The organism is Fibrobacter sp., assembly GCA_012523595.1.
In the GTDB taxonomy this organism is placed as follows: Bacteria; Fibrobacterota; Chitinivibrionia; order Chitinivibrionales; family Chitinispirillaceae; genus JAAYIG01.
Genome location: JAAYIG010000103.1, coordinates 1 through 45,880 on the forward strand (window position 1 = coordinate 1; position 45,880 = coordinate 45,880).

24 protein-coding genes are annotated in these 45,880 nt (G+C 44.5%); 18 read left to right on the forward strand and 6 right to left on the reverse strand.

What is annotated here, in order from left to right; translation table 11 throughout:
- The first annotated feature begins 89 nt into the window (after window positions 1-89).
- The 16 genes from GX089_06480 to ccsA all read left to right on the forward strand — a co-directional run bounded on the left by GX089_06480 (window position 90) and on the right by ccsA (window position 32,365).
- Window positions 90-2,534, forward strand: a complete 2,445-nt coding sequence (locus GX089_06480; GenBank protein NLP02121.1) for a glycoside hydrolase family 31 protein — start codon at window positions 90-92, stop codon at window positions 2,532-2,534.
- Between the two features lie 330 nt (window positions 2,535-2,864).
- Window positions 2,865-4,694, forward strand: coding sequence for a hypothetical protein (locus GX089_06485; GenBank protein ID NLP02122.1), 1,830 nt, complete (start codon window positions 2,865-2,867; stop codon window positions 4,692-4,694).
- Between the two features lie 73 nt (window positions 4,695-4,767).
- Window positions 4,768-7,323 (forward strand): family 43 glycosylhydrolase, encoded by a 2,556-nt coding sequence (locus GX089_06490; protein NLP02123.1) that lies wholly within the window; start codon window positions 4,768-4,770, stop codon window positions 7,321-7,323.
- Window positions 7,324-7,406: 83 nt separating this feature from the next.
- On the forward strand, window positions 7,407-9,125 hold the full coding sequence (locus GX089_06495; protein NLP02124.1) for a hypothetical protein: 1,719 nt from the start codon (window positions 7,407-7,409) through the stop codon (window positions 9,123-9,125).
- 270 nt (window positions 9,126-9,395) lie between these two features.
- A complete protein-coding gene (locus GX089_06500; GenBank protein NLP02125.1) occupies window positions 9,396-11,630 on the forward strand; it encodes a hypothetical protein in 2,235 nt (744 codons plus the stop codon).
- 74 nt (window positions 11,631-11,704) lie between these two features.
- A complete protein-coding gene (locus tag GX089_06505; protein ID NLP02126.1) occupies window positions 11,705-14,014 on the forward strand; it encodes a family 43 glycosylhydrolase in 2,310 nt (769 codons plus the stop codon).
- Window positions 14,015-14,116: 102 nt separating this feature from the next.
- The gene (locus GX089_06510) at window positions 14,117-16,306 is read left to right on the forward strand and encodes a hypothetical protein (GenBank protein NLP02127.1); all 2,190 of its coding nucleotides are present in this window, start codon (window positions 14,117-14,119) and stop codon (window positions 16,304-16,306) included.
- A 37-nt stretch (window positions 16,307-16,343) separates the two neighbouring features.
- Window positions 16,344-18,164 carry a carbohydrate-binding protein gene (locus GX089_06515; protein NLP02128.1) on the forward strand — a complete coding sequence of 607 codons (1,821 nt, stop codon included), beginning with the start codon at window positions 16,344-16,346 and terminating at the stop codon, window positions 18,162-18,164.
- A 255-nt stretch (window positions 18,165-18,419) separates the two neighbouring features.
- Window positions 18,420-21,332, forward strand: a complete 2,913-nt coding sequence (locus tag GX089_06520; protein ID NLP02129.1) for a carbohydrate-binding protein — start codon at window positions 18,420-18,422, stop codon at window positions 21,330-21,332.
- Between the two features lie 66 nt (window positions 21,333-21,398).
- The gene (locus GX089_06525) at window positions 21,399-24,131 is read left to right on the forward strand and encodes a hypothetical protein (protein ID NLP02130.1); all 2,733 of its coding nucleotides are present in this window, start codon (window positions 21,399-21,401) and stop codon (window positions 24,129-24,131) included.
- Between the two features lie 31 nt (window positions 24,132-24,162).
- A complete protein-coding gene (locus GX089_06530; GenBank protein NLP02131.1) occupies window positions 24,163-24,999 on the forward strand; it encodes a hypothetical protein in 837 nt (278 codons plus the stop codon).
- Window positions 24,996-26,867 (forward strand): hypothetical protein, encoded by a 1,872-nt coding sequence (locus GX089_06535; GenBank protein NLP02132.1) that lies wholly within the window; start codon window positions 24,996-24,998, stop codon window positions 26,865-26,867. Before GX089_06530 ends, GX089_06535 begins: the two co-directional genes overlap by 4 nt.
- A gap of 122 nt (window positions 26,868-26,989) precedes the next feature.
- Complete coding sequence (locus GX089_06540; protein NLP02133.1) at window positions 26,990-28,210, forward strand: hypothetical protein; 1,221 nt, start codon at window positions 26,990-26,992, stop codon at window positions 28,208-28,210.
- A 17-nt stretch (window positions 28,211-28,227) separates the two neighbouring features.
- Complete coding sequence (locus GX089_06545; GenBank protein NLP02134.1) at window positions 28,228-29,403, forward strand: hypothetical protein; 1,176 nt, start codon at window positions 28,228-28,230, stop codon at window positions 29,401-29,403.
- Between the two features lie 24 nt (window positions 29,404-29,427).
- Entirely contained in the window at window positions 29,428-30,501 is a 1,074-nt protein-coding gene (locus GX089_06550) for a hypothetical protein (GenBank protein ID NLP02135.1), read from the forward strand.
- Entirely contained in the window at window positions 30,491-32,365 is a 1,875-nt protein-coding gene (gene ccsA, locus GX089_06555; protein NLP02136.1) for a cytochrome c biogenesis protein CcsA, read from the forward strand. Before GX089_06550 ends, ccsA begins: the two co-directional genes overlap by 11 nt.
- A gap of 154 nt (window positions 32,366-32,519) precedes the next feature.
- Here ccsA and GX089_06560 read toward each other — a convergent pair whose 3' ends face one another.
- The 3 genes from GX089_06560 to GX089_06570 all read right to left on the reverse strand — a co-directional run bounded on the left by GX089_06560 (window position 32,520) and on the right by GX089_06570 (window position 37,513).
- On the reverse strand, window positions 32,520-34,619 hold the full coding sequence (locus GX089_06560; protein ID NLP02137.1) for a T9SS type A sorting domain-containing protein: 2,100 nt from the start codon (window positions 34,617-34,619) through the stop codon (window positions 32,520-32,522).
- Between the two features lie 359 nt (window positions 34,620-34,978).
- Window positions 34,979-36,733, reverse strand: coding sequence for a glycoside hydrolase family 43 protein (locus tag GX089_06565; protein NLP02138.1), 1,755 nt, complete (start codon window positions 36,731-36,733; stop codon window positions 34,979-34,981).
- A gap of 309 nt (window positions 36,734-37,042) precedes the next feature.
- Window positions 37,043-37,513 (reverse strand): hypothetical protein, encoded by a 471-nt coding sequence (locus GX089_06570; protein ID NLP02139.1) that lies wholly within the window; start codon window positions 37,511-37,513, stop codon window positions 37,043-37,045.
- Between the two features lie 240 nt (window positions 37,514-37,753).
- Between GX089_06570 and GX089_06575 the strand changes: the two genes are divergently transcribed.
- Both GX089_06575 and GX089_06580 read left to right on the forward strand, forming a co-directional pair.
- Complete coding sequence (locus tag GX089_06575) at window positions 37,754-39,343, forward strand: sodium-dependent transporter (GenBank protein ID NLP02140.1); 1,590 nt, start codon at window positions 37,754-37,756, stop codon at window positions 39,341-39,343.
- Window positions 39,336-39,506 carry a hypothetical protein gene (locus tag GX089_06580; GenBank protein NLP02141.1) on the forward strand — a complete coding sequence of 57 codons (171 nt, stop codon included), beginning with the start codon at window positions 39,336-39,338 and terminating at the stop codon, window positions 39,504-39,506. Before GX089_06575 ends, GX089_06580 begins: the two co-directional genes overlap by 8 nt.
- 187 nt (window positions 39,507-39,693) lie before the next feature.
- On the opposite strand, the gene GX089_06585 is transcribed toward GX089_06580, so the two are convergent.
- The 3 genes from GX089_06585 to GX089_06595 form a co-directional block, all read right to left on the reverse strand.
- Entirely contained in the window at window positions 39,694-41,640 is a 1,947-nt protein-coding gene (locus GX089_06585; protein ID NLP02142.1) for a glycosyl hydrolase, read from the reverse strand.
- Window positions 41,641-41,999: 359 nt separating this feature from the next.
- Window positions 42,000-44,708 carry a hypothetical protein gene (locus GX089_06590; protein ID NLP02143.1) on the reverse strand — a complete coding sequence of 903 codons (2,709 nt, stop codon included), beginning with the start codon at window positions 44,706-44,708 and terminating at the stop codon, window positions 42,000-42,002.
- Between the two features lie 696 nt (window positions 44,709-45,404).
- On the reverse strand, window positions 45,405-45,842 hold the full coding sequence (locus GX089_06595) for a hypothetical protein (GenBank protein NLP02144.1): 438 nt from the start codon (window positions 45,840-45,842) through the stop codon (window positions 45,405-45,407).
- Window positions 45,843-45,880: the final 38 nt, after the last annotated feature.

Sequence of the window (45,880 nt, forward strand, 5' to 3'; positions counted from 1 at the left end):
CGTCGTATTTCAGCAGGGTCTGGGGTTTAAGCATTACATCCTGCACTCAGCAAAGCGATGGAATCATGTGTACATGCAATACGGGGGTCATGAAAGTAAAGATCTGTCGTGAGGATATTGTGCATGTCGCTTATTCGACATCCTCGGCAATTCCGCCCAGACCGCTGAAAGTGGTGACTGCTGAATGGGGGACTCCGCAGTTCAGTAAAACCGAAGCGGGAGATACGATTATTCTGCAGACAAGTAAGATCAGAGTAAAAGTCAGTAAATCTACGGCGAATATTACGTATACGGACCTGGGTGGTAAGGTAATTCTTTCCGAGTATGGAAAGTCAATGACTCCTGCAACGGTTGAGGGTGTGCAGACCCATACTGTCCGTGGTGAATTCTATTCCCCTGCTGATGAAGGTCTGTATGGGCTGGGGCAGTTTCAGAGGGGGCAGGTGAGCTACAAGGGAAGAACTGAAGTATTGGATCAGGCTTATGGTCCTCATACAACCGCTGTTCCGGTGCTTGTTTCAACCAGGGGGTATGGAGTTTTCTGGGACAGTTATGCAAAAATCAATTTTAGCGGCAATATTGCGGGAAATACCAGGTATGCGTTTTCGTCTGAATGCGGTGATGCTCTGAATTATTACTTTTTCTATGGTCCTGAAATCGATCAGGTTATTTCCGGATATCGTGCGACAACCGGCAAAGTACCTCTTTTCCCGAAATGGGCCTATGGTCTTATTCAGTCCAAAGATCGTTACTATTCCCAGAGTGAGATATTTTCTGTCAAAGACGGCTACCGCAATAATAAAATTCCGCTCGACTGCATTGTTCAGGATTGGCACTACTGGGATGGAGCTGGCAAGCAGGGCTGCTACTGTTTCAATTCCTCTTACGGGGATGTAAAGAAGACAATTACAGAACTGCATAACGCAAACATTCACACACTGATTTCTATCTGGAGTCAACTGGAAGAGGGTTCGCCGCCGTTTAATAATTTCAATTCCAAAGGATGGCTATGGCCTTCTGATGGAGCAACCCATTTTATTGATGCATACAATGCAGATGCGCGGGAGGAGTTCTGGAGACTTATCCGCAATGCGTTTTTTGATCCTGCGGTACAGGGATGGGATGGCTGGTGGCTTGACAACGATGAACCATTTCCATATCCCAACGGCTTCAACAGACGAACTCTCACGACTGCAATGGGAAAGGGTGTGCTGTTCTATAATACATACACTTTTCCGCTGACTGAAATGGCATATAAAAACTGGCGCATGGACATTCCCGGCAAACGTGCTGTCATTCTTCACCGGGCAAATTTTCCCGGTCAGCAATCACACTCCTGCATGCAGTGGAACAATGATATAGACTGCAGTTGGCCTGCATTGAAAAATTCAGTCCCTTGCGGTCTTAATTCCACCCTTACCGGTATCCCTTACTGGTGTACGGATATCGGAGGCTACTGGGGGGTAAATGTCGATTACTCTACGCCGTCAATGCAGGAACTTTTTACCCGATGGTTTCAGTATGGTGCATTCCAGCCGGTATTCCGGATTCATGGAAATATGAAGCCTGGTCAGGGTAAAGAGCTTTATAATAAAATGTGGTCGGAAACTACCAGGCAAAACCTTATTCTGATTGATAAATTGCGTTACAGGCTTATGCCCTACATCTATTCTCTTGCCTGGATGACGACAAACGAAGATTATACTCCCATGCGTCATCTTGTTTTTGACTTCAGAAATGATCCACAGGTAAAAACCATTGGTGACCAGTTCATGTTTGGCCCTGCATTCATGGTGAGTCCGGTTACCACAGAGGGTGCTACATCGCGTTCGGTATATTTCCCATCCGGTATGTGGTATGATTTCTGGACAGGTTCAATAGTCAACGGTGGAATCACAAATAACATATCTGCGCCGCTGTCAAAGATTCCACTTCACATAAGAGCAGGTTCCATAGTGCCTATGGGTCCGGAAATTCAGTATGCTACAGAAAGGGCGGATACAATCGAGTTGCGTATCTATCCCGGAAAAGACGGATCATTTACAATTTATGAGGATGAAGGTGATAATTACAATTACGAAACCGGCAGTTATGCCACAATCCCTATTACTTATATCGATGCCACCCGTAACGTCATTATCGGCAGTCGTGAAGGCAGTTTTAAGGGCATGGAAGAGAAAAAGGTATTCAATATTGTATTTGTCACGTTTGATCACGGGGTAGGTGGCACGATAACCGCAGAACCTGACCACAGGCTTGAATATACCGGCGAGCAGGTTTCGATTTTTCCTGTCAGGGCTCTGCCGTCGCAGTCAAAAGCCGCTGCAAAATTACCCTCGATAACTATGAGAACTACCGGTGGCCGTATCGCTTTTCCCGGAAAATTCTCGGGGAGATTGAAAAGTATAACTGTTTATGACTGCTCTGGAAAGCTGTTATTGAAAACAGATGTTACGAAGAATGTCCTTGATGTAAAAAGGGACCTGGGACTTCCCACCGGTGTTTATGTGGTAAAGGCGAATGTAATCCGGTAAAAACCCATTAAAATGTGTATAAATACCGGCGCATATTGATTGTGCGCCGGTTGCAACTATGAGCCTGCAGCATCTTCAAGAGCTTAATTTGCTTAATCGTTTAAGTGTGGGGCTATGGGTATTTGGGAGTAAGGACTGGATTCCTGAAGGAATATCGTGATGTTGAGAGTGCTTTTGTATATGCCACATGTTCCGCTTTCTGGAACACTTTTTTGTGCTGTCCGTTGCAAATCCCCGCCACTAAAATCAAGTGTAGCTATATTAGAGAATATATGATCTGCTGATCTGCTACTGGGGGGAATGTCATCAAGGTTATTCGGGGGGCATTTTATGGGTAAGTTATCAAGGTTATTTGTTTTTTCGCTGCTTCTTCCTGGAAGTATTCTTTCCCAGCAGGTCAATCAGACGTGGACCTTCAATGTAGGTGGCCTCACCCGGAAATCTATCGTGTATGTCCCGTCTGGAATAAATAACCCGCCTTTACTGATTTCCATGCACGGAATGGGTATTCCTGCCAGTATGAACCAGGGAATGATGAAGTTTGAGCCGATCGCAGACAGGGAAAAGTTCATTGTGACATATCCTGAATCAGCTCCTGGCAGCGATCTGAGGTGGGATCTTGGAGGAGACAAAGATATCAAATTTATAGAGGCAATAATCGATTCGATGGATAAACGGTTCAGCATCGATCGCAACCGGGTTTACGCATCCGGGTTTTCCATGGGCGGCATGATGAGTTACTATCTGGCCTGCAAGATCCCGGAGAAGATCGCGGCGATAGCTCCTGGATGCGGATACCCTCTTGGAGGCCAATCAGGATGCACAAAAACCCGTCCGGTGCCCATTTTTCACATCCATGGTACTGCTGATGATTTTGTTGCTTACAGCAATCTTCACAATTTTCTGAACAATAAAATCAGAGAGTACGGCTGTCCGCAGACAGCACAGAGAACAGAACCTTACCCTGTTTCAAACCCCAACTCAAAGTCTTTCAAGGAGTACTGGGGACCCTGTACCGATAATAACGGCATGACAAGTGAGATCACACTTATCTCTGTCACGGGTATGATCCATGACTGGGCTACTCCCGGAAAGGCAAATGCCAATGATGATCCGGCTTTTAAGGGAAAACCCTTTGATGTGAACGGGAGTGAAGAAGCCTGGGCGTATTTAAAAACCCAGTCTCTGACAGGGGCAGGTTACCGTCTTGCAGTAAGTACAAGAGGACGGGGAGAGGTGACCAGGAGTCCTGATGAGAGCTATTATAAAAAGGACACACAGGTGACACTCAAGGCCGAGCCCTCCGAGGGATGGGTTTTTGAAGGCTGGAGCGGTGATGCCAACGGGAATCAGAATCCATTGACTGTTACTATGAATTCGTCTAAATCGATTACAGCCAGTTTTGTCACTGAGGACGGAAAGAGGGATCTTGTCCTGAACGGCAATTTTTCATCCGGAACCGATCACTGGACATTCAATAACTGGAGCGGAAAAGGTACAGGGAGTGTTGTTGATGGAGAGTACAGGCTAACAATCAGTGAAACCGGAAACAATTATTATGATATTCAGGTGGTTCAGCCGGGAATACTTCTTGAACAGGGTAAAGCCTACCGTCTGGTGTATGATGCTTATGCATCAGCAAACCGGGTTCTGAATATTAATGTAGGGATGCCGGTTGAGCCTTGGACAACATTTCTTACCAATGTTACCGATGGAGAGATAGCGGTCAACCTGACTGCATCAAAACAGACTTTCACACTTGATTTTATTATGGAAGAACCCACTTATGAGGATTCCAGAGTTGAGTTCAGTGCGGCAACTGCAACTCCATCTGTATACATAGACAATGTTTCACTCTATGAAATACAACCGGTGGAAGTCTCTTTGAAGAGATCCAAAGGTGGAGTAAACAGCTTAAAAATCCGGAAAAACGGTTCTGTAATCAATTTTACATTCAATACTTCCGGAGCCGGCAGTGCAACTCTTGGCATTTATGATCTGAAAGGTAAAGTGGTGCATACTGAACATTTCAAGGCACATTCAGGATCGGTTCAGAGATTAAACCTTGAAACATCAGTAATACCTGAGGGTTACTACATTGCAAAAATCAGCCGCGGGAATACTGCTTTTGCAAAAGGGTTTGTGGTAACAGGCAGGTAATGCATCTGTGAAATAACCTGACTATATGAATAAACGAAATAAAGAACCTGAACAGAGAAATCAAAGGGTGACCATGATGACTCCAAAAGTTTTCAAGAGATTTGTATCTGCAGTGCTGTTAAGTGTCTTTACACTGTCCGCGGAAACAGTTCAAAACCCTGTGATCTGGGCTGATATCCCCGACCCATCTATTGTCAAGGTAGGCAGTGAGTACTATATGAGCTTCACGACCATGCATTTCGCTCCGGGTGTCCCGATCTTGAAATCCACAGATCTGGTCAACTGGCGCACTGTCGGATATGCCTACAATACTCTTGTCAACAATGATCAGATGAATCTCAACAATGGTAAAGACGCCTACAGCAAGGGTTCCTGGGCAAGCAGTATCAGGTATAAGGACGGAACTTTTTATGTGCTGACTTTTTCTTACACTTCAAACAAAACCCATCTGTACTCGACAAAAGATGTGGAAAACGGTCCATGGAAAGAGGTTCAGATTTCTTCTGTATACCATGACCCATCCCTTTTCATGGACAGTGACGGGCGAAACTACATTGTTTACGGGGGCGGTGATATCCGCATAGTCGAGCTTAATTCAGATATGACAGGACTTAAACAGGGCGGCCTCAACAAGATTCTTATCCCGAATGCTCATGGTCTGGTCGGAAATATAATTGTCAATGCTGAAGGTGCGCACATAGAGAAGATAAATGACTGGTATTATGTTTTTCTGATTTGCTGGCCAAGTTCCGGCTACGATGGGCGAACGGTTCTGGTATACCGCAGCCGGACAATTGATGGTAAATATGAAGGAAAAGTTGCACACAGCAGCAAGGGTGTGGCACAGGGGAGCGTTATTCAGACAGAAGATGGTTCATGGTGGGGATATCTTTTCCAGGATAATGGTTCAGTTGGCCGGTGTCCATGGTTGATGCCTGTAACGTGGCAGAATGACTGGCCGGTTTTTAACGGTGGCGTTTCACCAACCTCATTTAATATACCTACTAATACTACGCCCGGAACAACAGGGGTTGTGACAAGTGATGATTTCAGTTCTTCGAAAATGAAGCTTGAATGGCAATGGAACCACAATCCCGACAATGCAAACTGGTCATTGACGGAACGTCCGGGCTTTTACCGCATAAAAACCAGCCGGGTCGATGCAGGGGTGCTGAGAGCTAAAAACACCCTTACTCAGCGCAGCTTCGGACCTAAATGCTCAGGCCGCATTGCAATGGATGTATCCGGGATGAAGGATGGGGATGTCGCGGGTTTGTTAGCGCTTCAATACGAGTACGGATATGTGGGTGTCAAGAAATCAGGAACAAATCTTTCTGTTGTAATGGTCAACGCCAAATCAAGTAATCCCTCGGAGATTGCAAGTACGCCGATCAGTCAGAACCGTATCTACCTGCGGATAGATATGGACTTTACCAACCGCAATGATAAAGCGACATTTTTCTACAGTCTTGACAGCCTGAACTGGAAGCAGATTGGAAATACTTTGCAGATGACTTATGATCTCAAGCACTTTGTCGGATACAGGTTTGGCCTGTTCAATTATGCCACAAAGAGCGTCGGCGGGTATGTGGACTTTGACTGGTTTCAAATCGGAAAAAATTACAACGATATAATGACCATTGATGAGTCATCAGGCTTGAAACTTTCCATAGGAAATGTTGGCCGGGGGACAGTGAACTGTTCACCTGACAGTTCAAGCTATGAAAAGGGTACGCAGGTGACATTGACAGCAACTCCTGAAGCAGGGTGGGTTTTTGACAAGTGGACCGGTGATGCATCAGGTAACCAGAATCCTCTGACTGTGACAATGAACTCGTCGAAATCGATCACAGCCAATTTCGTTACAGAGGATGGCAAACCGGATCTTATTGTAAACGGCAGCTTTTCATCAGGATCCAGTAACTGGACATTCAACAACTGGAGCGGAAGCGGCACGGGAAGTGTTGTAAACGGAGAGTACAGGCTCGATGTCAGTGAAGTGGCAAACAATTACTATGATCTGCAGGTAGTGCAGCCTGGAATACTTCTTGAACAGGGCAAGACCTACCGTCTGATCTATGATGCCTATGCGTCAGCAAACAGAACTCTTTTTGTAAATGTCGGCATGCCGGTCAGTCCCTATACTTCATTTTTGGGAGCAGATGGTGAGTCTATTGTAAATGGATCGCGTGAGGTTAATCTCACAACATCAAAACAGACCTTTACACTTGAATTTACCATGGGAGAGCCAACTTACGAGGATTCCAGGGTAGAATTCAGCGTAGGAACCGCTACTCCTTCGGTATTTATCGACAATGTGTCACTCTTTGAAATCATACCGGTAAAGATATCAGGACCTTATCTGAGCAGGGAAGCGAATCAGATGAGTGTACGTAAAAACGGATCTTTGATAAGTGTTTCTATTGCTGCCGAAGGACATGGTATTGTAACTGCAGATCTTTATGATCTCAGGGGCAATGTTGTGCGGAGTGCCGGTTTCAGAAAAGTTCCCGGTTCAGTCCAGAGGTTCAGTCTCAGTACTGCAGGGGTTCCCGGTGGTTACTATATATTGAAGGTCAATAACGGCAAAACAGTTTATAAATCAGGGATTGTACTGACCGGCAGATGATTCTGAAAGGGAAAGAGACTGATAATATGAAAACAGGGAAATTTATTGGTTGTAAAAGGGTTTTATTTGCAGGACTAATCTGTTTGTTAGTCCCTGCGGGTGATGCACAGACTCTTATCGACTATTTTCTTCCGATGCCGATTGTAAAGCCTCTCAGATCAGACAAATGGGGTTGTGCAATGACAGGGAAGAGGGACATTGGTAATGGCCTTGAAGATACAACCAACAGGTCATTCAGTTACTGGGATGGACCGATAATAAAGGGGCCGGATGGGAAGTATCACATGTTTGCGAGTCGCTGGAACCAGAATGGTGGTCACTGGGCATGGCTGTCTTCTGTAGGGATCCATGCAGTAAGTGAATCCATAATGGGTCCATACGTTGATAAGGGGTTGACATGGCCTCACAATGACGGTGGAAAGGGCCACAATATGACCATCTTACAGCTTAAAGACGGAACCTATGCATCAGTTGTCAGTGATACCCGCCCCGGAGATTTCTTTACGGCTCCGTCGCTTGATGGGCCGTGGAGTTTTGCCGGTTCAATCAGTATAGACGCCAATGGGTTCAGCCGTCCAAGGGAAATCGCAAACCTCAGCATCATAATCCGCCCAGATGACGGTAAGTTTATGATTATAGAGCGCCACGGACAGATCATGACCAGTGATAAGCTTACCGGGCCCTACAAGGTCCAGTGTAATTCCATTTACAGCGGGCTTGCGCCAAATCTGGAAGATCCGGTTTTGTGGTACAGTGGCGGGTATTATCATGTGGTTGTTAATTCATGGAGTGATAAAAAAGCTTATCACCTCAGGTCAAAGGACGGTATAAGAAACTGGACAAATGAAGGCCTGGCATTTGATCCGAGATCAAATTTTCTGCGTTACACCGATGGAACTGTCAACAGGTGGACAAAGATAGAACGTCCCGGAGTTTACATCGAAAACGGGCATATCACACACTGGACGTTTTCTGTGATTGATTCTGAAAAAGAGCAGGATCAGGGTAATGATGATCATAACAGCAAGGTTATCGTTGTGCCTTTTGATGGTGTGTCTTTTGACGGAGTCACTATCCCTGAGCACAGGGATACGGTATATAATGGTAAATTTGATGCCGGGAAAATTGGATGGACTCTCAATGTCTGGGGAGGAAGTGCCACAGGTGATGTGATAAATGGTGAATACAGGACTATAATTTCAAGTCTTGGAAACAACAATTACGATATTCAGCTTGTGCAGTCAGGACTTATTCTCCAGCAGGGCAAAAACTACCAGGTGTCATTTGATGCTTATGCAGCATCAGAGAGAATCCTGGAGGTAAATGTGGAGATGGAGAAAGATCCCTGGACAAGTTATCTTGAAGAACTGGAAACGTTCAATCTGACTACTGTCAAAAAAACCTGTTCCTTTACTTTCAAGATGGAGCATCCTACCGATTCAAGCGGACGGCTCGGGTTTAATTTTGGCGCGTCGACAGGGACGGTGTACCTTGACAATATCTCAATCCAGCAAGCTACCGGAAATATGATTGCTTCAGGGAACCGCAGGATCAGATTAAAACCGAGAGTCGCTTATGCAAACGGCTCACTTGGAATCAAGTATGGCCCGGTTCCCGGTGTCCGCTTGTCTGTTGATTTATTTGATTTGAAGGGAAATGTTGTTAAAAGCGGAAATCTGCAATCCGTTTCAGAAAATACCTGGACTTATGACCTCTCCTCGGTACCTTCTGGAATCTATGTTGCCGGAATAAGAGCAGAGGGGAAAATACTCAGCAGTACCAGATTCCTGCATCGGAATTGATTGGGTTTACGGTATACCCTTATTGTATGCATTTTTCCGGGATCTTCGGATCCCGGAATAGTTCCCGACAGCCCAAATTTAAAAGTCACTTCTGAAATTCTCTCCTTTTCACATACCCGGGCCTTTAATCCTGGTTACCAAATATCACCCCTTCAGGGCTCACTGTTCCAGTTTATAGAACACTTTTTATCCTCCATCCTCGGTTATTCACCGCATCTGGGCTGTTTATCCTTAAATTATTAAAATATAACACTATAAACAGGGATTCTTATGGGAACAAAGTCGATGTTTAAACGCTTGATTTTCGTTGGGTTGACGGTTTTTTCCACTGGATTGGCATCTCAATTATCTGCAGGTGATTGTACCGTGCAGTTCGAGGATGTCCAGCAGAAGATGACCGGTTTCGGGGGATCGACGGCATGGGCCGGGGGATTGGCCGATAATCTGATAAACGATCTTTTCTCACCCACAGATGGGTGCGGGTTGACACTGATGCGGATGAGGATAGCTCCCAACGGGACAACCGGGCAGGGTGAGATAAATATTGCCAAAAAAGCCCAGGCACTGGGTGCCTCTATCTGGGCTGCTCCCTGGTCTCCACCGGCTGAGTGGAAGGATAATAACAACGTAAATAATGGCGGAAGTCTTCTGCCGTCACGTTATCAGGACTGGGCAGACCGGCTTGTAAACTATGTAAAAAATCTTCAATCTCAGGGAGTTGATCTGAAATGGATTTCAGCGCAGAATGAGCCTAACTGGACGGCTGATTATGAATCCTGCAGGTATACCCCTGAACAGCTTGCAACCTTTGTAGGGGATTACCTTGGGCCATCACTTGAAAGAGCAGGATTAAAAACCAGGATAATAGCGCCTGAAGTCATTAACTGGGGATCGCTCAAGCCCTACGGTGATGCCTTGTTAAACAGTCCAAATGCAATGAAATACTGTGATGTAATTGCAACACACTCTTACGGTGATGAACCAACTGCTTCAAGGGGTTTCCCCTATAATCTGGTAAGAGAAAAAGGTAAAGAACTCTGGCAGACAGAGTATGGCTTCGATCAGTTTGCCGGTGATGAATCGATGACTCCCGGTATTGCAATTGCAAAACAGATGCATGGTCAGATTGTAAATGGTCCTGTCAGCGCTTACCACACATGGTGGATTATTCCGGCGGATGGGGTAAACGGAACTGCATCAAACGGGCTGGTGATGAGGGGGCATGTGATACAGCGCGGTTATGTGATGGGCAACTACAGCCGGTTTGTGAGACCGGGCTCCTACCGGGTTACAGCAAATCACAACCCATCAAATGGAGTATATGTCACTGCATATCGCAATGATTCTCTCGGACAATTGACAATTGTGGCAATAAATGAGAATACTTCTGCAACAGAACAGAGATTTGTACTTAACGGCGTATCTGTTCCTTCTGTGACTCCGTGGGAGACATCGGATGCTGTCAAACTGACAGCCCGCAGCCAGGTTACAGCGGGAACGAGCTTTTCCTGGAGACTTCCGGCAAAGAGTGTGGTAACGTTTGTCGGGTACTATGCTTCGGGTATACGCCTCAGCATTCAGACTGTCGGCAATGGAACTGTAAGCCGAAATCCTGATAAGTTTGCTTTTGAAGAGGGAGAAACCGTTACCCTTACGGCTCAGCCGCAGACCGGATATGTTTTTGCCGGCTGGAGCGGTTCCGGATTGAGCGGGAATGAAAATCCGATAACTATAACGATGAATGAGGATAAAGCGATTACTGCGTTATTTGTACGCGGTACTGCAGACGGCAATCTGGTGCTTAATGGTGATTTCAGTTCCGGTTCAGAAGAATGGACTCTCAATACCTGGGGCGGAAGTGCATCCGGGAGTGTAGTGGATGGGGAATATCGGATAAACATTGAGAGTACAGGAACAAATTCTCATGATATTCAGCTTGTTCAGCCGGGTCTTTACCTTGAAAAGGGCAAGACCTATGTGGTAAAATTTGATGCGTATGCCGCATCAGAGAGGTCGCTGGAAGTGAATGTAGAGATGAAGGATGAGCCGTGGACAAGCTATCTGCCGCAATTGCAGCATTTTGATCTGACGACGACAAAGCAGACTTTTACCTTTAAATTCACAATGGAGCATCCGACGGATATCGCCGGCCGTATTGGATTTAATGTCAGTACCTCCACTGCGACTGTTTTTATCGATAATGTGTCAGTTAAGGAATTTGATCCCACATCGCTCTATTATGTCAGCCGCATCAGGAACTCTTCTATTAATGTAAACTGTAGAAATTCTCTGTTGAGAATAGATATGGGAGATTTCAGAAACGAAAAAGCCTCGTTGGATATCTTTGACCTGAAGGGGAAAGTTGTAAAGTCCACAGTGCTACGGACAAGAACAGGTGAATCAGGCAGTTTAGATCTGTCTGCTCTGCCATGCGGATTTTACGTTGTCAAAGTCGGAGTTGAAGGAAGCATAGTACATGCTTCGAAAATATTACTGACGAGATAGGTTCGTACAGGTTGTATTTAAGCGTAAATTGATCACAGGAATAATACATCAGTAACCGTAAAAGGGAGTATCAAATGATCTCAAAGCGTTCAATCAATCCGGGATTGCTTTTACTAGTAATAGTGGCAATACAGACAGCAACGGCAGACAATTCGATTATCACTCATAAGTACACAGCCGACCCCAATGCCATGGTATGGAATGACAGGGTTTATGTGTTCTGTTCCCGTGATGACAATAACGGGGAGGGTTACGATATCATTGATTACACCCTTATTTCATCGGATGACATGGTGAACTGGACTGATCATGGAGAAGTTTTCAGAGTACCAAGGGACGCTTCATGGGCAAACCGCGCTTACGCACCGGGAGCTGCCCACAAGAATGGTAAGTTTTACCTTTACTTTCCTGATGGCGGTTCATCGATAGGTGTCGCAGTTGCAGACAAAATAGAGGGTCCTTATAAAGATGCAATAGGCAGAGCTCTTGTAAATAAAAGCATGCCAAACTGTAATGTGGAGTGGCTTTTTGATCCTGCCGCTTTTATCGATGACGACGGGCAGGCTTATCTCTATTTTGGAGGAGGCGGATCGACTCCTGGAACAAACCTGCGGGTAATAAAACTGGGCGATAACATGATTTCCACGGATGGAACCGCTGTGACTATCAGTGCCCCGCGTTCCTTTGAGGCTGCCTTCATGCATAAAAGGAATGGTATTTACTACTTCTCGTACTCTACCGATTTCAATGGCAGTTCAGCCAGAATCGATTACATGACAAGTAACAATCCCATGACCGGTTTTCAGTATAAGGGGATTATTCTGGATAATCCCTCTGTGAACGGTAAAAACATTAATATGGGTAACAACAATCACGCCTCTGTTGTAGAATTCAAGGATAAGTGGTATGTGTTTTACCATGAACGAAGGGTATCGAATCAGGTTTACAAAAGAAGCGTAAGTGTTGATCTGGCTGACTATAATGCTGATGGCACAATGAAGAAGTCTGCCTGCACCGATAATGGTCCTCCCCAGATTAAATATCTTAATCCCTATGACACTGTACAGGCTGAAACTATTAATCGGCAATCAGGTATAAAAACTGATGTGTGCAGCGAGGGCGGGATAATGGTTACCTCCATTTCCAATAACGATTATATTCGTGTCAAGGGAGTGGATTTTGGTGATGGTGCGGAGAAGTTTGAAGTGCGGGCCGCAAGCGGTTCATCGGGCGGTTCAATCGAACTGCGGCTTGGCAGCCAGACAGGGACTCTTGTTGGAACCTGTAATATCACGGGAACAGGTGGCTGGAGCACCTGGAAAACCTTTGAATGTGAGGTCACCAACTGCAGCGGTGTAAAGGATCTCTATCTGGTTTTCAAAGGATCTGGTGAGCCTTTCAGACTCAACTGGTACCGTTTCAGTGGGCCTTCAGGGTATTTGCTTTCAATCCAGATTGCTGGGAAGGGTACAGTGAGTCGTTCTCCGAACAGATCCAGCTTTCCGGAAGGTACATCAGTGACACTCACTGCAGAGCCCAATGATGGATGGGTGTTTGATAGTTGGAGTGGTGATGGGGTAAGTGGTAACCAGAATCCACTTACTATAACCATGAATGGTGACAAGGCTGTCACTGCAGTTTTTAAACGCAATACTATTGATGGTAACATTGTGTTTAATGGAGATTTTGCATCAGACGCAGATGACTGGACGTTTAATACCTGGAGCGGCTCTGCTACAGGGGGGGTTGTAAATGGAGAGTATAGAATAGGGATCAGCAGTGTAGCTGAAAACAGCCATGATATCCAGCTTGTGCAGTCTGGGCTTTATCTGGAAAACGGGAAGACCTACCAGGTGGCTTTTGAGGCCTATGCTGCTTCCAGCAGGTCTCTTGAGATAAATGTAGAGATGGATGAAAGTCCGTGGACAAGTTATCTGCCTGAACGGAAGAATTTCAGCCTTACTACGACAAAACAGGAATTCTCCTTTGTGTTCACGATGGAGCATCCGACAGATGCAAATGGCCGTATAGGATTCAATGCAGGGCTTGAAACTCCGGCAGTTTTTATCGACAATGTAAAGGTAAAAGAATTCAGTGTGGCAACTGTTTCTTCCCCTGCAGTGGTACAATCATCAGGTGTGAAAGTAAACTGCAGTAATTCGGTTCTGCACCTGGAATTTACATTACCGGAAAACGGACCGGTTTCTCTGAACCTTTATGATTTGAAGGGAAAGATGGTAAAGAGTATTGCGGTTCAGAAAAGATCAGGCACAGTGTATTCCAACAGTTTCGATCTGTCGGGTATAAGTGAAGGATCTTATGTTCTGAAAATCAGAAGTCAGGGGAAGACAATCGGCAGCTCAAAAGTATTGCTGGTAAAGTAAACCGTTTTTATACAGAGAAAAACTACCGTGATCTTATTTGTATCTGAATATCTGCGTTGATAACGCAGGTAATTCAGATACATCTATTTAGGAGTAAAAAAAATGAAAAATATGCAGAATAGAAGAGAAGCAGTGTATGTTTGTTCAATGCTTCTTTTTCTACTGTTGTTCGGTAATGCCGAAGCTGTAACAGTTACAGTGAATCCAGGGGTGCGGTATCAGGAATTCGAGGGTTGGGGTACTTCGATCTGCTGGTGGGGGAATATTATTGGTAAATATCCTGATCAGGCCCGGGATTCCATTATGGATTTGTTGTTCGATACCTCAAATGGTCTGGGACTTTCCATAATCCGCTACAATATTGGCGGCGGTGACAATCCATCACATAACCACATGGGAGTGGGAAAGATGATGGATGGGTTCAAGGCAGGTGAAAATGCCCAGTATGACTGGACAAAAGATGCAGGGCAAAGGTGGGTTGTCAATGCGGCAAAGCAGCGTATTCCATCGGATTGGTTTATTGCCGAAGCTTTCTCAAATTCTCCTCCGTACTGGATGACCGTAAGCGGATGCGCATCAGGCGGATCCGGAGGGAGCAATAACCTTAAAAGCGGGTATTATTCACAGTTTGTGGATTATCTAACTACGGTTGTAAAGCATTTCAACGATGAATGGGGAATTTTTTTTCGTACACTTGAACCAATGAATGAACCGGATAATGGATGGACGGTGAACGGTGCGCAGGAAGGGTGTTCTTTTTCGCATGAGAATCAGGCCAAGCTGATACTGGAGGTGAAAAAACAGTTGGATGAGAAGCAGTTGTTAACAAAAATATCCGCACCGGACGGAGCATCGTATGGGTCTACGATCGCTGCTTACAACTCATACAATGCGAATGTCAAATCCTGCATTTACCAGATCAATACACATGGGTATTTCGGGGGCAGCCGGACGGATTTGCTGGCTCTGGCACAGAGGGACGGCAAGAAGCTCTGGGCATCTGAAATAGACGGCAGTGGAGCCGAGTATCCTTTTGACCAGTGGACACATAATCATAACGACATAGTTCCGGGTCTTGATATTGCAAATCGCATAATCAGGGATCTGAGGGATTTAAAGGCAGAGGCCTGGATTACCTGGCAGGTTGTCGAGAGCGAACAGGCTCAGACCAGTGTTAACAAAAATTGGGGCTGTATTCATGCAGACTTTACCGGGGGAAACAGGTACTATATCACTAAAAAATACCATGCGATCCGTCAGTTCACTTCCATTATCCGTCCATTCTCCAGGATGATCCGTATTGATAATAATGATGCAGTTGCCTTTCTCTCTCCTGAGCAGGACCGGCTTGTCATCGTTCAGAGAAATGCTGGTAACAGTGCTGTTACTTTTGACTACAATTTGTCAAATTTTCAGCAGGTCGGACCAAAAGTGTCTGTGTGGAGAACTTCTGCGACGGAAAATTTCCAGAAATTAGATGACTTGACTGTTGTGAACGGAACGCTGTCAACCTCATCATCGCCAAAATCTATTACAACTTATGTGATACCCATACAGCGTGGAGCAGCCGGTAACCTCGTGACTAACGGTGATTTCAGTTCAGGATCTGCCGGTTGGACTTTTAATGCCTGGAGCGGTTCCGGAACCGGAAGTGTTGTCAATGGAGAGTATAATATCAGTATTGGAAGTCCTGCTTCAAGAAGCCATGATATCCAGCTTGTTCAAAACAGCCTTTATCTGGAAAAAGGAATGAGTTACCGGGTTTCATTCGATGCATACTCTTCTGTAAACAGAACTCTTGAGGTCAATGTGCAGATGGGGAGTGATCCCTGGACAAGCTACCTGTCCCAATTACAGCAATTTGATCTTTCTACAGAAAAACAGAAATTCTCCTTTACATTTAAAATGGAGGGTCAGACAACCGACAGAGGACAGATTAGCTTCAATGCCGGTTTGTCTGCCGGTACAGTTTTCCTTGACAATGTATCGGTGGAGGAGATTGATCCCACAGGGATACAGTGCGTGAGGAATACTGTAATGCGTTCTCCTGTGAATGTCAGAATTAACAATTCGATGTTGGAAATAGAGTTCACAGGATCTGAAAAAGACGCGTCTTTGAAGTTATTTGATATTAAGGGTACTTTGGTGAAAACCTTCGCTATTAAGTCCGGGAATGGCAGATATTATTCAGAGAGCTACAATTTATCAAATATGCCGGCTGGATATTATTTGGCAAAGATTAGTTCCGGAAAAAGCGTTCTCCATACATCAAGGATAATGCTGGTAAAGTAAACAGGGTTGTACCCATGTTCATCAGGAAATAGGCAAAGTGAGAAAAGTCAATATATGTCTCTGCTGTATTCTCTTTATGCTCTGTACTGCAGCATACTCCCAGGATCCCGATTTTCACATCTATCTCTGTTTCGGGCAGTCTAACATGGCAGGTGCTGGGACGATAGAGGCTCAGGACAGGACTGTTGACAGCCGCTTTCAGATGATGGAACCGATTGGATGTACGAATCTAAGCAGGACTTTCGGGAAATGGTATCCTGCTGTCCCACCACTCTGGGGATGCAATGGCGGTCTTGGACCGGCTGATTATTTCGGCAGAACGATGGTGGAAAACCTGCCTGCCAACATAAGAGTGGGTGTAATAGTCGTCGCAATACCGGGTTGTGACATAGCACTGTTTTTTGAGAGCGGATATGAAGGGTACGATACCTATAATTATGTTCCGCAAAGGTATGGAGGGAGTGCGTACGCCTGGTTGCTTGATCTGGCTAAGCTTGCACAAAAGGATGGCGTGATAAAGGGAATTTTACTGCACCAGGGAGAAACAAATAACACCCAGAAGGACTGGCCTCAGAAGGTTAAGAGAGTATATGATAACTTTATAAGAGATCTGGGATTGACTGCAGCGGAAACACCGCTTCTTGTAGGTGAACTGCTCTACCAGAATAAGGGAGGTGTATGCTGGGGGCACAACAGTGTCATCGAAACCGTTCCCAGTGTAATACCGAACTCGCATGTCATTTCTGCTGAGGGGCTTCCCGGAAAGGATCAGTTTCATTTCAATACGGAAGGCAACCGTCTGTTTGGAATTCGTTATGCACAGAAGATGCTGACATTGCTTGTTTTAGATAATAATGATCCTCCAGAAGTCAGCATTAGTTCACCTTATGATAACAGCAGTTTTTCTTCACTTGAGACAGTTACAATTGAAGCCAGTGCTTCAGATCCTGACGGAAGTGTTGAATGTGTGAAATTTTATGACGGTTCGGTTTTTCTGGGAAGTGACAGTGCTGCCCCGTACAGTTATCAATGGTCTGGCATGAATGCAGGGACACACAGTATTACTGCCGAAGCGATAGATGACAAGGGGCGAAAGGGTGTTTCAGATCCGGTTTCTGTCATTATCGAGGCAGTTCAGGGGCCTTACAAGGGTACGGCTCACGCTATACCCGGGCGTATAGAAGCAGAGGAGTATGATCTGGGTGGTGAGGGTATTGCTTATCATGAGGCAAATGCAAATGGCAATGAGGGCAATGCTGCTTTCAGAAATGATCAGGTTGATATAGAGGCAACTGCCGATGAATCGGGTGAATACAATATCTGCTATATTTTACAGGGTGAATGGCTTGAGTATACAGTCGATATAGCATTGACAGGGAAATATGACATTGCTTTGCGTGTGGCTGCTGATGGTGATGGGAAAAGGATGCATATTGAGATCGATGGAGTGAATATCACTGGTTCAATAGAAGTGCCCAATACCGGGGGATGGCAGACCTGGACTACTGTTACTGTAAAGGATATCGATCTTGTACAGGGGCAGCATGTAATGCGTGTCGCTTTTGATGCCAACTATATGAATCTGAATTATATGGAATTTACGAATACATCGACGGCGTTAAGGAAAAAGGACAGATCGCCAGTTAAGCTCTCTCCGGTTGTTTTTTCAGATGAGGGGTTTCAAATCAGGACAAATGGTCAATTTGACTACCGGATTACATCAATAAATGGCACCTTATTGGAAAGTGGAAGCGGGAATAGAATAAAGAATACAGGGATTGGGCTTTCTCAGGGTATTTATATACTCCATATCAGAAATTCAGGGGGTATTTATACCCGGAAAATTCTCAAGAAATAGTTAGTGTGAAGTAGTTTTGCCAATACCCGTTTTAATTGTGGTTCTGCGGGTGAATGAAGAGTACTGTCCATGCAGGATGCTCAGATAATCCCAGGAAAAACCCCATCTTTACATCTAATACTAAATTTTTGCTCTGTTCCGGTTTACGGAACACTTTTTTTGCCGCATTTACTGAAATTTACTGTTATTGATCTAATATTCGTTAAATTAATAGATTAGACATTCTGATTTTCCGGAAATCCAAGGGGCATATTTATGCATATGCATAAAATCTGGTGTTATGGCGGGAATAAACGTGAGAAAATTCTATTCAAGTCAGTATTTGTCATTGTTGCTTTCTTCCTTTTTCTGTCATCGGCCATTGCGGGAACCCAGGCGACATTTTATGTGTCACCGGATGGCAGCGATGATAATCCCGGAACAATAAGTGCGCCTTTTAAAACAATCACAGCGGCCCGGGATGCTGTGCGCAAGATAAACAGCAGCATGTCCGGAGACATAATTGTTTACCTCAGAGGCGGCACTTACAATGTAACAAGTCCAATAGCATTGAAGCCGCAGGATTCCGGGAAAAACGGATACAGGATTTACTACCGTGCCTATCCGGGTGAAACACCGGTTGTAAGCGGAGCCGTAAAAGTCACCGGGTGGACTCAGCACAGTGGAAACATCTACAAGGCTCCCCTGGACCGCTCCACTAAGCTGAGAAATTTGTATGTAAACGATATGAGAGCCTCTATGACCAGTAAAAGAGTCACGGCAAGAGGGGGGCAGGGTACTTATTCTGTAAGCTCTGGACAGGCCTCGTGGGCATGGGCAAGTGGCAGCAAGAGTGATGGTGTAAAGTATAATATATCGGATGTGCCGGCGATTGCCAGTAACAAGGATGATCTCGAAATTGTAAATGGTACTACCTGGAATGAAAATATTGCCTGTGTAAGGGATGTCATTACTACAAATGATAATTACAGGGCGCTGATGCTGCAGCAGCCTTATGGAGCGATAACACAGACTCCCGGCTGGGGTGCGGCATTTACAACAACTGGAAATCACACGATTTTCAATGCTTACGAGTTTCTGAATTCTCCCGGACAGTTCTACTTTGATAAAACCGCAAAAATGCTCTATTATTACCCTCGTCAGGGTGAAAATATGGCAACAGCGGATGTTCAGGCTCCTGTTGTTGAAATTCTGTTTGAAATTGCAGGTAACTCCACTACTGAACGGGTCGAGAATATAACCTTTGAAGGCATTACATTCGCACACACCGATTTCAATCTTTACCAGGTTGGCAATTCAAGGGGTAAGACAACTTGTCAGGGTGCAAATGGATACATTGCTTTTTATGGTGATCTTAACTGGCACACTACCAGATATGAAATTCTCGATGTAAATCCGGGAATGTTAACAGTGAGAAATGCCAAATCTATTGACTTTATCGGCAATGTGATAAAGCATGCAGGTGCTGATGGAATCAATATGGCTAATGATGTTGTAAGCTGCAATATTATCGGGAACTATATAACAGATATCACATCAAGTGGTATTACCATAGGTCATCCTCAGCATATAGATATCGGAGATGGTGGAACTTATGCAAAATACCCCCGGGGTGTAGAGGGCGTATGTAAAGACATTACAATAAACAACAACCTTCTTTATGATATCAGTATGATTCCGGGATTTGGAGGATGTGCTGCCATAACAGCATACTTTACAGAATCACTCGCAATAACCCATAACCATATCGAGCAAACAGCTTATAATGGTGTCAATCTGGGATGGGGATGGAGAGAGTTTAAATCATCGACAACCGCCAAGAACAACACAGTCAGTTATAATCGGATAATAAACACTCTGAGAAGACTTCATGACAGTGGTGCTATCTATACGATAGGGCAGAATCCGGGAACAAACATCAATGAGAATTATGTCAGGGGAATTCCTGCTGCGACCAATGGCCCTACTTATGGGCTGCATAACGATGAGGGTAGCGCGTGGATAGTTGAAAATGATAATGTTCTGGACATCGATCCCAATGTCAAATATACCATCAACTGTGAGGATTTCGGCGAGAAACATCACCTGACAATCCTGCGAACATTCGCGACTGTAAACAAAATGGGTGTTAACCCTCCAAACAGCACAATAGATCCGATCCAGGTGCGTTCAGATGCTGTCTGGCCGGCAACCCAGTATACTTTTTGTGTCAATTCAGGGATTCAGGATCAATACAGGCATGTTTATCCGGCCAATTTTATAAAGACAGAAAACTATGTGTTCCCTGCAAGCTGTGAAGCGCCTGCTGGAAGTACCATAAAAATCCGCAGTACTGGAGATTCTTCGGCAACAGTCTGGTTTGCTCCCTCAGGAACATCGAATTTCGCAGAGGGTCCCTCGATGACAAAGGCAGCGGGATATGACACGCTGATCAAGGTTCCGGATAGAAATGGGATTTATAAACTGTATGTTGTCAACAGCCAGGGAAAATCAGCCGAGTCGAGTGCATTGTTGAGAGTAAGCGGATCGTTATCACAGATTGAAGCAGAAAATTATACCTCACAATCAGGAATTCAGACCGAAACCTGCTCTGAGGGCGGGCTGAATATAGGGTATATCGAAAACGGAGATTATGCTGTTTACAGTAATGTCAATTTTGGCACAGGTTCCGAGGAATTTCAGGCCAGGGTAGCCAGCGGCGGCAGTGGCGGAAAAATTGAAATCAGGATTGACGGCAGCAATGGGACACTTATAGGAACCTGTCAGGTCAGTGGAACAGGTGGATGGCAGACATGGACAACAGTCTCTTGCAATATAAGCAAAGTGACAGGTAAGCATGATGTGTATCTGAAGTTCACAGGGGGGGATGGTTACCTTTTTAATCTAAACTGGTTCGAGTTTATCACAGGCTCAACTGCGATTGAAATGAGAAATATCAGTGAAATCAGCAGCTTCAGGACATTCTTATCAAAAGAAAAAATCGTTATCAGGCAGAAGGGAAAAGAAGCAGCATACAGTGTTTCGGTTTTGATGCCGGATGGGCGACTGGTAAAGAAAATTGATAAAGCATCCGGGACCTGCATTGTTCCGGTGAGGAACAGGGGACCTTATATCGTCATGATCAAATGCGAAGGACGTGTCAGAAAAAGCATTGTTTCGGGCTTTTAGGACGTGAATAATGATTGGCATTGAGTTATAATTTGAACTATAGAGGAAAAAAAAGGGAGAAAGAAGATGGGAGACAATTTATTCAAATTCAGTATTGCTGTATTACTGATGCTCTGTTTTTCGTACGGTTCTGCTTATTCCTCAGTTGACGGAAGTGTCGCAGAATTCTGGGAGCAGCAGTACCGTGAGATGCAGCAGGAAATAAATTTGTATAAAACTGCGGCAAAAAAAGCTTACAGAGAGAATGACCTTCTGGATGATAATGCTCAGATCCTGCCGGAAGATAAAACTCCAACCGATGTTGTAATGCGCCGTACCAGACTCCTTCTTCAGGACCTTAAGCGCCGGAGTAAATCGTCAAAATTTAATGAATATGAGAAAGAATTGAATGCGCTTCAGAGAGAACTCAGTTCCGCAGCGCTGGCGAAAACATCTGACAGTAACACAGATACAAAAGATCAGTTCATGAAAGTCAGTGCGCTGGCCAGAAAGATCGCTCTTGATAACCCGCTGCTTGATTTCGAAGATCTGCTCTTTATCGGATATGTGTTCCCCAATAATGAAGTACACATGTGTGATCAATACAACCCATGGAATATCAACATGGGTGGAGGCTTGTTTATTCTGAAAAACTTTAAATCAAATCCGAATCTGGTAAATGTTCTACAGAATTCCAGGGTACAAGGCGGTCCTTTCAACGGATCAAATCTTTCAGGGGGGGCTTTTCTCTCTCCTGATCTCTCTTATGATGGAAAGACAATCCTTTTTGCCTGGTCGCCACCGAACAACAAATGTTACCACATTTTCAAAGTCAATATTGACGGATCGAATCTGGTGCAGCTTACCGATGGATCATCATCTGAGTTCAATTTCCTGCAAAATTCCAATCATAATGATTTTGATCCTATATGGCTTCCAAACGGCCGCATTGTTTTTATTTCCGACCGTCGTGGAGGGTACGGAAGGTGTCATACCAAAGGCAAACCAACCTTTACACTTCATTCGATGAAGGATGATGGTTCGGATATTATCTGTATCAGCTACCACGAAACCAATGAGTGGCATCCAAGTGTCGACAATGACGGGAAAATCGTTTACACACGCTGGGACTATGTTGATCGTGATGACTGCATAGCGCATCATATGTGGACTTGTTACCCTGATGGAAGGGATCCGCGGTCTTATCATGGGAACTATCCTCTCCCTTTACAGACAATTACAGGTTCGAACTGGAGAGACGGGAGGTGGGACAGGCCCTATGCGGAATACAATATCAGGGCGATACCGAATTCTTATAAGTACATCGCAACCGCATCGGGACATCACAGCTACACTTTCGGTGAACTTATCATGATTGATCCTTCAATCGAGGATGATGGAAAAGTTTCACAGGTGAGAAGAATAACAACAGCCTGGAACAACTGGCCTGATTTTGCCACAGGTCCCTATGGTACTGCATGGCCATTGAGCGAAGATTATTACCTTTGTAACAAAAACAACAGCATTATTCTGCGTGACAGGTGGGGTGGAGAACAGCTCATTTACTCAACAAATTCATGGCGGCCTATTGATCCCATACCTGTCAAGGCAAGGCAAAAACCTCCTGCTCTTGCAACTGCTACCTGGCAGGGAGAACGTAAAAACAGAGACGATCATTATCGGGCTACAATAAAGGTAAACGACGTTTATAACAGCGATATACCGCTTCCGGCCAATACGGTGATAAAGAAAATGAGAATCGTCCAGGTGTTCCCGAAGGAAACCAGGTTGATAAATGATCCAAGGAACGGTTATCCTGCCGAAGCGCTGGCCAGAATGTCACTGGGAACGGTTCCGGTTGAATCTGACGGCAGTGTTTATTGTGAAGCACCTGTAGGAAAGATTATTTATTTCCAGTTAATTGACGACAAGGGACTTGCGGTACATTCGATGCGCAGTGCTACATATGTTCATGAAGGTGAACAGATGGCATGTGTGGGATGTCATGAAAACAAATGGCAAGCGCCTCCCGGAGGTGCCAACAAGATAGCCTTTTTACGGCCTCCATCAAAACTGAACCCTGAAGCAGGAGGGGTTGAGCCGGTTAACTTTGCCCGTCTTGTAAAGCCGGTTTTTAACAACAAATGTGCACCTTGTCACAGGAGCAGAGGCAGAGGGCCGGATATGAGCTTTGGCAGCCTCAAGAACTATGCGTTCTATTTCTGCGGTGATGGAAATCCGTATATCAATGGGGATATAGTTACTCCAGTAAAAGGTGGCTCACGAACCACTCCCGGCAAATTCGGAGCTGCTTTTTCCAGGCTTATCAATAACCTGAACCCGTCACATCACGATGTTTCTTTGACAGAAGAAGAATATCAGCGGATAACTCTCTGGCTTGATTTGAATTCAATGGAACTGGGAGCAGATTACAGGGTCAATGATCAGAAGAATGGGACTCTGGTCTGGCCGAGGATAGATCTGGATCCCTCAAATCCCCAGGGTGTTGAATTTGACCGTCCCTTACCGGGTACTGTGAGTGTACTGCGTGATAAGGAGATAAAGAGGATCAAGTTATTCAGAGATGGTTCAAGTTTGTCACTGACAGATCCTGAAAGGGCGTTCTGTGCTTTGTCATTGTTTGATATTTCAGGACGACTGGTTAATAAGTGGAACTTCAAAGATGAGGTGAACTCGATTCGACTTGACATGAAGACGAACAATATCACAAAAGGTGTTTATATATTCAAACCGGAATATTCCGGGAGCTCAGTATCCGGAAATGCAGTAAACACATCGGTGAAATTTATAGTTCATTGATAACAGAAAAAGCGGCAAGCCAGGGTGTAAAATGACGAAAATACGAAGCGGGCAGACAGTTTCCTTCTTATCGGCTGTTTTTCTGCTGGCTGTTTCAATTTCAGCCAGGATAGACCGTGTCGATATCTTTGACAGAGCCGGAAACAGTCTGCTTTTTGTGGAGTTTGAGTATGATGCAGATGGGAAAAATACCGGGCGTTCTGTATATGCTTCAGACAGCACTTTCCTGAGAAGGACAGTTTTTGTAAACGATAATACAGGAAAAAGAATCAGAGAGGTATCGTTTGATTTCAACAACGATACAATAGGCAGGACTGAATTTTCCACAATCGGTAATAAACCAGGTATTTCGGTATTTGATCAGTTTAAACTTGATCAATTCGGGGCGCCTGTCAGCTATTCGGCCAATGGTGAAAATTCATATGATATCTACCATAATGGCTCGGTCGTTTACAAAATGAGATACAGCTCCAATGCCGGCGGAGACCTCAGCCGCATTGAGGTATTAAGCCCGCAAAATGAGCTTTTGTATTATGCTTCTGTTTCTACACCTTCAAGTTCGGTGAAGGGGTATACAGGGGGCGCGACTGTAGTCCCGAAGATCACATTCTCCGCAAACCATTTTCATCTTTCGGCAGATTTCAACAGTGTTACAGATGTGAAGCTGTGTATATATGATTTATCCGGCAGGCTTGTGTCTGTTCCCTTCTCAAAGAGATTGAAACCCGGCCTGTTCAAGGGACAATTCAGTATTGATGAACCTGGAAGGCGATTACCCGGGGGAGTGTATATTGCCCGGCTCTATATCAATGATAAGGCATCAGCATCCACTCACAGGTTTATAAATAAAGCCGGGAGTCTGAGATGAGAAAAACATTTTACTCTATAATATGCCTGCTTTTGATGCAGCAGATTTGTTTTGCAGAGGATCCAAAGGAGATTGTGCCTCCCAGCCTGATATTTGAGCTTCTTGCACTCAATGGTGACCTTGAAACAGTTCAGAGACCACGATATCTTTCTCCTTCCTCGATGGAGGTTTCACCTGATGGCAAGTTCATATACATCGGGGCACGGACAGCCAAACAGGTGCTTGTTTTTTCTGTAAGTTCAAATTCCGTCACAAAATCTTTTCCTATGCCCAATGAACCTACAGGCATAGCTGTTTCTGGTGATGGTTCAAGGTTATATGTAACCTGTTCATCGGAGCGCTGGCCCAATGGCATGGTCTGTGTTGTAAATGTATCATCCGGAACGATTGAACAGCGGATTTCAGCAGGTCACATGGCACGGTCTCCGGTTTTAAGTCCTGATGGGGATATGCTTTACGTCTGCAACTGGATGGAAAATTCCATATCATTTATCAATGTCGTTTCAGCAAGGGAAGAGAAACGGGTACCGGCGATCAAGGAACCTTACTCAATGGCATTGTCTGGTGATGGAGCTTTTCTGCTGGTGGCAAATATGATTCCGGATGGAATTGCCACTGATACGGCGATGACCTGCAAAGTCTGTTTTATTGATACTAAGACAGGGTCCATTAAAAAGACATTGAGGCTGCCAACCGGAAGCCACTCCACAATGAACATCTGTCTGACACCTGACAAGAAGTATGCATTTATCCCGCATCTGATCGGCCGTGTCAGCCTTCCTGCTGTCACACTTGATCAGGGATGGGTGCATTCGAACAACCTCGCTATTATCGACATGGAAAAACAGGATCTGTACAATGATGTCGAACTTGATGACAACCGGCTGGGGTTTGCAAATCCATGGGATGTGGCTTGTACAGATGATGGAAAATGGTTGTGTGTTGCGCATGCAGGCTACGATGTGCTGACTGTTGTTGACATGCCTGCAATGTTTGAAAAGCTGAAAGGAAAGGGAGATGTTTCACATGAATTTACATTTATACGGGATTTGAAAAGAACGCTGGTATTAAGAGTTCGCAGTCCGCGTTCTGTCGCTGTAATCGGATCAAAGGCATATACGGTTGGTTACTTTTCGAATAGTATTGAATCTGTTGATCTGAATGCGGCAAGTCTCCTGCCGCAACTCCACGAGCTTGCTCCTGAGAAGGCTTTGACTGCAGAGCGAAAAGGTGAGAGCTATTTCTATGATGCCAATCTCTGTGTCGGACATTGGCAATCCTGTCATTCCTGTCATCCATTTACCCGTCCCGACGGACTCAACTGGATACTTTCCGACTCCTACCTGAATTCACCTAAAAATGCAAAAAGCATGCTTCATACATTCCAGACTCCTCCAACCAACTGGACCGGCAGGCGCAACGATGCTTTTGAATCTGTCCGTGCCGGAATTCGCCTTGAGCTGCAGGTGGAACCTTCAGCGGAAGTAGCGGTGGCGCTGGATACTTTTCTTTTACGTCTTAAACCTGTTCCAAGTCCAAAGCTTGTGAAAGGGAGACTGAGTGAATCTGCACAAAGGGGCAGAGAGATTTATTATGATAGCAAAAAACTCGATTGTATCCATTGTCATCCCGCACCTCTGTTTACCAATCTTAAAAATGCAAATGCGGGTGTTGTAGACATCTATGACCCGCGAACAGAATGGGACACTCCATCCATAATAGAATGCTGGCGAACGGGACCCTATAATCACCTTGGATCCCATGAAACAATAGAGGAAATAGTCCTGCAGCCGGGTCATTCCAAAAATGTCAAAGCACTGACCTCTGAAGAGTTCAGGGATCTGATCGAATACATACTTTCACTGTAATAGAATCGGAGAGCCCAATGGCGCAGCTAAAAAGGTTTGCGGTTATTTTTTTTCTGAGTTTTTCAATGTTATTTGCTGAGGAAAAATCTGGGGTCAGTATTTCCGGATGGGGCTGGCTCACTATGGGTCAGGTGAAAGGATCGGAATATGTAAATATAATGGGGAATGTTGATTTCAGTGAAAAACCGCTTGGCGATTTTCAGGCTGGTGTGAAATTCACATCTCCTATGTTTTCGAGAACTGTCTGCAGACTTCATCTGATGAGTTCATTTATGTTCCCTGTGGTAAATATCTCCATGGGTGTAGACAACGCAGAACCGCTTCAGAAATCCTTTGCACTCTCTCTTCTTGAGGCATCTTTACAAACAAATTGGAGTGTCTCTGACAATGATACAGTGTCGGTAGAATTCGGATATTTTCCTGTTAAATATAATCCGGAAGCGATGAATCTGGGGGAGTATCTTTTCCGCAGCAATGCTTATCCCGCTCTTCTGGTAAGCGGATTTGAACAGGCTGACAAAGTAAAACTGGCTGGTGTCAGGACAGGCTATCTCAACCATGCATCATCGGGAACCTATAAGGTCGATCTTTATCTGAATACCGAAACCGACCTGTTCCCCACAATGGATTTATCTCTCTCAGGTATTCTCAGCTATAAGTGCCCGAAATCATTTATCGACCTCTCCGCAGGTATCTCATTTTTCCATCTTATACCGTTTGACGAAAAGAGAATTACACCTGCAAAAGACAAATCGTATACTACACAATCAGCATCTTTTATTGACTCCCTGACAGGGGACACCACCCATTACACATTCAGGGGTACAAAGGTCGCTGCACGTATAACCATCGATCCCAAGGTGTTTTTCAAAAGGGGAATTCTGGGGGAGAATGATCTTAAATTATATGCTGAATCTGCTGTTCTGGGGGTAAAAAATTATCCCGGATGGTATAATAACATAAGGGAGCGGATTCCGGTAATGTTCGGGTTCAATCTGCCGGCTTTTAAATTGCTTGATGTACTTGCTGTTGAGGTTGAATATTTTCCTTCACCATACCAGAACTCATTTCAGTTTATGTGGAAATCTAATTCACCTGTTCCTTATTTCAATACCTATGCGGGTATCGAGTATTATTCAGACTGGGAGCGAAAAACTGATGATGACTGGAAATGGTCTGTTTATGCATCGAAATCGATAGGGAAATTCCGGATCAGCGGGCAGATCGCAAGTGATCATATCTCAAGAGCACCTTACATGGTGGCAGGCAAAAAGGTCTACTCTGAAATCTGTCCGAGAACTGAAGACTGGTATTATATGCTTCGCTGTGGATTTTTCTTTTAATGGCAGAGGATTTAAGCATGCATACACTTGTCCAGAATGAGACCAGATTCTCCTGCAGCAGGTTTTCATCACCTGCAGGTTTGACGGAAATCTTTATCACTGTGAACAGCAGGGATGATATTTCCTTTGATGAAGCGCTTGAGGAACTGAGAGATGTGTATGCTTCTTTGTCGGATGATTTAAAGCTGGACAAAAACACTCTTCAGTTCACTCGTGTATATTTGAGTGATTACGCCAATGAATATCTACCTTTACTGAATTCTGATTTATACAGGATACTGCAGTCAGGAGTTGTTTCTGTAATTGAACAGAGGCCGATCTATGGTCCGGTATCACTTTTTTCCTACCATATCAAAGATGAAACCGGTTACCTTCGTAAATACAATGTAATTGCAGATCCGGAAAAAGAATTTCAGAAGATGTTAACAAATGGAAATTCCTACAGCCTTCTCTGGACAGCTAACAGCACAGGTGACGGGGCTGACAGTAAAACCCAGACAGAGAATCTATTTTCTGAGCTTTCAGCCAATGTCAGCAAATACAGGATGAGCCTGCGGGAAAACACTGTCCGTACCTGGATATATGTAAGAGATATTGATAATAACTACAAAGGGATGGTTGTTGCCCGCCGTGAATTATTCGATTCGATCGGATTAACGGACAAGACCAGGTACATTGCAAGCACCGGTATTGAAGGAAAGTCGGTAAACAGGAAAGCTCTTGTCACTCTTGATTCACTATCAATAGGTAATCTTAAAGAAGAGCAGATTATAAGAATGGAGGCTCTGGATAATCTGTCATCGACAATAGATTACGGGGTGACATTCGAGCGGGGTCTGCGGATCAGATTTGGCGACAGGTCTCATATGTATATTTCCGGAACGGCAAGTATTGACAACAGGGGTGAAATCCTTTATCCCGGAGATATAAGGGGACAGACAGAACGTACTATAGACAATATCGAAGCTCTGCTCAGGCCTCATGGGGCAACGATTGACGATATGCGTTATATAATTCTGTATGTCAGAAACAGAAAACATTATCAGTTCATACAGGATATACTACTGTCAAGGCTGCCGTCTGATATTCCTCTTATTTCCGTTGAAGGAGCAGTATGCCGTCCGGGATGGCTTATCGAAATGGAAGGTGTGGCCATAATAGATGATTCAAATGATTATCCTCCCTTTTTCTGATCTCCCGTTGTATGATGTAACTGTATGACCAATCTCCTCAAAAAAACAACGGGGTATATTGCTTCTGCAAAACTGAGTGTTACATGTCTTTTACTGATGGCTGTTATTGTTTTCTGGGGAACTCTTTACCAGTCATCGGAGGGACTCTTTGCGGCAAGGGAGCGGTTTTTTCAATCATGGTTTGTACTGACACGATTCAGTATACCTTTCCCAGGGATGAAGCTGATCTCACTGGCTCTTTTACTCAACGTGATATTCAGCTCTCTGAGGTTTTTTAAAAAGCCTTTAAAGTATTCCGGCCTTATACTTATTCATTCCGGTTTAGCATTGTTTCTAGCTGGAATCCTTTTTTCATCCAGATTTACACAGGAATACTATTTGCCGCTCCGGGAGGGTCAGGAAGTATCAAGTGCATATAGTACTGAACAATTTGAAATCGCCTCATTCAGGACAATATTTTCGCAGTCATCGTTTGTAATAGATTCAATTCCAGTGGCCAGCTTGAAAAAGGATCAGGAAATAGTATTTCCAAATACAGGTATGAAATTTAAAGTGAGAAGTGTCGGCAGAATAAAGGAATCTCACGATGGGCAGGAAAACATTCAGGGTTGTCAGGCTGCACTTATAATCGATGAATTATGTAATTTCAGGTTTGAAAAGGAAGTAGTGCTTAAGAGCAATGAACAGCCGTTTTCTTATATTTGTGGATTTGACACTGTGTTAGTTTCAATGCGTCATTCCGCGGTTCCATTACCTGTCAATTTGAAACTGATCGATTTCCATGGTAAGTTCTATCCAGGCACAAAAACACTCAAAAAGGTGGAGAGCCAGATTCTGGTCAGCAGTGATAAACTGGTCAGAGAAGTGAAAGTGTCGATGAACAAGCCATTCAGGCATGGATCGTATACTTTTTATCAGGCGTCATTTTCAAATGACGGAGGCAATGAGGCTGTCAATATTTCGGTTGTGTATAATCCATACCGCCTCTTCCCCTATACAGCAAGCATCCTCATGATCGCGGGGTTCATTATTCATCTTCTGCTTCTTGTCATCTGGAGAAGCAAATCTGAACCGGGGCATATCTCTGATGGAAAATAGACCTCTCTGCAGCAATCAATCTCTGCTGAAAACCGCTTTTATAATATTCCTGCTTTTTGCATGCGTTTTCTCAGAGGATGATTCGAAAATTGATTTCAGCAGGGCAGGCAGAATTATTGTTCTGGATGAGGGGCGGAAAATGCCTCTTCATTCGTATGCCCGGAAAAAGCTCATTCAGATATCCGGGCGCGGAAAAATTGGCGGTATGAGTGCACTGGAGTGGCTTCTGGAGCTCATGTTCAATCCCGGGAAAATTGACACCTTACAGTGTTTCAGAATCATTAATCCGGAAACAGTGGATGCTCTTGGCATCGAGGGGCCGTATAAACGGCGTTATCGCTATACAGAACTGTACAATGCGCTTGGAAAATGCGAGCAGATTGCAATCTCCCTTTCAAAAAGAGAATTTTCTGAAATTCAGCCTTTTGAACGGGAAATTATGCAACTGTGGCATAATGTACAGGAATATAACGCACTGGGTTCAATGTTCAGTGCATTTGATCCTTTTGAAGCATTTACCATTTCAGACAGCGCACTGGCTTCATCGCTGCGGCTTCGGTTAAATCATCCCTATTCCTACAGCGAAATGATCCGGTTGTCTCATGTTTTTTCTGCTGCTATGGAGAATCTAAACAGTAAACAACTTGATTCATTGACAAGCGGTGAATCGGAACTGCTGAGGCTTGTCCGTACAATGCACGCACTGAGTTCACAGATGCAGAATGCTCCGCCGCCTATCATACATGTAAATGAAAATGGAAATGAGGAATGGTACAGTATCTGGGGATACCTTGGTAAATCTGGAAACAAGGCACTGAAAGACAATCAGGTCAGGTTACTTCTTCATATGAGAGCCGCATATCTGAACCGGGATGTCGCTTCTTTCGCTGACGCAGTCGATCATTTAACATCTGTAAAATACAAGGATTATCCTTTCCCTGGACTTGAAATTCTATATAACAGATTAAATCTGTTTTTCTGGGCCAGAATTCTTCTTGTACTGGCAATATTTGCTACTCTCTTTGGGATGTTTTATGGCCATAAATGGGCGGGGGTTGCCAGTCTCTTTTTAATCGGGTGTGGATGGCTGCTGCAGACTACAGGCTTAATTTTAAGGATATTCATACAGTTGCGCCCGCCGCTGGCAAGTCTGTATGAAACGTTTGTTTTTGTATCGTGGATAATTGTGATACTGGGCACAGGACTCGATCTGATTCAAAAACGTAACCTTGGTAAATTGATTGCATCGTGCGGAGGATTTTTATTTCTGGTAATATCAGGCAGGTATGCGGTTAATGGCGATACTTTCGGGGTTATTACCGCAGTATTGAATTCCAGCTTCTGGCTTACGATTCATATTGTGACGATTTCAACCGGATATGCAGGATTCCTTGCCTCCGGGCTGCTGGGACATATACATCTGATTCAGAGAGCATTGAAAACAGATAAAAAGGTTACACAATCAACATCTGAAGCAGTGTACATCTTTATGCTCCTCGGGCTTGCTTTTACGGTTGCTGGAACCATGTTAGGGGGAATGTGGGCGGATCAGGCCTGGGGAAGGTTCTGGGGGTGGGATCCAAAAGAAAACGGAGCCTTACTGATAATACTATGGGGTTCTGCAGTGGTTCATGCAAAAAGAGGAAAGATTATCGGGTCGGCTTTAACATCTGCATGCGCAGTAATCAGTATTCTTATGGTGATGCTTGCATGGATCGGTGTAAACCTTCTGGGTGTTGGCCTTCATTCCTATGGATTCACTTACTCAGGAATTGGTTTACTTGCCGGTGTTTTTGTTTTAGAATTCCTGTTTCTCGTATCGATGGGTTTTTTAAACAGGTCTTCTGAAAAGGAACCGGCCTGAGGTCCCATACCGGTGATTCTGAGCCCACTGATTTCAACAATCCTTCGGGAAGAAAATCATCTTAATTCGTAAAGAATAGGCTGCCGGTTTCCAAATCAATATGCGGCAAAGCATGAAAAATGCTTTGCCGTGAAATTGTAATCCGGATATTTCATTAATTGAAGACGCATATTCTGTACAGTTCTGAAACTCCATCCAATGTTATTTTTAACAGATAATAACCATTATGCAGACTCTTCTTTGGCAAACTGACCGATACTGCACCGGATGTGCTGTTTACTTTTCTGCTGAATACCCTTTGCCCGTCGATTGAAAAAAGATCAATTCTGACGTTTTTATTATGTTTATTAATAATAAAGGAAAGGGTGGATGGACTAAACTGAATGTCGCGTACCAGTTTTGTGCCTGAGTTATGCGGTACTGTAGATCTGGCTTCAATTTTCACTGTGCCCGGATAGGTGATATCCGGTTTGGGTTGCGGAAGTTTCATGCCATCACCCAGATAAAAACCTGTGAATGGCGGCTGATTATAGGCGACATTCTGCCAGGCAATGCTTACACGGTAGTGTGTATCATGCATCAGAGTATAGAGACGATGGGTTGTGGGAATTGTTGTAGTGTAGATCCGCAGCTCACTTCCTGTGGTGAAAATGACCTCTTCTCGCCAGTCGCCAAAGAGGTCTGCCTGGAGATTCGGGACCGCTTTGGTTCCATTGATTGTGGATACTCCTGATGTGCTTAGAAGTGTACCTCCGCCGAATTTTGTAACATTTGTACCTGAGAGAAATTCGCGCAAGAGATCTCCATCCCACCATATTACAAATGCCATCGATCCCGGTGAACCGGATATAGGCTGTCCCTTGCAATTGTAAAGACCTACGCCTGTAGAGGCCCAGCATTCCATGCCTTTGTGAGCGGCTGTAATATCTGCTGCTGTTGCGCGTCCCACGTCACCGGTGCCTGGCTTTGACCACAGGACACCGCCATCTGCCTTGGATGGATCGCGCAGATCAGCACATCGGCCACTCTCGTGGCATGACCAGTACTCCAGACCAGGGCGGTCGGGATCGATATCAGACAAGGCGGCGGCATCTCCGTGTCCTACTCTTGATGTTCCGATAAACCTGCCATCATCGTCAATGGTGCAGGCCCCATACACTATTTCCTGTCGCCCATCGCCATCTACATCACCCACACTGAGATTATGGTTGCCCTGCCCCACAGCTCTGCTGTTTCCTGATGCATTGGAGTCAAAGAACCATCGCTCGGTCAGTTTGCCATTGCGCCAGTCAAGAGCCCAGAGACAGGTGCGTGTGTAATACCCCCGGCATGCCACTACGCTTGGATTAACGCCGTCAAGGTAAGCGACACAGGCTAGAAAACGGTCCACACGGTTGCCATAATTGTCCCCCCAGCTGGATACGCTCCCCCTTGGAGGTTTGTAATTGATAGTTGCGAGTTCAGCACCGGTTTTTCCGCTGAATATTGTAAAGTATTCCGGACCATTGAGAACATAACCCCCTGAATTACGGTAATTGGCATTATCATTATCGGAAGCAGCAGGACCGGTCTTTAAAAATGATCCGGTCCCGTCTTTGGTACCCGGAGCGGTTTTGCATGCAATTTCAGCACTTCCGTCACCATCAAGGTCGTACACCATGAACTGTGTGTAATGTTCACCCTCCCGGATATTAACCCCCAGATCGATCCTCCACATAAGGGTACCATCCAGTTTGTATGCAGTCAGTTTGACCTCTCCGGTTGTCCCGCTTTGTGAATTGTCTCTGGGAGACCTTTCCTCTTTGACCACAAGCTCGTACTGTCCATCACCGTCAAGATCACCGCAACTGGCATCACCGGCCCTGTACCCTGAAACATTTCTCAGTGGAATTCTGAGATAATTGGATGAAAGCACATGCTCGGCAGTGCTTGCTGCCTGCTCCTGCCCCCCGATAACTGCCCGTACTGAATACTCTCCGCTGCCGCTGCTGTTATCCTGGTAGCAGGTTGCATTTGTAATAGGAGTGGAATTGAGTCTGGTTGATCCTTTGTATACGTTAAATGCAATGTCGGTTCCCTGTTCGGTGCCGAACAACCGCCAACTGAGGAAATACCCGTTTCCTGCTTTTACAGCAACAAGTCCCCGGGACAGTTTCTCCACAACCTGTGTTCCGGATGACGCACTAACTGTTGCTGCCAACACACTTAGAGTAGTGGTGACAGCAAGAGATCTGAGCTTTTTAAAGTAAAGCATTTTCCTTTACCCCCCCCCTGGATTAAATGCAGTGAAAAAAATTAATTACCAGTAATATTAAGCAATAAATGGATGTTTGGCAGAAAAAGGTGGATCTTCGGAAGAAATTTTATAGTACAGATGGACTACATTGATAGTTTACTGTTTTACTCGTTATTAACTGATAAGAATCTGTGCCATTTGTGTTTGTCCGGGATAAAGGCCCGGGTAAAAAGAACAGGTCATTTTTCCGGAAGCCCTGAAAAGATATGCTGAATTAAGCACATGGCAACGATATATTGCCTGTAAAAATAAGTATAATTGTCTATTCTCATTGCGCCAGTAAAGGCTACCTGGGCCTTCGACCGCTGGTACTCATTCTATGGAAAAACGATATGCCTGGTAACAGAACTGTTTCCGTGTCTGAGTGTAAAGAAAAATGATCCTGGTTCAAGAGATGTCTTATTAAGTGTCACGATATTTTGTCCTGCAATTCCCCGGCCGCTCCATAGAATACCGGCTTTTCGTCCGGAGAGATCATACGCGATTATTCTGGCCTCACCTGCATGTTCAAGAAAAAACGTTGCCTTTTCATTTCTGATTGTAAGGTATGGAGCCAAATGACGCTCATAAGTGGTGGAATTTATTATGTTGACTACTGCGTCCAGCCGGCTCATCCAGATTGAGTTTCCTTTGGAGACAGACATAACGCTTACGGCCATCACTTCCCGTCCCAGACCGCTGTCCCATTGACGCAATGCTACACCATTGTAAACTGTTCCTCCGACAGTCATCCGGATCCTGTAATCATCCCTCTTCTCCCATGTACCTGTAACAGCACCGCTGATTGTACCATCACGGTTGAGAGTTACTTTCTGGGAGTTTTTTATCGTTCCGGAGATATCGCGGCCATGGTCGACATATGCATAGGTCCCAGGGATAGATTCAGCATTGATGGGACCGGCATTCTCTCCCGCATACCTGTGTGGTGCCATTACAAACCACTCATCTTCATTCAGAAGCATCTGATGAACCCTGACCTGGTGGAACTCGCCTCTGCCGGGAAAACGGGTATGCATGATATTGAAATACCTGTTGCTTACCGAATCATAAATGGTGGAATTATGGCCTGGTGAGGCGTATCCAACGCCTGTAGCTTTCCCATTTTCATCCATAAACTGGAAATTTCCCACCAGTTTATGGCCGTAAGGTGCAAGGCTTCCCCGGGTATCGCCTCCGGTAGCTTTGCAATTAATCATATCGTTTCCCATTGGATCAAGATAGGGACCATCGGGATTTTTCGAACGCGCTACTCTGAGATTATATCCATCGTTTGCACCCAATCCGCCGAAGGAAATAAACAAATAGTAGTATTTCGTGTGTGGACTGTATTGGATGAATGCTCCCTCGAGCTGGCCATGATTGCCGCCCATGAGTTTTTTACCATATCCCTGATTTGGTAACTGATATCCGGTAGAAGGATCCATCTTTATGATATAGATTCCACCGGAATATGAACCGTACACCATCCAGAGTGTATGCTGCGCGTCAAAAAAGGTATGGGGATCGATGGCATTAGGGTGGACATTGGCGTTATATCTTGTACCGTCCTCGCCAGTACCATTCATTCCGGACCGTAACAGTATTTTCAGATTTGTATAGGGTCCGCCAATGTTATTGGATACTGCAATGCCAAGAGCTGAGAGCGGTGAGCTACCTTCACATGAGCAGTAATACATGTAAAATTTACCATTATCAAGCCGCGTAAAACATCCAGCCCACAAACCTGTCACTTTAGACCAGGCAAAGGTCTCACTGAGCTCTTCTGTGACATTTGGTATAAGCTTGTTTCCGTTTCTTACACCGTCATTTGTGTATTGAGTCCACTTGATAAGATCGGTAGAGTATGCTGATGCCAGATGGGATCCGATAACCCAGAATGTATCATTAACACGTAATATTGATGGGTCATGCACTGAAACATCTCTGAATACAGGCGGTTCAATTGCGGACTGACCACTGTGAGCAGATCCGGCAAAAGTGATTATAAGGAGAAAAGTAACAGTGTACAAAGATATGAGCGGCCAGAATGACCGGAATATTTCTTTATGCAATGAAATAGTCACTGAGTGCATGACTGCTCCTGGTTGAATGGATTTTTGAAATAATTACCTGATAATATAACGGGAATCATCGGTTGCAGAGTCCATATATAAATATAGCCCTTTAAGGGATGAAAACAGTGAATCAGTCTGGTTTGAAGGTAAGATTCTGGTGGCTAAAATGCCCACACTCCGGCTATACTTTGGATGTTCTCAATGTACACTGAGCGAAGCCGAAGCGTACATTGAGATTAGTAGCGGCAGGTTTGATTACGAAGACAGTTCGACAGATACTGATTCCTACTCCAGATTAGGAGTGAGGGATGAAAAAACTGCAGTTTATCAGTTCATCTCTCCAAGAATCATCCTTGTGATCTCTTTTCCAAACAGTAATACTTTCTCACTGTACCGTGCAATACCTGTCAATTGTTTCAAAAAAACCATGAACTTCCCGGTACCGATACTCTTATTGTAAAGCAGGAAATTAAGTATCATAAGTGAATTATAGAAAGTGATCCCGTTTCTAGAAGCGCTCATCAGTATCTTCCTGTCCTCTGAAATGACCGGCAGATGTAAACTTTGCGCCAGGTCGAGAAGCTGCTTATCGGCAGTAGTATCGCGGATATCGATGCAGTGTACGACAACAGACAGTTCTGAAAACCCGGTCTCTTTCAGGCAGCTTTCAGGTGTATGGAGTTGAATACACCGGGCAGCGACATCGAAAAAACCGGATTTCTTCATGTAAATGACAGATGAAGCATCGATTACAGCAGCTTTCAGTGATTGGAATCCTGAAAGAATTTTGTTTTTCATTGTTGTTGTTCAGGAAAAAATCCCGTAATTAAATTAAAAGTCATTACAAATCCGGAAAATGCATGAAGAATGCATCTCCCGTAAGGAGACTTTTAGTATAAATGATGTCACCGCTGCCTGTGGTAAGCAATTCTTTGCATACCATAAGGATTTTCCATCAATACTTGTTCCTTTTACTTAGAGAAATTAGTTTTAGTATAAAAATGGCACTGAAATAGAATATCAGGAGACAAGCAAAAAATGGCACAGCGGGAGTACTGGGGTTCGAAACTCGGAGTAATTCTGGCAGTTGCAGGAAGCGCGATCGGGTTGGGGAATTTTTTGCGTTTTCCGGTAAAGGCAGCAACCTATGGTGGCGGGGCATTTCTGATCCCTTACCTGATAGCCTTTGTACTTCTGGGGATACCACTTGCCTGGGTAGAGTGGACTATGGGAAGATACGGAGGCAGGTATTCACATGGGAGTGCACCCGGTATTCTCGATGTTGTAGTCAGGAAACCGTGGGCAAAATATGTTGGATCGCTGGGCATCCTGGGTCCGCTCCTGATCTATTTTTACTATGTCTACATTGAATCGTGGCTTTTGGGATTTGCCTTCTATGCTCTTAACGGTGAGCTGCTTAATGCAGTAGAAACAAATACTATCACCGTTTTTTTCGGCAACTATATAACTCTCCAGACTACACTTTTCGCAAATATCCCTGCTGCACTTGTCTTTTTTCTGGTGACATTTATTCTGAATTTCGCCATAATCGGATTCGGTATACGGCGTGGCATTGAAGTGGCCAATAAATTTGCTTTACCACTTATTTTTATTCTTGGAATAGTGCTTCTGATTCGTGTCCTTACCATTCCAGACATTGACCGTGGATTGGCTTTTATGTGGAATCCTGATTTCAGTTCACTGCTGAAACCCAAAGTATGGCTGGAAGCATCAGGGCAGATCTTCTTTACTCTCAGTGTAGGTATCGGAGTAATACTTACTTATGCATCATATGTCCACCGTAATCAGGATGTCGCGTTATCTTCTCTGTCATCTTGTGCTGCAAACGGGTTTGCTGAAGTAATAATCGGGGGGACAATAGTAATTCCGATGGCAATTGTGCTTTTCGGTGTAGACAATGTAGAACAGGTGGCAAAAGTGGGGACATTCGGGCTGGGGTTCAATACCATGCCAATGCTGCTGGGGAAGATACCGTTGTCTTCACTACTGCAGTTTATCTGGTTCATGCTGCTGTTTTTTGCCGGAATTACCTCATCGATGTCCATTATACAGCCCTCTATCAGTTTTCTTGAGGATGAGCTCTCATGGAAACGATCCAGGGCGGTTGCGGTAACAGCCCTGCTGTCTTTTATTATGTGTCTTATCGGAGTGTTCGGGTTGTCGGGCGGTGCAATCGATGAGCTTGATTTCTGGGGAGGAACATTTGCGCTTGTCATCTTTGGAACCATCGAGGCAGTTCTGTTCGCATGGGTACTGGGAATTGATAAAGGTTGGGATGAACTGAACAGGGGTGCTCATATCAGGCTTCCGGTCATATTCAAATACATCCTCAAATACGTGACTCCTGTTTACCTTCTGGTAATCCTGACAGCCTGGTTTATTACTGACGGATGGGGATTTATTACCCTGAAGGGAATAGATCCATCGGAACAGGTGAATTTTCTGGGTGTAACACTGTCTAAAACAGTATTTATTGCAGCGTTCAGAATTCTCCTTCTAATGCTTCTTTTCGGGATCAATCTGGTCATTTATCTGGCATGGAAAAAGAATAAAAACGAGAATAAATCTACAGTTAACAATCTTGAGAAGGAAACGGTTCATGCGTGAACAAATGATGCCTTTAGGGTGGATCTTTATGGCGCTTATCTGGACTGTGATTATCGGACTTAATGTGTATTGTTTTGTAAATATTTTCAGGGACAGAAAAGAGGAAATCCCCGATCCTCTTCCTGCAATGGATGAGGACTGTCATGTGTCTGATTCTGAATAGTTAAGAAGTCTGAAGGAGATATTGAGGCACAGGAAATTTTAAATGCTGCTGCCTCTGATCACAGGCATCGTGCCTTGGCAACAGATATTAATTGCAAGAGACACTTTTTACTCTGAGCTATTTATGCCAAGCATGAATTCCGGAAAAATGATGCAGTCGATCCTGAAATGCCTTTGAAAGCAACAAACTAAATACCATTTATTCTGCTTATATACAGTACTTCACCGGAATTCCCCATCGCTTTTACAATGTAGCTTCCCCTGCCTGCAATCGAGGAGACAGGGATGCTGGATGGTTTCAGCACTTTTTTTCTATAAATAACAGAACCTCTTAGATTGTACAGTTCAAGAAAAATAGGCCTGTTTTCGCTTCCGTTAACTGTTATTATGCTTCCTTTAACTCCAACCGGCCGGAATGTGAATTTTTGAAACTGATTAACAAGAGAAACAACTGGTATTATATTTACCTTGATAATTACACTGCTTGTGCAGCCGTAACTGTTTGTGTAAAGTGCTTTGTAATTTCCGGCCTGGCCGGGTCTGATGTTTTCAAATTTCACTTCTCTTGAATTTGAACTGAAATTCTGCGGGCCGGACCAGGTCCAGTCACCTGTCAGGGGCTGCGGGCCCAGTATCAGAGAGTCCCCTTCATCCACAGTTACTTCATCTGTTTCCTGCCAGGGATCATTATTAACTTTCGCATATGGGGTAAGGACCGGTGGATCGCATTCAGCAGGAATCACTCCCGGAATTACACAGGTGGTAACAGTCTGACCTGGAACACTGATAGAGAAAGATTTGCCGGAAACAGGAATATCAGGCAAGGAGGTCAGACTGCCGGGGAGAGAGAACCTGTGAATCTTTACTGTCTCTCCCAGTTCGGAGAATTTTGATAAATCAAAAGTGTAATCAACGCTGCTGCCGGTACCATTTCTTATTACAACCACAAGGCTTCCAGTTGATGGTACAAGTGCGGCAACAGTATTGTCATTGTTGCTTGCAATTATCTGTGAACCTGGACGGATAAACCTTGAGAAAGCCGAGTGCATATAGAATCTTGATGTATATGTGAATCTTTGATTGGTGAGATCAGCATTGATAGTCATCCAGTTACCACTGGGATCGCAGATCTGCCAGTCAAGCCAGGCTTCAGCCTTCATCTCGCGTAAATCACGTATGATCACATCCGCCATCCATAGTGCAATATTACTGTTGTCATCTTTATGCAGAGGACCCGTCTCAGACTGCCAGAGTCTTTTGCCCTTTGATGCCGCAGCCTGCGCAAGCTGAGTTCTGAAATTGTACCCGGAGTAGCTGTGAGTGTTGATTTGAGAAATGTAGTCAAGTGCGGATTGACTGTATGCGTTAAGGGTTTTAAGTGCCTGTTCAATGGATGTTTCATCTGAGGCACTGACTGTTGTTGCAGGGAAAAGGTTTTTGGCTGCAAGTGCTTTACCAAGCTCCACTATCATAAGGGACTGATTGTTTTTGAAACCACACCCTTCCTGGGTTCCGTTTGAATTCCACCAGCCAGCGCTTGGTTCGTTGAATGGTTCAACGGTTCTGAAAAGAATATTATAGGTTTCCTTATAGTGCTTTACGACTTCGGTAAGGTAGTCAGCAAAGTCATCAAAATAGTCGCTCTTAAGGTTGTCAGATCCATCACTGCTGCCGGCAGCACAACCGCTCTTTGTCATCCACCAGGGCGGAGAATTGGAGAATGCCTCGAAGATAAGATCTTTTCCCTGAGCAGCAATCTCAAGGAGAATGTTGCGCTGACAGGAGTCGGCACTCCAGTCGTATGGACCGTTTTCAGTGGGCTTGAAACCGGGAATGGCTGCACCTCCGTTACCTTTGGTCAAATGATTATGCCCCGGTCTGTCACCTCCTCCGATGTTATACCTAAAGATATTGTAACCCAGTCCGGTATCTGGATTGACTATTGCACCAACCAGTCTGGCTCTGTTCGCCGCACTCCAGCGTCCAGTATTGTTTGCCCACCAGCAAAGACTGCTTCCCCATCCCTCAAAACGCTGATATTTTACTGATGGGTCGATTATTACTGTTGCACCTTCTGCTTCTGACAATGCAAGAAATGCAACTGCCATGAAAGAGATTAATTTCAACTGTTTCATATGTAATCCCGGGTTAAAAAATTTCCTTTGACCGGTATGAATATACAAGGCCAGAGGCGTTTGATAAAATATACATTTTATAAACAGTTTTCAGGCATTTGAGGTTCCACAGTAGGTTTCTCTATCAACAATTACTATACAGGATTTTAAAAAAGAATATCAGTTTTTAGGCTGAACATCCAGAACAGCTTGTAGAGGAACCGATTCAGGCGTTTATTTAAATACCATTTTTAAGATTTGAGAAGAAGTAAATCAGTTTTTGCAGTATTTGTTACAATCATCCCTGTTTTTGAATGATTTCCTTAAAAAACTCTATAACAAAGTTTTTTTCGTCTTTTACGGATAAGGATACAATAATGTCATTTTTGGATTATAAACTGGCTTTTTATAACTTCGTTTCTGTCTGGAATCCTTATTGTCATCACGTAAAAACCCGCAGGTAATCTGTTGTTAATAGCTATTCTGTGGATTCCATGCGGCAGGTTGCCACTGTAAAAATCTGACACAATTCTTCCCTGAGCATTGTAAAGCTTAATATCAATTTTCTCCTTACCGGGAGACCTTACAATGAGACCGGAACCATTGATATCGAACGACCACTTCTCTATTTTGCCGGGAACTGTTCCTGTATTCACAGCAGCATCTTTTCCCCAAACTTCCGCTTCAATGATGCTCAGCCAGTTGTTATTATCAGAGTTGACACCTGAAGCGCTGATTTTCACATATCGGCCGGTTTTTTCAGTGGTAATAATTGTTTGAAGTGAAGGGTTCAACATTGTGGTACCGCTCCATACCTGCACCATCTGCTCATCACCCACTTCAATCTTCAACTCATAAGTTCTGCTTACTCCATTCTGAGCCATAATCCTGAGAGCATTTATAGCCTTTGTGGAACCAAGATCAAAAGTTATCCAGGCATTCTCAATAGTATTATCGTTTGCCCATCTGGTGGCAGTATTTCCGTCAAAGGAGTTCTCTTTGGGATTACCTGTCTGCTCCGCACCTGCCGTAGCGGATATGATAGCCAGTTTTTTGGTACCTGAGGGAACAGATGGAGTAAAGTGGGCAACAGCAGAGATATCACTGTTAATTGTTATTTTGACGGATTTTTCGGTACCGCTCAGAGCTCCGCTCCACCCGCTGAACTCCCAGCCCTCTGCAGGAGATGCTGTAAGTGTTACCTCAACACCGGACTTATAGCTGTCGGAATCGGGTGATTTGCTCACCGAACCGGATCCGATTACTTTTGTTGTCAGAGAATAGGAGGCATTTTGACCAATTATTGATATGTTGGGTTTAGGAGGAGTATTCATCCCGTTGCCCAGGTAAAAGTCAACCATATTTGACTGGTAATACCCTTTGAATGTCATACAGTTCCTGTATGCGGGATTGTGGGGAAGAGTGTAGATTCTGTCTGGTGAAGGATCTGTGGCGGTGAACACAAGCAGACTGTTCTGATCATCAGCAACATATACCACCTCTTCGCGCCAGTCACCAAGTATATCGCCGTAAAATCCGGGTACATTCCGCGCCCATTGAATATTGTTTTTAAAAGTAAACAGGCGGCTTTCACTGCTGTTCTGGTAATTCCACTTAGTCATTTTATTGTTGTCCAGGTTCTCACTGAGCAGATCCCCATCCCACCAGATTCGCAGATTCGGATACGAGGCCGGAAGTGCATTTGAGACTCTTGAGCCATTAACATTGTAAATGCCATCTGTAAAAGTCCAGAATTCATATCCCGGTGTACGGGGGTCGAAATCCCCGGCAGTTCCCCGGGCAAGATCAGCTACCTGATCGAGAATCTGCTTTTGTAAAATGGATCCTGTTTTTGCATCGTAAAGAGCCCATGCAAGTCTCGAAGGGTTATCCTGCTGTATTGCATAGCCCTCCAGTCCGGGACGTGAGGGATCAAGATCTCCCACATGAAAGCGATCACCGTGAACCAGCCCGCCGGTCCGTCCCAGACTGTAAAGAAGTGTACCATCAGGCTTGAGACAGTATCCAAATGGAATGATCTCATCTTTCCCATCCCCATCGACATCTATTGTCCTCACATTATGACCATCAGGACAGTCCTGGTTTCCGCGGAGCCATTTCCAGTGCATCCTGAATTCACTGCCGGCATAACCGTATGTAGTTACCATCATATTAAAGCCGCCGGAACCTACTCTGTTTTTGGCAGAGAAAACTACACTGGGATTCACCCCGTCAAGATAAGCTATTCCCATGTGTCCACTCATCGGTCCGTCAGAGATGTAATCTGTAGGAATTGACGCACGTGCAATCTCTTTTCCTGTCATCCCTTCCATTACCGATATGAAAAGACGGTTGTCATTTGCATCTGTGAGAACGGAACCATCGCCAAATTTCACTCCGTTTGCCGTTCTCATGATCACTTCCGCTTTTCCGTCATTATTGATATCGTAGACGGTGAGGCAGTCATTGTGTCCTATACCGACTGAAGAAGAACCGGGTTCGATATTGTTTCTGTTCAGACTGTTTGGTCCGCAGTCAAGCTGCCATAGAAATGTACCATCACGTTTGTATGCCTCTACTACCTGGGTCTTTGCAGCGTCTGAGGGAGTTTTCATGATAACAAAATCATACTCCCCATCACCGTCCAGGTCTCCTACCCAGATTAGCCCTGGTGTATATCCAGCCTGTTTTCTGATGGGAACCCGCAGACAGGGTATGGTGTTTGATCCATGAACATAAGTCACGACAGAAACTGCAGCGGATCTGGACTGTTCAACTCCACCAACAACTGCAGCCACACTGTAGTTCCCGTTTGAGTTGGTGTTATCGACGTAGTTGGAGACCTCAAGGTCTGCGGCAATCCGGGTATCTCCTCTGTAGAGGTTGTATTTTGTGCCATTGTAAAACTCGGGAACCGGTATTCTCCAGCTTACAAGAACCTGGCTTGAGGATCGTCTGACGGCTACCAGACCTCTTCCAAGGTTTTCCATCTTTCTTTGTGCTTCTGAATTAAAGGCGAAAACAGAAATCAGGAAAATTCCGGCAATGAGTTTTGGGACATTTCTGGTGAAAGGAGCACTCGTAAGCATTTTATCATCTCCTTTTAAAGGCAGGTTTCATGATTATTAAAGGTACAATGAATAATATATGAGTTTAAAGGAGCAAAATCCGGGGAATTTAGGGGGTTCTTTAACAATGTGTATACAAATTGTATACAATACACTGCGTAATTGATTGAAATATAAGAGGTTAGATTTAATTAAGGATGATATAAGAGATAGTTTTGTATACAGGTGTTCAGTTGCAAAAGGGACGGACTATTTTGGTTAGAATAAGTGTAGTTACAGGTCATAATAAATGATCTCATTTGCTTGTTTCTGGGTTGATATTTCAGCAGGTTATCTTTCTTACAAGCAGAGGGTACAATAGCCCTATTATCAGGGGATATAACTCAATCCACAGGTAGGTTTTCGGGTTAGGCTTTTAAGAAGTTTTTCGTTGGGAATCTATGATTAGTAACTCTTTATCGTTTCAAGAGAAAGGGACGGACCAATTTTATTATGTTTGAGTGTTACGTTTTCGTTTTCAGGGACGGACTAATTAGTTATGTGTAATTGCTTATCGCGCAAAATAAAAAGGCTTTTTTTTATTCTAAAGATATCTGATTTGGGGATTGATATTACTGGAGACTATCCTCTTCAGGCAAGTGTATAAAAACCTTCCACTTCCTGGACCAGGCAGGCTCTTCAAGCAGCTTTTAAGAAGGTGTTTAATTCAATCTGGCCCTATGCAGAGCAGTATTCCTCCACCTCAGAAGCACCTTGCTTCACAAGAACAGCAATTGGAGGAATAGTCATTTTTAGAAACCTGGCAATGACAGATAAAGGTATGAGCTCCTGCTCATGGGATTGATAACAGAATTCAGCTCGTGCCTTCGACCGCTTGTCCTTCCTTCCCCGCTTCATCAGTTCTTCAAGGGAAATGCTGTAAGTCTCACATACCCTCCTGGCAACTTCCTCAAGCACAACATTATATTCAGCCTTCCGATGCTTCCTGTTCAGATAATCTTTGTAGTTCTCCAATGCTTTTTTTGCAAATTCAGGATCGCCGATTACCGCCGGCCATCCTTTGCATGAACCGGAGATCTCTGTTGCCTCGATAAATGACAACTCTCCAGCTTGCTCATTGTTACCGGTCTGACAACTCTCCAAGAGAAACTTCAAATATGAAGAGATAGCACTTGATTCAGTCTCTCCAAAGA

What these genes read in the sequence shown, in the direction of transcription:
- GX089_06535 (NLP02132.1), top strand. Translation starts at nt 24,996, where the DNA reads ATGAGAAAAACATTTTACTCTATAATATGCCTGCTTTTGATGCAGCAG.
- ccsA (NLP02136.1), top strand. Translation starts at nt 30,491, where the DNA reads ATGGAAAATAGACCTCTCTGCAGCAATCAATCTCTGCTGAAAACCGCT.
- GX089_06560 (NLP02137.1), bottom strand. Translation starts at nt 34,619, where the DNA reads ATGCTTTACTTTAAAAAGCTCAGATCTCTTGCTGTCACCACTACTCTA.
- GX089_06485 (NLP02122.1), top strand. Translation starts at nt 2,865, where the DNA reads ATGGGTAAGTTATCAAGGTTATTTGTTTTTTCGCTGCTTCTTCCTGGA.
- GX089_06510 (NLP02127.1), top strand. Translation starts at nt 14,117, where the DNA reads ATGAAAAATATGCAGAATAGAAGAGAAGCAGTGTATGTTTGTTCAATG.
- GX089_06520 (NLP02129.1), top strand. Translation starts at nt 18,420, where the DNA reads ATGCATATGCATAAAATCTGGTGTTATGGCGGGAATAAACGTGAGAAA.
- GX089_06505 (NLP02126.1), top strand. Translation starts at nt 11,705, where the DNA reads ATGATCTCAAAGCGTTCAATCAATCCGGGATTGCTTTTACTAGTAATA.
- GX089_06545 (NLP02134.1), top strand. Translation starts at nt 28,228, where the DNA reads ATGCATACACTTGTCCAGAATGAGACCAGATTCTCCTGCAGCAGGTTT.
- GX089_06575 (NLP02140.1), top strand. Translation starts at nt 37,754, where the DNA reads ATGGCACAGCGGGAGTACTGGGGTTCGAAACTCGGAGTAATTCTGGCA.
- GX089_06540 (NLP02133.1), top strand. Translation starts at nt 26,990, where the DNA reads ATGGGTCAGGTGAAAGGATCGGAATATGTAAATATAATGGGGAATGTT.
- GX089_06500 (NLP02125.1), top strand. Translation starts at nt 9,396, where the DNA reads ATGGGAACAAAGTCGATGTTTAAACGCTTGATTTTCGTTGGGTTGACG.
- GX089_06570 (NLP02139.1), bottom strand. Translation starts at nt 37,513, where the DNA reads ATGAAAAACAAAATTCTTTCAGGATTCCAATCACTGAAAGCTGCTGTA.
- GX089_06580 (NLP02141.1), top strand. Translation starts at nt 39,336, where the DNA reads ATGCGTGAACAAATGATGCCTTTAGGGTGGATCTTTATGGCGCTTATC.
- GX089_06585 (NLP02142.1), bottom strand. Translation starts at nt 41,640, where the DNA reads ATGAAACAGTTGAAATTAATCTCTTTCATGGCAGTTGCATTTCTTGCA.
- GX089_06565 (NLP02138.1), bottom strand. Translation starts at nt 36,733, where the DNA reads ATGCACTCAGTGACTATTTCATTGCATAAAGAAATATTCCGGTCATTC.
- GX089_06530 (NLP02131.1), top strand. Translation starts at nt 24,163, where the DNA reads ATGACGAAAATACGAAGCGGGCAGACAGTTTCCTTCTTATCGGCTGTT.
- GX089_06490 (NLP02123.1), top strand. Translation starts at nt 4,768, where the DNA reads ATGATGACTCCAAAAGTTTTCAAGAGATTTGTATCTGCAGTGCTGTTA.
- GX089_06525 (NLP02130.1), top strand. Translation starts at nt 21,399, where the DNA reads ATGGGAGACAATTTATTCAAATTCAGTATTGCTGTATTACTGATGCTC.
- GX089_06480 (NLP02121.1), top strand. Translation starts at nt 90, where the DNA reads ATGAAAGTAAAGATCTGTCGTGAGGATATTGTGCATGTCGCTTATTCG.
- GX089_06550 (NLP02135.1), top strand. Translation starts at nt 29,428, where the DNA reads ATGACCAATCTCCTCAAAAAAACAACGGGGTATATTGCTTCTGCAAAA.
- GX089_06590 (NLP02143.1), bottom strand. Translation starts at nt 44,708, where the DNA reads ATGCTTACGAGTGCTCCTTTCACCAGAAATGTCCCAAAACTCATTGCC.